Consider the following 57,458-nt stretch of genomic DNA (forward strand, 5'->3'; position numbering starts at 1 on the left):
TCTTCGTCCCGCTGCGTGGCGGCGCCGGGGCGGAGCCGGAACCGGCGGCGCTGGGCGGGATACCGCTGCGCGGCCGGGACAGCGACTCGTTCCGCTTCCTGGTGGCGCTGACCCGCGGCAGGCTCGACCCCCAGGAGGCGTACGCGCTGTGGGAGCGGGAGGGGGAGCCGCCGCGCGAGCGGTACGGGATCACCGTCAGCGGCGAGCACGCGTGGGCGTGGCTGGACGAACCGGAGGGGCCGTACGCCTGGCCCCTCCCGTCGTCCTCTGCGCAGCGTTAGCCGCGACGGATGGTGATCGTCGTCCAGGCGCCGACGTGGACGCGGTCGCCGTCCTGGAGCGGCACCGGCACGAAGGGCTGGATCGGCTCCTCGCCGCCGTTGACCGTGGTGCCGTTGGTCGAGTTCTGGTCGACGATCGCCCAGCTGCCGTCGGGCTGCTGCACCAGCACCGCGTGCTGGTGCGAGACGCCCGGGTCCTCCGGCGGCACCGACAGGTCGATGTCGGGGGTGTCGCCGGTGGAATGGCGGCGCCGGCCGATGGTGACCTGGTTGCCGGAGAGGGTGCGCTGCTGTTCCGGTGAGTACGCGGGCAGGTTGAGGCCCGCGGCCTCCGGGCCGGAGCGCTGCATCATCGCCATGAAGTACGCGCGGTCGGGGCCGATCGTCGCCGTCCAGGTGGCGGGCCGCTGCGGGCCGCCGGGGTGCGGGTAGCCGTAGCCGCCGGGCTGTCCCTGTCCCTGTCCCTGTCCGGGGCCGGTGTGGGAGGGCGGGGGGAGCACCCAGTCGTCGTCGGCGCCGCCGCCGAAGGGCGCGCCGCCGCCCGGCTGCTGCCGGCCCGGCTCCTGCGGGAAGCCGGGGTGAGCGGGCGGAGCGGACGGACCACCGGGCTGGTGGAACGCCTGCGGCGCGCCGGGACCGCCGGGCGGGGTGGGGCCGGGCGGCGGGGGCGCCGGCCGCGCCGGGTCGCCGCCGAAGCCAGAGGGGCCGCCGGGGCCGCCGGGCGGGCCCGGGTTGCCGAAGCCGCCGGGACCGTCCGGTCCGCCGGGACGGCCGGGGGCGCCGGGACCGGGGCCCTGCGGGCTGCCGGGTCCGCCGAAACCACCGGGGCCGCCGGGACCGTCTGGTCCACCGCGTCCGCCGTGAGCACCGGGTCCGTTGGGACCACCGGATCCCCCCGGACGACCGAAGTCACCCGGGCCGCCAGGGCTCCCGGGCCCGGGGCGCTCGCCGAACATGCCGGAGCCGCCCGGGCCCCCGAAGCCGCCGGGCCCCTCCGGCCCACCGCGCCCACCCGGCCCACCGAAGTCGCCGGGACCGCCGGGTCCACCGGGTCCGCCGGGACCACCGGGTCCGCCGGGACCACCGGGGTTGCCGAAGCCGCCGGGACCGTCCTGCCCGCCGCGCCCGCCAGGACCGCCGGGCGCGCTGGGAGCGCCCGCGCCGCCAGGTCCCCCGGGGCCGCCGGGATTGCCGAAGCCGCCCGGTCCGTCCTGCCCGCCGCGGCCACCGGGTCCGCCCGGACCACCGAAGTCACCCGGCCCACCGAAGTCGCCGCGACCACCGGGACCGCCGGAGCCGCCAGGTCCCCCGGGGCCGGGGCGTTCGCCGAACATGCCGGACGGGCCGCCCGGGTTGCCGGGTCCTGCCGGTCCACCCGGGCCGGGGCGCTCGCCGAACGGGCCTCCCGGCCCGCCCTGGCCGCCGGGCCCTCCCGGTCCACCCGGACCGGGACGCTCACCGAACGGGCCTCCGGGCCCACCCGGACCCGGACCACCGGGGCCCTGCGGCCCGCCGGGGCCGCCGGGGTTGCCGAATCCGCCCGGTCCGTCCTGGCCCCCGCGTCCACCGGGACCGCCCGGACCACCGGGGCCTGCCGGACCACCCGGGGCCGAACCGAACGGCGGCCCCGACGGGATCGGCTCCGCCGGGCGGTTGACCTGGGACGGGCGGGAGCCCTGGTACTCGTAGGAGTCCGTCCCGCCGAACGACGGCGGCTGGAAGCGCGGTGCGGGCGTCGACGGGCGCGGGGCGGCCGGGGTGTACGACGTCGCCGTGTTGGTGAGGAAGTTCCACCGGCACTCCTCGCAGAACGGCGCGGCGCCCTCACGGGGCGTACGGCACTGCGGGCACAGCTCGGGCGGCGAATCCGGAACCGCGGACGGGTGCGGACGTCCGCCCTGTTGACCGCCGTTCGGCCCGCCGGGCGGCGGGAAGCCGTAACCGCCGGTGGGCGGCGGCGGGGGCGGGGGTGGCGGAGGCACGGCACCGGCCATGCGGTGACCGCAGACCTCGCACCAGTCGTCGGAACCCGACTGGTGTCCGTTCGGGCAGGTCGGCATGTCGGCGCTTCCCCCTCTCCTTTCCGGCCGGTGCGGCCGGATTTCTCCAACCCCCAGGGGCCGGGCTCGCTCTGTGTCACTTCTTCACGCGAACAGTCTTCGTGGACCGCGTCTCGAGCGTCATCTCGTCGGCGTCCGCGACCTTCGCCTTCAGTCGCACAGTACCTGTCGCGGCATCGACCACGTCCACCACCTTCGCAAGGAGTTTCGCCGTATCCGCGTTTCCGGAGGCGCCGGCGAGCTGAACGGCGCGGCCCAGTTTGGCCGTTGCTCCGTCCAAGTCTCCCGCTTTGCGAAGTTCCAGCCCCTGTTGGATGACCTGGGCCAGTTCGGCCTGGCCGGTGTAGTGGGCGACCTGGGGGTTGATCGACGTCGAGGCCGTCATGTCGTCGGTCCAGACGGCCCGTACGAGACCCTGCGCGCCGAGGTTGCGCACGCCGCCGTCGGGCTCCGGAACGACCAGCGAGACGCGGGCCGCGAGCATCTCCCGGCCGAGGCCGGCCGCCGGGACCTCCACGCATACGTGGTAGTCACGGGACTCGTCGCCCCAGGAACCGGTGGGATAGTCGCCGGCGCGCGGACCCGCCTCGGTGCGCCGGCCGGTCAGATCCACGACGGCGGGGGCGACCTGCTTGACGAACCTGATCGCGGTGTCCACCGGCGTCCACAACCGCAGGGAGACGTCCGCGACCTCCTTGCCCATGGCCGTCTCCATCATCCGCGTGAAGTCCGCGGCGAGACCGGCCGGGTCGGCGACGATGTCGGCGGTGCCGAGCAGGGCGGAGGCCACGCCTGTGACTTCTTTCACTTCCCAGTCGGTGCCCACGCCACGGGCGTCACAGGTGAACCGTCCCGCGCAGGCGTCGAGCGCGGCCTTCAGGTCCTGGGCCGACTCGTGCTCGTTGCGGCCGTCGGTGAGCAGGATGCCGTGCCGGATGGCGACGTCCGCCGAGGACAGCAGCCGGTCGGCCAGCCGCAGCCAGGTCCCGATGGCGGTGCCGCCCCCGGCGTGCAGCTTGCGCAGCGCCTGCTTGGCCTGAGCACGAGTGGTGGCGTCGGCGACGGCGAGCCGGCCGCCGCCCGGGTAGACCTCCGTGGCGACGTGCGTACCGCCGATCACCGCGAAGCGGACCCCGTCGCGCAGGGTGTCGACGGCCGCCGCGGTCGCGTCGCGGGCGTTGCGCATCTTGGTGGGCGGGTAGTCCATCGACCCCGAGCAGTCCACCATGATCGCCACGGCGGCGGACGGTCCCTGCCCCGGTGAGAAGAGATGCGGCGCCGTCACGGCGCTGCCGATCGTGCCGCCCCCGGTCGCGGTGACCGTGACGATCGCGTTGACCTCCCGGCCGCCCTCGGGCAGATACTCGTTCTGGTACACGTCCACCGAGAACTGCGGCACGCCGGACTTCGAGAAATTGGCCATGCGTTGTCGGATCCCCCTTGAAACGCCCCGTGCGGGGTGGGGCGATGACGAAGTGCGGACCGGCCCCCTCCGGTCCGTCGAGGCCTTCCCCGTGTACGGCCCTACGCCGATCCTGCCCCCTGCGCGGGGGCCGGGAACGGCACGACCGCCACTGTTACGTTGTCGTGGCCCCCGCCGTCGAGGGCGTGGCCGACCAGGACGCGGGCGGCGTGCAGCGGGCGTTCGGCGGCGTCGGGCGGCAGCACGCGGGCCATCTCGTCGGCCGCCTCGGCGTAGTTCCACAGGCCGTCGGTGCAGACCACGACCACTCCCGGGCGGTCGGGCTTGAACGCGGCGGTGTGCGGCTCGAGTTCGTAGGCGTCCGCGCCGAGCCAGCCGGTGATCGCGTGGGCGCGCTCGTCGGCGTAGGCCTCGGCCTCGTTCATCAGGCCCGCCGCGACCATCTGCGCGGCCCACGAGTCGTCCTCGGTCAGCCGGGCCGGTACGGCCGACCGGTCCAGGGGCACCCAGTAGGCGCGGCTGTCGCCGACCCAGCCGACCACCAGCAGGCCGGCGGTGACCACCGCGCCGACCAGGGTGCAGGCGGGGGCGTTCTGGTGCGGGGCGTGCTCGCGTGCCGTCTCCGGCTCGTGCGCCAGGGCGTTGACCGCCCGGGAGGCGGCGACGATCGCCTCGTGCATGGCCTGCTGCGGGTGAGCGCCCAGCGGCAGCGCCGCCAGCAGCGACTCGCCGGCCGCGCGGGAGGCGGCGAGCGAGGCGTCGTCGGGCCGGGTCGCCGAGGAGACGCCGTCGCAGACGATCGCCACCAGGGCGGGGGAGCCGTCGGGCAGCGCGGCGTGCCCGACGCTGAACGCGTCCTCGTTGCGGTGGTGGCGCAGCCCGCGGTCGCTGACGGCGGCCACCGGGCCCGACTCCTGTTCCATGTGGTCGCGTTCACGGGGCTGGGCGTGCCCGCAGTTCTGGCAGTAGCCGTCGCCGTCGACCCGGCCTACCCGGCACGCCACGCACAACGCGGCGGGCGCCACGGCCGGTTGAGCGGATCGTGCCGGTTGTACCGGTTGGGCCGATGAGGCGGGCGGCGCCGGCACGGCCGTGTCCGCCGTCTCGGCGAGGCGCGGGTCCGGGGCCTGGAGGGGGTAGTCCTCGGCCTCCAACGGGTGGTTCCCGGGCCCCGGCGGCTCCGAGGGGTACGTCGCCGGTTCCGGGGCATACCCCGTCGGCTCCGCGGCCCGGTCGAACCGCACACCGGTGGGCTCGGCGGACGGCGGCTGCGGGGCCGGGCCGTTCAGCGTGGGCGTCGGACGGTCGTCCGGCCGCGGCGGCACGGCCGACAGGTCGTACCCGCACGCACCGCAGAAACGGTCACCCGGCTCGAGCGGTTCCTCGCAGCTCGGGCACCTCGACAAGGCGGCCTGCTGGGGCATCTGCGACATCAACTACACCCATGTCCGGGGGCGGTAACGATTGGCACGTTCCACCAGCTCGATCCTCTCCTCGCCGCCCCGCGCCAGCCGGGCCAGCGTGCGGTACGAACGCTCCAGGCCGAAGCGCAGGCCCCGTTCGTCCAGGCCGCTGCCGAGCAGCGTCCGGCCCCCGGCGGCGGAAGGCGCGGAACCCTGACCACCGGAGAGTATCCAGTCCAGGGCGCACCCGAGCACCTCGGCGACCAACTGCTCCCGCCGCGCCGGGTCCAGGCGGTACGCGTCGAGCGCCTCGACCTGTGCGGCGGCGGCGGTCAGGTCCTCCAGGAAGGGTACGTCGGACCCGGCCGCCGTCCGGCGCCGCAGCCGCGCCCGCACGGCCGCCACCCGCGCGGCCGTGTAGTGGATGGACGCCTCCGGCACCGACTCCAGGGTCCGTACGGCGCTGTGCCGGTCCCCTGCCGCGAGCTGCACCCGGGCCAGCCCGAACGCCGCGCTCACACATCTCGGGTCGGTCGCCCACACCAGACGGTAGTACTCGGCGGCGTTGTCGAGCTGGCCGAGCACCTCCGCGCACAGGCCGAGGGCCAGCTTGGGGACGGTCTCGCCGGGGAAGGCGTCGTAGATCGCGTCGAAGGCGAGCGCGGCGCCCGCGTGGTCGCCGGTGCCGAGCGCGGCCACGCCCCGGTACCAGACGACCCGCCAGTCGTCCGGGCGCTCGGCCTCCAGCGCGCCGAGGGCGGTCAGCGCCGCCGCCGGGTCGCCGTTCTCCAGCCGGGCCCGGACCTGCCGCAGCCGTGTCTCGACCGACGGCGCCGGCGTCGCGGCCAGCGCGGCGAGCAGCTCGGCCGGCGCGCTGACCGGCAGGCCCGCGAGGAAGCCGGCGTTGGGGTCGGCGGGGTCGATCCGGGGGACGGGCAGCGCGAGGGACGCGGCCCCGGTGTCGACGGGCTCGACCAGCCCGGACGCGCCCCCGGACGCGGCGGCGCCCCCCGCGGCGGACCCCCGGCCCCGCCCCGCACGCGCCCCCAGCAGCGAGACCTCGCCCTCCAGCGCCGGGAACAGCTCCGTGTCCGTCACGCGCAGTTCGGGGCCGAACAGGGTCGACAACGCCGGCCGCGCCCGGCCCGTCTGGAGGGACACGACCTCCCGCAGGACGCCGGTCAGCTGCTCCGCCATCTCCTCGGCGGAGGCGAATCTGCGGTCCGGGTCGGGGTCGGTGGCGCGGACCAGCAGTCGGTAGAACGACTCGTACCGGCGGAAGACCTCGATGCGGTCGGGGTCCGGCAGGGAGTCGACGAAGACGTTGGTGTAACCCTGGAAGTCGAAGGCCAGCACCGCCAGCGTGCGGCCCACCGTGTACAGGTCGGAGGCGACGGACGGGCCGACCTCCGCGACCTCCGGGGCCTGGTAGCCGACCGTGCCGTAGATCGCCGACTCGTCGTCGTCCATGCGGCGCACCGCGCCCATGTCGATCAGCTTGAGCTGGTCCTCGGTCTGGATGGCGTTGTCGACCTTGAAGTCGCAGTACAGCAGGTTGCGGCTGTGCAGATGGCCGAGGGCCTCCAGCGCCTCGATGCCGTACGCGCAGGCCTGCTCCACCGGCAGCGGGTCGCGCCGGCCGTCGGGAGTGCGGCGGGCGTTGGCGATCTCCTTGAGGGACTTGCCGCCGACGTACTCCATGACGATGTACCCGTCCAGCGAACCGGTGCGCTGGTCGAGATGCTCGACGAAGTTGTAGATCCGCACGATGTTGGCGTGCTCGATCTCGGCGAGGAAGCGCCGCTCGGAGATCGCGGCGGCCATCGCGTCCTGGTCGCCGGTGTCCAGCAGGCCCTTGAGCACCACCCACCGGTCGGAGACCGCGCGGTCCACGGCGAGGTAGATCCAGCCCAGGCCGCCGTGCGCCAGACAGCCCGCCACCTCGTACTGGCCGTGCACGATGTCACCGGCCCGCAGCTTCGGCACGAACGAGTACGGGTGACCGCACTTGGTGCAGAAGCCCTCCGTGCGGCCCGGCCGCTCCCCGCGCGCCCGGCCCACCGGCGCCCCGCAGTCGGAGCGCGAGCAGAACCGCTTGCGCTCGGGCACCTCCGGGTTCTCCAGCACCATCGAACGCGGGTCCGGCCGCGGCACCTGCGGCACCTGCACCAGCCCCGCGCCCAGCCGCCCCCGCGAGGAGGCGGAGGAGGAGGAACCGGAGCTGCGCACCGACACCGAACGGCCGGTGGTCCGCCCGGACAGCGCCTGCGACAGCCGCCCGGACACCGAACGCCGGGACCGTGAGGAGCGCGAGGACGGCGAGGACGCGGAGCCCGCGCCGGTGCCGCGGGCACTCCCGGTGCGCGAACTCCCGCCCGACCCGGCCGTGTTCCGGCCGCCGCCCGCGACCCCGGTGGGCGGCGAGGCGACCAGGCCCGAGGGCGACACGACCGGTGCGAGGCCGCAGGTGTCGCAGTACAGCTCGCCGCCGCCCACGTCCTCGTACGATCCGTCGCAGCCGGGCCGCTGGCACCTGTCCGGTGGCTGACTCATCGCGCCGCCTCCCCCTCGTCGCTCACGTGCCCGGCCCCCGCTGCTCCTGCCGGTCCTGGGAGTCCTGCGGCCCGCCCTGGCCGGGCACCCGCGGGGCGGAGCCCAGCAGTTCGGCGGCCGCCCGCTGGTAGCGCAGCACGGCCTGCTCGGCGACGCGCAGGTCGCAGGGCGCGCTCCACAGCATCCGGCGCGCCGCGTCGTACTTCTCGACCAGCTCCGGGTCCTCGGCGAGCCCGTGCCGGGCCACCTTCGCCTTGTAGGCGTCGAGCCGGCCGCGCAGCTCGGCGCGGACCGCGAGCGGCGCGGTCACCGCGGTCAAGGACTCGCGGGCGCGCAGCAGTTCGTCCTCCGCCTTCTCCTCCAGGGACTCCAACAGCGGGGAGAGCCGGTGCCATTGGGCGTTCCTGCGGTACTCGGCGGCCGTCGCCAGCTGCTCCTGGAGCGCGGTCGGCGGCCCGCTGACCACGGGCACCTCGGTGGCGGCGATCTTCGCCAGCACCTCGCCGCGCGCGGTGCGGGCCTCGGCGAGCGTGCGGTCCGCACGGGAGAGCACGTCACGCAGCCTGATCAGCCGCTGCTCGGCGTCCTGGCGGACCGTCAGCACGGCGTCGATCTCCCGCCGTACGTCCTCCAGCGCGCGGGCCTCCCGGTCGTACACCGTCGTGTCGGGCCTGCCGCCGCCCGGCGCCGAACTGCCCTCGGCGGGGATCCAGTACGCCAGCGGGTCGGACACCACCTCCTCGCGCAGCCGGGTCAGCGTGCGCGTGATCCGTTCCAGGTCGTCGCCCGCCGGGTGCTCGCCGGGGCGCACGCCGACGGAGTGCGCGAGCTCGCGGGTGCGGCGCAGTTCGGCGGCGAGTAAATCGATGCGGGCGGGCAGCGCCGACCAGACCGCGTCGGCGGCGACGACCATGTCCAGCGACCGCGCGTACAGCTCGTTCATCCGGTCCACCAGCGCGGCCAGCGTGAACCGCTCGCCGAGCAGGCTGCCGCCGGAGACCGTGACGCACTCGCCGCGCAGCAGCTCGGTCAGCTCCGCCAGGTCCTCGCGGCTGGACCAGCGGCGCCGGGCGCGGATCTCGCGGGCGGAGCGCAGCGCGCCCGTGTAGGCGTCGAAGTACGACCACAGCAGGGTGATCGACTCCTCCGTGGCCTGCCACCGCTCCTTGGTCTCGCCCGTCAGCCCGGCGCCCTCGAGAAGTCTGCGGCCCGCGTGGTCCTGGAGGGCGAAGAGCGAGGTCTCGATGGCCTCGTGCTCCGCGCCGAGCCGCGCCAGCGCACGGTCCACCTCGTCCCGGTCCATCACCGGACCGGAGGCTCCCGTGTCGCCCATCGATCACCTCTCGTGTGCTGGTTCGCGTGTCGGTACTGCTGCGGCTCCGGGGCCCGGGGTCGCCGGTGGTCCGTCACCTGTAGGTCGGCGTCGGCGCCGTCGCCGACTCCGAGTCTCCGGGCAGCGTCGCCGACAGCCAGGTGTCGTACGCCGCCTTCCAGCCGCCGTCCCGACGGTAGTCCTCCAGGACGCGGTTGACCCGGCGTACCAGATCATCCGCCTCCTGATGCATGGCCACCCCGTAGTACTCGGTGGTGAACAGGCCGCCCTTCAGCTCCACCGAGGGGTCCTGCGCGGCCTGGCTCGCGGCCAGCGCACCGTCCGTCACCACGGCGTCCACCTGGCCGAGCTGGAGCCGGACGAGGCAGTCGAGCTGGTTGGGGACGGTGGTGGAGATGTCGGTGGAGGCGTCGAGCACGCCGGCCTTCCTGTCCGCGGCCAGCTTGTCGTACGCCGTCGAACCGGCCGCCGAGCAGATCCGCTTGCCGTCGAGCGTGTCGTCGTACCCCGTGACCGGCGAGGACTTGGGGGCGAGGACCTGCTGGCCGGTGGTGAAGTAGGGCGCGGAGAAGGCGACGTCCTTCAGGCGGGCGCAGGTGATGGTCATGGTGCGCACGACCATGTCGACCTGGCCGCTCTCGATCGCGGCGATGCGCTCGTTGGTGGGGATCGCCTTGAAGCGTATGCGGTCGGCGTCGCCGAGCAGTTCCCGCGCTATACGGCGCGCGAGGTCGATGTCGAAGCCCTCCAACTCGACGTCCCGCGCGGTGCTGTTGGGGTCGCGGTAGCCCCAGCGGTAGCTGTTCTGGTCGACGCCGACGACGAGGTGGCCGCGCCGCTCGATCTCCGCGATCTTCGCGCCGTCGGCGGTGGCGGACGGGGCGAGGGACTGGTCCTGCGGGTTCTCGCACTGCTCGGCCCTGGCGTGGGTGCCGTCGGCGACGCCCCGGCCGCCGAGGCCGGTGCTGCCGTCGCCGTGCGGCCGGGCGTGCGGCAGGTGCAGGGCGAAGGCGACCGCGAGGGCGCAGACGATCGCCATCGCGCCCACGCCGCCCCAGCCCCTGATGCTGGCCCGCAGGCGTCGTGCGAGCATGGTCGCGCCCCCCATCACCGGTACTCCGAAAGCCTGCGGCCGATGCCGAGCAGCGCGCCGGCCGCGCCCAGCACCGCGAGCGCCGCCGTGCCGAGGGGCAGTCCGGTCATCGCGTCGCGTCCGTCGCCCGCCGCCTGTTCGAACTCGCGTTCCTCGTGGGCCAGGGCCGTCGCGAGGTTGTCGTCGACGCTGTCGAAGCACTCGCCGGTCGGCTCGTCGGCCTTGGAGCCGATGACCTTCTTGAGGGCGTCCTGGTAGTCGCCGCGGTCGTCCGCCTCGCGGGCCTCGCGGTGGCGGTCCTGCCAGACCTTCATCGCGCCGCCCGCCGCTCGCACGGGACGGGCGCCGTCCGTGTCGTCGGCGAGGTCCCCGGCCTTCTGCAATCCGTCGGCGAGCTGCCGCATCGAGGTGCGGAACTCGACGTCGAACTTGTCCTCGAACTCGCCGGGCGCGGTCTCGACGGTCTCCGCGCCGCGGCTGACCAGGGTGAGGTTCTCGTTGCCCCGCGCCTTGAGGGAGGCGATGCGGGCGTCGTGGAGGACGTTCAGGGAGCGCACGCCGTGATCGTAGGAGTCGTGCAGGCCCGCGCGGGCGACGGTGTGCCCGACGACGAGCCAGAGCAGGACGGCGGCGGTGGCGGCGGTGGCGGCGACCATGCCGCGGTTCAGGACGCGGTGGGTGCGGCGGTACTCGCGTCGCTGCGCCCACAGGAGCGCGGCGAGGGCCAGGACGCCGAGGGTCAGGGCCGCCCAGGGGTAGGGGGTGGCGTGCCCGTAGTCGGCGCGCAGGCGGGTGTTCTCGCTCGCGTAGAGCCGCTCGGCCTCCGGGAGCATCTCCTTCTGCATGGTGTCGTTCGCGTAGCGCAGGTAGGCGCCGCCCAGGGGGTAGCCCTGGCGGTGGTTGGCGCGGGCGCGCTCGACGAGGCCCTTGTACTCGGGCAGGAGCCGGTTCAGCTTGGCGATGCTCGCGGCGGCGGCGGAGCCGGGGTCGGAGCTGTGGGCGGCGGTGACGAGGCGGGCGGCCGCGGTGCGGACGCCGCGCTCGTAGCGCTCGCGGGTTTCTGCCGGTTCCTGGCCGCCGGCCAGGAAACCGCTGGACGCGGCGGTGTTGGCGTCCGCGAGCGACTGGTAGATGTCGGCGGCGGCGGAGCTGAGCGGCTGGCTCTTGCCCAGCACGTCGTCGGCCGCGGCGGCCCGCTCGGTGGTCTGCCAGGCGGCGACCGCGCCGAACGCCACGACCAGCAGGGCGAGGACGGCGCCGATGACGCGCAGCCGGCCCGGTTCGGTGGTGGCGGCCGACCGCAGCCGGTCGACGCCCTCGGCGAACGCGGTGCGGCGGGCGGGAGGCACGGCCGACGGGCCGGGCGACGGTGCGGGGCCGGCGGGGGCCGTGCGGGCGTACGGCGCCGGGCCCGCCTGGGCCGGGATGCCGGGCGTCGTGGGCGCGCCGGGGCCCTGCGGCGGTGCGCTGCCGCTCGGCGGGTGTGCCACTGTTGACCTCCCCCATGGTCATCCGTCGCCGCAAGTATCCCCGCGGGGACCGGGAATCCGCACCGGCCTTACGGGATCTTGATCGGCAACGCGGCCGCCCGGTGGTGCAGTGCCCCCTGCCCATGAATACGCCCCCCGAGCCGGTTCGGTTCCCCCGCCGCCATTTCCTCTCTTCCGCCGTGGTCGGCGTCGCCGGCGGCGTGACCGGCCATGCCCGCCGTGCTCGGAGGCGTCGGCGGCGTGGCAGCTACTTGGTCGTGCTCGGAGGCGTCGGCGGCGTGGCAGTTACTTCGTCGTGCCCGGCGGCGGCAGCGGGGTGGCCGCCTGGGCCTGCGGGGAGGCGGTGTTGGCGTAGGCGGACGGGGCCGCCATGGCCGCCGTGGGGTCGGCGGCCGGCTCGTCCTCCGGCTGGGCCGGGAGGCCGCCGACGATGCGGATGCCCTCCGCGTCGAAGCGGCGCTTGATCCGCCAGCGCAGCTCGCGCTCGACGGTCAGGGACTTGCCGGGCATGGTCTTCGCGGAGACGCTCACGACCATCGAGTCGAGCAGGACGCTGTCCAGGCCCAGGATCTCGACGGGGCCCCACAGCATCTCGTTCCAGGGCTCCTCCTTGCCGAACGCCTCGCCCACCTCCGACAGCACGGCCTTGACCCGGTCCAGGTCCTCCGACGGCCGCACCGTGACGTCGACGCCGGCCGTGGCCCAGCCCTGGGAGAGGTTGCCGACCCGCTTGACCTCGCCGTTGCGGACGTACCAGATCTCACCCTTGTCGCCGCGCAGCTTGGTCACCCGCAGCCCGACCTCGATGACCTCGCCGGAGGCGACGCCCGCGTCGATCGTGTCGCCGACGCCGTACTGGTCCTCCAGGATCATGAACACGCCGGAGAGGAAGTCGGTCACCAGGTTGCGCGCGCCGAAGCCGATGGCCACGCCCGCGACGCCCGCCGACGCCAGCAGCGGCGCGAGGTTGATCTGGAAGGTGGACAGCACCATCAGCGCGGCCGTGCCGAGGATGACGAAGCTCGCGACCGACCGCAGCACGGAGCCGATCGCCTGGGAGCGCTGCCGTCGGCGCTCCACGTTCACCAGCAGGCCGCCGATCGCCGTGCCGTCCACCGACTGCACGCTGCGGTTCATCCGGTCGATCAGCTTGGTGATCGCCCGCCGCACCATCACCCGCAGCACGGCCGCGACCACCACGATCAGCAGCACGCGCAGGCCGATCGCGAGCCAGGTGGACCAGTTCTCCTCCACCCAGCCGGCCGCGTGCGTCGCGCTCTCCTGGGCGTCCCGGAGGGTGGGCACCGACGGGGCGGTCCCGGACGGCGACGGGGACGGCGCAGGCGACGAACCGGCGACGGCGGCGAACAGGGCGGTGGGCAGGGACACGGCAGGTACCTCCAGGTGCAGCGGTCTGCCTCCGGTACGCACGGGTTGCGGTCGCAAAGGTCACGGAAAGATCACCGGGCGGGCAGGCCATCCACACTAACGGGGCATTCCGCGGGCATCCGTCGGGGTGTTCGAGGGAGAGAGCGCGTACATGTGGGGATGAACTGGGGGATTGGCCGGTGGGACGATCCGTTCATGCTCCCGGGGAGGAATCCGATGTGGTCGAAAACACTCCCAGCACGTTACCGGGACATGGTGGCGCATTCACCTGGCCTGAGGGGAGACTGACTGCAGATCGTCCCGGCGCGAGCCACGCGCCGCCGGCGTACAAGGAGGCATCCGTGCCGCATGTCCTGGTCCTCAACGCGTCGTACGAGCCGCTCGGCGTCGTACCGCTCCGCCGCGCGCTCGTCCTCGTCCTCGAGAACAAGGCCGTCTGCCTCGAGGAGTCCGGCGCCTATCTGCACAGCGCGACCGTCACAGTCCCCGCACCCAGCGTGGTCCGGCTCAAGCGATTCGTACGGGTTCCCTACCGGGGGCCCGTTCCTCTGACCCGCCGGGCGCTGTTCGCCCGCGACGGGGGCCGGTGCATGTACTGCGGTGGCGTCGCAACCAGCGTCGACCACGTCATCCCGCGCTCACGCGGGGGCAAACACGTCTGGGACAACGTGGTGGCCTCGTGCCGCCGCTGCAATCACGTCAAGGCCGACCGCCACCTCGTCGAACTGGGCTGGCGCCTGCGCCACAAACCGGCCCCGCCCACCGGTCTGGCCTGGCGCATCATCGGCACCGGCCACCGGGACCCGCGCTGGCTGCCGTACCTCCAGCCGTACGGCGCGGACGACGCCCTGGCCCGGATCGACGGCATCTCCGCCTGACGCGATCCGGGCTTTCGTATGCCCGGGGGCTGCGCCCGCGGCCCTCGGGCGGGCGCCGGTCGAGGCGTGAGCCGAGGGCCGGGATCGCCGACGGCGAGCCGGCGCGGCCGGGGCGACCCCCGTCCGCCCCGGCCGCGCCGTCGTGCCCGCCCGCCGGTCACGCGTACCGCAGTTCCTCCGGACGCAGCGTCCGCCGCAGGAACGGCAGCGACGTGGCCGCCGTCAGAAGGCACACCGCGTACACCCCCACCGGCACCAGCAGAGCCGCCCACGGCACCGAGCCGTAGCCCGTGCCGATGGCCATGCCGCCCAGGCCTGCCAGGAGGACGGCCGGGGCCAGGGGGAGGGCGGTCTCCAGGAGCAGGGCGCGTCCCAGCACCGCCCGCGGGACGCCGGCCGCCGCCTGTGCGGCCAGGCCGCGGCGCCGGCTCGCCAGTGACTCGGCGGTGCCCACGGCCAGGGAGAGCAGGGTGATCGCCAGCGCGACCCCGATCGCGGCGGCCGTCAGATCGAGGCCGGTGGTGTAGAAGGCGCGGTCCAGGTACTGCGGCTTGTCCAGGACGTCCAGCAGGGACCGGCGGATGCCGACGAAGGCCGTGCCGGTCAGGGTCACCAGCAGGACCGCCGCGTGGGTGCGGGCCGCCGCCCACGGGTCGGCGCGCAGCCGTTCCGCCGCGATGAGGACCGCCGCGTCGTCCGTACGGGCCGCCAGCCATGCCCCGGTCAGCCTCGCCGTCGCGCCGGCCAGCCACAGCACGGCCGTCCCGGTCGCCACGAGCAGCACGAACACGAGCAGCGGCCCCGAAGCGCCGGACCGGCCGCCCGGCCCGTCGGACAGGGCGGCGTACGCCCCGAGCGCCGCGCCCACGAACAGCAGCACCCCCAGCACGAACAGCACCCCCGGCCCGCGCCGTGGCCGCACCCGGCGCACCCACCCCAGCGGCGAGGCCACCACCCGGCGCAGCGCCAGCACGCTCACCAGCGCCCCCACCACCGGCACCGCGACCGCCACCAGCGCGATGCCGGCCCACGCCCACACGGACGGCGACCCCCACCGCACCAGCAGGACCAGCACCGAGAACACCGTCCCGACCACCGACCCCGCCAGACACGTCAGCCCCGCCTCGGCCCCCGCGATCCGCCGCACCTGCCACGGCGAGGCGCCCGCCAGCCGCAGTCCGGCCAGCCGCCGGTCCCGGTGCACCGCGCCGATCCGGGCGCACTGGCCCAGGAATCCGAACACGGGGATGAGCAGGAGCAGCAACGCCGTCACCACGCCCTGCCGCTCTCCGGGGCGGTCCAGCAGGCCGTGGGCGATCCCGACGTCGTGCCACCCGCGCAGCGACGCCAGCACCACGGCGGTCAGCGCGAAGCCGGTCGCGAGCAGCGCGCCCAGCGCCGTGAGCACGATCCGCCACCACTCGTGCCGGTCGGAGCCGAGCACCAGCAGCCGGGCCAGTCGCAGGTCCGCGCTCACCGGCCCGCCTCCGCCCGGTGGGTGTCCGCGACGGTGACGGCACCGTCGTGCAGTGTGATCTCACGGTCCGCGTACGCGGCGACCCGCGCGTCGTGCGTGATCAGCAGCACGGAGGCGCCCGCCTCGCGGGCCGTGTGCACCAGGACGGTCATCACCTGCTCGCCGGCCAGCGAGTCCAGGGCGCCGGTCGGCTCGTCGGCGAAGACCACCTTCGGGCCGGTCACCAGCGCCCGCGCCAGCGCCACCCGCTGCGCCTGCCCGCCGCTCAGCTCGCCCGGCCGCAGCTCCTGCTGCCCCCGCACCCCGAACCGCTCCAGCCACTCCCCGGCCCGCGCCCGCGCCTTGCCGCGCCCGGTCCCGGCCAGCAGCAGCGGCAGGGCGACGTTGTCGATCGCGGTCAGCTCGGGGATCAGCTGCCCGAACTGGAACACCACCCCGAACTCCGTGCGCCGAAGCTCGCTCAGCCGCTCCTCGGGCAGCTGGTCGACGCGCTCGCCGGCGTAGGTCACCGCGCCCTCGTCGGGCCGGACGATGCCGGCCAGGCAGTGCAGCAGCGTGGACTTTCCACTGCCGCTCGCGCCGGTCACGGCGAGGATCTCGCCGGCGGCCAGCTCGACCGAGGCGCCGCGCAGGGCCTTGGTCGCGCCGTGCGCCTTGACCAGGCCGCGGGCCGCGAGCAGGGGCGTCGCCCCGGCCGCGCGGGCGGCGCTCCCGGTGGTGAAGTCTGCGCTCATGTCTTGTCTACCTCCGCGGTGAGGGGAGCGAGCCGGGCGGCGGTGGTGGTCATCCAGCGCAGGTCGGCGTCGAGGTGGGTGAGGGCGTAGTCGGCGGACAGGACCGTCGAGAGGTCGGCGCCGACGGCGGTCTTCACGGCCGTCAGCTCGCGCATCCGCGCCATGTGCGCGGCGCGCTGGTCGCGCAGGTAGCCCTCCGGGTCGCCCGCGGCGAGGATCGCCACGACGACCTTGGCGAAGATCTCGTTGGCGACGAACGGCGCGGGCGGCGTGACCTCCCTCGCCCAGCGGGCCAGTTCGTCGGCGCCCTTGGCCGTGGCGCGGTACAGCGTGCGCTCGGGGCCGTGGTCGGCGTCGGTGCCCTCGACCTCGGCCAGTCCGTCGCGGACCAGCCGCTGCAGGGTCGTATACACCTGCCCGTAGGCCAGCGGGCGGGCCTGCGGGAAGCGTGCGTCGTGCCGTCGCTTGAGGTCGTAGCCGTGGCTGGGACCCGTGGCGAGCAGCCCGAGCAGTATGTGGCGGGTGCTCATGATCCTCAGTATGTACTGAGTACATGTACTGAGTGAATAGCTCAGAAGGATGAATCGGATCGGAAACTGAGGGCGTCTGCCTCCGCGTTGGCTGGGTAGGGCTTGCGCATACGCAACCGACGAAGGAGGCCACATGGCCGCGTCCGCCCAACTGCTGCTGTCGGCACTGTCCAAACGCCCGGCGGAGCCGTCCGCCCTCCCCGCCCCCCACGCGTGCGCCTTCAGCGCCGAAGGCGCCTGCTCCGAGGCCCCCCTGACCAGCGAACCACCGCTCCCCGACGCCGAGCCCCTCACCAGCGAGCCCCCGCTCGCCACCCCGGACGCCGACTGCGCGAGGCCGTAGATGACCGCACCCCGCCCGGCCGACCCTCCCGGCGACGACCTGCGCGCCCTCGCCGAACTGCACGGCGTGGCCCCCTCCTACCGCCCCTCGCCCGACCGCACGGTCACCGCCTCCGCCGCCGCGCTCACCCGCACCCTCGCCGCCCTCGGCGTCGACGCGAGCACCCCCGCGGCCACCCGCGCAGCCCTCGCCGCCCGCCGCGACGAACTCGCCGGGCGCCTGCTGCCGCCGACGGTCGTCTGCTGGGAGGGAGCCGGCCCGCCCCCGGCACTGACCGCCCTGCCCGAGGGCACCCGGCTGCGCGTCGAGACCGAGCAGGGCGAGACCCGGTCCGCCGTCGAGGGACTCCCGCCCGGCGTCCACCGGCTGACCGCCGCCGCGCCCGACGGCCGCACCGCCGAGGCCCACCTGATCGCCGCCCCGGCCCGGCTGCCCACGCCCACGGGACGCTCGTACGGCCTCCTGGTCCAGCTCTACTCCCTGCTCTCGCACCGCTCCTGGGGCATGGGCGACCTCGGCGACCTCGGCGAGCTGACCGCCTGGGCCGGACGCGCCCTCGGCGCCGGGTTCATCCAGGTCAACCCGCTGCACGCGGCCGTACCCGGCGCCCCCACCGACCCCTCCCCCTACCGGCCCTCCTCCCGCCGCTTCCCCGACCCGGTGCACCTGCGGATCGAGGACGTCCCCGAGTACGCCCACGTCACCCGCGCGGACGACCGCGAACGGCTCCTCGCGCTGACCGAACGGGCCGGCCGGCTGCGCGAGAGCGTGCTGGAGAAGGGCGAACTGATCGACCGCGACGCCGTGTGGGAACTGAAGCGCGCGGCGCTCGAACTGCTGCACGAGGTGCCCCTCGGTCCCGGCCGCACCGCCGCCTACGGCGACTTCCTCGCCGCACAGGGCCGCGCCCTGGAGGACCACGCCACCTGGTGCGCGCTCGCCGAGATCCACGGCCCCGACTGGCACACCTGGCCCGCCGGCCTGCGCGACCCCCGCTCACCGCAGACCGCGCGCGCCCGCCGCGAGCTGATGGACCGGGTCGACTTCTGGTCCCGGCTCGCCTGGCTCACCGATGCCCAGCTCACCGCCGCCCAGCGCACCGCGCGCGAGGCCGGGATGCCGGTCGGCATCGTGCACGACCTCGCCGTCGGCGTGCACCCGCGCGGCGCCGACGCCTGGGCGCAGCAGCACTATTTCGCCGCCGGCATGTCGGTCGGCGCCCCGCCCGACGCCTTCAACGCCCGCGGCCAGGACTGGGGCCTGCCCCCCTGGCGGCCCGACCGCCTCGCCGAGTCCGGCTACGCCCCCCTGCGCGACCTGCTGCGCGCCCTGTTCCGCTACGCCGGCGCACTGCGCGTCGACCACGTGATGGGCCTGTTCCGGCTGTGGTGGGTGCCGCAGGGGCTGCCGCCGACCGAGGGCGCCTACGTCCGCTACGACGCCGAGGCCATGCTCGCCGTGGTGGTGCTGGAGGCCTCGCGGGCCGGGGCGCTGGTGATCGGGGAGGACCTGGGCACCGTGGAGCCGGGCGTACGGGAGACGCTGCGCGAGCGCGGGGTGCTCGGCACGTCCGTGCTGTGGTTCGAACGGGACTGGGACGGCGACGGCCGGCCCCTGCCCCCCGAGGACTGGCGCGCCGACTGCCTCGCCACCGTGACCACCCACGACCTGCCGCCCACCGCCGCCCGGCTCGGCGGCGAGCACGTCGAACTGCGCGACCGTCTCGGCCTGCTCACCCGCCCGGTGACCGACGAACGGGCGGAGGCCGCCGCCGACACCGGCGAGTGGCTGGAGCTGCTGTCCGGGCTGGGCCTGCTGCGGGGCGCCGGCGGCGGCGCGGGAACCGCGTCGGAGGAGGCCGGCATCCAGGCCGTCCACCGCTTCCTGCTGCGCACCCCGGCCCGGCTCGTCGGCGTCTGGCTCCCGGACGGCATCGGCGACCGGCGTCCGCAGAACCTGCCGGGGACCTGGGACGAGTATCCGAACTGGCGGCTGCCGATCGCGGACGGCGAGGGGCGCCCCGTGCCGCTGGAGGAACTGGCCGCCTCGCCGCGGCTGCGGGCGCTGATGGAGGTGCTGCGGGAGGAGGGGGGTGCGGCGCACCGTCCTGAACGCGGACTGCCGTCCTGAACGCGGACTGCCGTCCTGAACGCGGACTGCCGTCCTGAACGCGGACTGCCGTCCTGAACGCGGACTGCCGTCCTGAACGCGGGACGCCGGGCTGCGGCGGGGCGGCGGTACGCCCTCCTGACGCCGGACGGCGGCGGGGGCGGTGGCGCGCTGTCCTGGACGTGGGACGTGGGACGCGGGACGCGGGACGTGTGACGCGGGACACCGGACGCAGGACGTGGGACGCCGGACACCGGACGTGTGACGCCGGACGTGTGACGCCGGACGTGTGACGCCGGTGCGGGCCCGCTACGGCACCCCGGCCGCGCGGGCCCGCACCGGGTTCGGTACTTTTGGCACCGTGGACAAGAAGAACGCCCTGCGCGTCGGCGCCCTGGCCGCCGGTACGACGCTGATGATGCTGCTCATGTCGTCCCCCGCGCTCGCGCTCACCCGCGACGACGGCGACGACCCCGGCACGGGCCTGAGCGTCGTCGAGACGCTGGGCCTCTACGTCGTGGCCCCGCTCGTGCTGTTCGCGGTCATCGCCGGTCTGGTGATGGTCCTGGACAGGTCGCACGACCGGAAGGACCCGACCAGCTCCAACATCACCACCAAGGCCAACGTCTAGCCGACAGCCGAACACCCGGCATCGTCCGGCCTGCGGACGCCGCACGCGTTTCCGAGGGCGCCGTCCCCTCCTTCGTACCCCTGCGCATCGCGCGGTACGAGGGTGGGGAGGGCGCCCTCGGCGTGTTTCCGCCTCCTGCGAGGTCGCCTTCGAGGTCGCCCTCGCCTTGCTCAGGGGCTCGGTGCGGTGAGGTAGCGCTGCACCGTCGGGGCCAGCCAGGCGACGATCTCCTCGCGGGTCAGCTCCACGGCGGGCGGGAAGCGCAGGACGAAACGGGTGAGCGCCAGCCCGAGCAGCTGCGTCGCGAACAGCGCGGTGCGGGCGGGGACCTGTTCCGGGTCGGGGCAGACCTGCCGGGCCGCCGGCAGCAACTGCTCCCGGAAGATGCCCTGCATCCGCTCGGCACCGGAGCTGCTGGTCGCGCCGACCCGGAGGAGGGCGGTCAGCACCTCGTTGTCCTCCCAGGTGTCGAGGAAGTGCTCGACGAGGGCGCGGCCGATCTCGGCGCGGGGGAGTGCCGCGAGGTCGGGGAGTTTCAGGTCGACGGCGACGGCCGCGGCGAAGAGGCCCTCTTTGTTGCCGTAGTAGCGCATGACCATCGACGGGTCGATGTTCGCGTCCTTGGCGATGGCCCGGATGGTGGCCCGCTCGTATCCGTCGGCGGCGAAGCGCTCGCGCGCGGCGGCGAGGATCGCGGTACGGGTGGTGTCGGAGCGGCGGGGGGCCGGGGCGGCCGGGGGCTCCTGCTGATCGGCTGACATGCCGCCGACTTTAGGCCAACCGCTGTTGGACAACAAGTGTTGGCCAACGCATGTTGGCAAGCGCCTGTCGGCCAACGCTCGTTGGTCAACACCTGTTGGTCAACGGGTGTTGACTGCGCCACGCGTCCGGCCTACTGTTGCCAACAACGGTTGGCCAACGGTCGTTGACCAACAAGCGTTGGCACTCTGGAGGTCCCCATGAGCACCACCAGCCCCAGCACCGGCAGCCCCACCTCCGCCCTCAACCCCGGTGCCACCCCCACCCGCGTCCTCGTCGTCGGCGCCGGCCCCACCGGCCTTCTGCTCGCCGGTGACCTCGCCGCCGCCGGAGTCCCGGTCACCGTGGTCGAGAAGCGCCCGCACCGGATCAGCAACCTCTCCCGCGCGTTCGTCCTCCACGCCCGCACCCTCGAACAGTTCGACGCCCGGGCCCTCGCCGACGAGATCGAGGCGGCGGGCCGCCCTCTCGACCGCCTCCGCCTCTTCGGCCGGCTCACCGTCCGGCTCGACACGCTCCCCTCCCGCTTCAACCACCTCCTCGTCATCCCGCAGTACGAGGTGGAGAAGGCGCTGGAGCGGCGGGCGCGGGAGGCCGGCGTGGAGTTCCGGTACGAGACCGAGGTGACCGGCCTCGCCCAGGACGCCGACGGGGTGACCGTCGGGACGCGGGGTCCGGCCGGGGCGGCGCACCGGTTGCGTGCGGCGTACGTCGTCGGGGCCGACGGCGTGCGCAGCGCGGTGCGCGACGCGGTCGGGCTGCCGTTCCCCGGCAGGTCGGTCATCCGGTCCGTCGTCCTCGCGGACGTGCGCCTCGCCGAGCAGCCGGAGAGTCTGCTCACCGCCGACGCGGCCGGCGACGCCTTCGCGTTCCTCGCGCCCTTCGGCGACGGCTATCACCGCGTCATCGGCTGGCGCCGCGATCATGACGTCCCCGACGACGCGCCCCTCGACCTGGAGGAGATCAAGGAGATCACGCGCCGCGCCCTCGGCCGGGACTTCGGGATGCACGACGCCCGCTGGATGTCCCGCTTCCACAGCGACGAGCGCCAGGTTCCCGCCTACCGTGTCGGCCGGGTCTTCCTCGCGGGCGACGCCGCGCACGTGCACACCCCGGCCGGCGGGCAGGGCCTCAACACCGGTCTCCAGGACGCGGCCAACCTCGGCTGGAAGCTGGCGGCCGTCCTGAACGGCCACGCAGGCGACGCCCTGCTCGACACCTACCACCGCGAGCGTCACCCGGTGGGCGCGTCCGTGCTCCGCAGCAGCGGCGCCATCGTCCGCCTGGCGATGGCCCACCGGCCCTGGGCGCGGGCCCTGCGGGCGGCGGTCACCGCGCTGCTCGACACCGTCCCCGCCGCCCACCGCAAGGTCGTCGGAGAGATCACCGCCCTCGGCCACCGTTACCCGGCGCCCCGCGGCGCCCACCCCCTGACCGGCACCCGCGCGCCCGACGTCGCCGTCACCGACGGCCGCCTCCACGCCTGCCTGCGCGGCGGACGCTTCGTCCTCGTCACGCCCCGGACGGACGAACGGACGGACGGCAGGACGGACGACGGGCGGGACCCGGCCGGCGACGACCGTCTGGCCGTCACCCACTGGACCGGCGACCGCCGCGCCACCGTCCTGGTCCGCCCGGACGGCTACGTCGCCTGGGCCTCGGACGCCGCCGGCCCGGCAGCCGTCGAGGCCGCCCTGACCGCCCACCTGGGAGTCCGCCGAGCCGTTGGGGCTGCCGGCTAGCGCGTCAGCGCCCCGGCCCCTCCGCCCCCGCCAGCAACTTCCGCAGCAGGTCGGCCAGTTGGTCGGCCTGCTGGGCGTCGAGGGAGGACAGGGCCTGCGTCTGGGCGGCCAGGCCCGCGCCCACCGCCTGTTCGATCAGCTCCAGGCCCCGCTCGGTCAGGGTGACCTGGAGGCCGCGCCGGTCGTGCGGGTCGGGGGAGCGGCGGAGCAGGCCGGCGCGTTCGAGCTTGTCGAGGCGGCCGGTCATCCCGCCGGTGGTGAGCATGAGGGCGGCGGAGAGCTGGCGGGGGGAGAGGGCGTACGGCTCGCCGGAACGGCGCAGGGTCGCCAGCACGTCGAACTCCCCGCGCGAGATGCCGAAGCGCGCGTAGGCCTGCTCCATCCGGTCGCCCATCGCCCTGGCCAGCCGGAAGATGCGGCCGAAGACCTCCATCGGGCGGGTGTCGAGGTCGGGCCGTACGGCGCCCCACTGGGCCACGATCGCGTCGACCGGGTCGGGGGCGGGAGCGGGGGTCGGGCTCTGGCTCATGAGGGGAGTATCCCCGGCGTCAACGATCGGCCGCAAGAAAGTGGCTTGGCGGGAAGTTGCTTAGTGCTAAGCTAATCACTGGCTACTCACTATCTAGTGATGTACTCGCGTCCGCCTCCCGAAGGAACCCGGCCATGACACGGTCCGCGACCGTCCCCTCAGCCCCGACCGTCCCGACCGTTCTGCTCACCGCCCTCGCCCCCGTCTCCTGGGGCACCACCTACGCGGTCACCACCGAGTTCCTCCCGCCCGACCGCCCCCTGTTCACCGGCCTGGTGCGCGCGCTGCCCGCCGGTCTGCTGCTGCTCGCCATGGCCCGGGTGCTGCCGCGCGGCGTGTGGTGGGGCAAGGCCGCGGTGCTCGGCGCGCTGAACATCGGCGCCTTCTTCCCGCTGCTGTTCCTGTCGGCGTACCGGCTGCCCGGCGGAATGGCCGCCGTCGTCGGCTCGGTCGGGCCGCTTTTCGTCGCCGGGCTGGGGGCGCTGCTGCTGGCGGAGCGGGCGACGGCACGGACCTGGCTGACCGGCGTCGCCGCCGCGTCCGGCGTCAGTCTGGTCGTGCTCGAGGCGGCCGGTGCGCTGGACGTGCTCGGCGTGCTGGCGGCCGTCGCCTCCACCGCGTCCATGTCGGCCGGCACCGTCCTCACCAAGCGCTGGGGCCGGCCGGAGGGGGTGGGCCCGCTCGCCCTCACGGCCTGGCAGCTGACGGCGGGCGGCCTGCTGATCGCCCCCGTCGCCCTCCTCGCCGAGGGCGCGCCGCCCGCGCTGGACGGCCGTGCGGTGGGCGGCTACCTCTATCTCGCCGTCGCCAACACGGCGGTGGCGTACTGGCTGTGGTTCCGCGGCATCGGCCGGCTCACCGCGACCCAGGTCACCTTCCTCGGCCCGCTGTCCCCGCTGACGGCCGCCGTGGTCGGCTGGGCCGCCCTCGGACAGGCGCTCACCCCGCTCCAGCTCGCGGGCATGGCGGTGGCGTTCGGCGCGACGGTGGCGGGACAGCTCGGCGGCCGGTCCGCCCGTCCCGCCCGCCGCCCCCAGTCCTTCGCACTCACCCCGCCCCCCTCCGCTTCCTCCCCCTCTCCTTCCCCCTCCGCTCCCGCCGCGCCCGCCACCATGTACGCGCCCACAGCACATGCACCCCGCCCAGCGCGACCGTCACGACTCCCGCGTCCAGTCGCCGCGTCGCCGAGGATCCGGGGCTGACGAGGGAGGTGACGGCGTTGGCCAGCAGGGCGGCGTCGGCGGGCAGGGTCACCGTCGCGAGGAAGGCCAGGCACAGGGCGGTGCCGGTGACGAGGACCGCGCTGTACACGCGCACCGCCCGCCGTTCGTGGGCCGGGAGCCGGCGGCTCGGGTCCGGCGCGGCGCGGCCCAGCAGCCGCAGGCCGAGGTGGCGGGCGTAGGCCCGGCCGTCGCCGTACAGGTCGCGGCAGCGGAGCAGGTCCTGGAGGACGAAGTAGACGTCCGTGCGCATGAACACCATCAGCTGGAACGGCAGCGGCAGCAGCGCCAGCACGGTGAGCGCGGCCAGGACGCGGTGGGCGGTGCCGTCGGTGGTGCCCGCGGCGAGGGCGGCCACGGAGGCGACGGCGAGGTTGACGGCGCTGCCCGCGAGGTAGGCGGTGAGGCGGTGGCGGCGCGGGGCGAGTTCGATGCCGCTGATGTCGGTCTGCATCACCAGGAACTGCAGCCGGGTGCCCAGCCGTATCCGCGCCGGCACGCCGGTCGCGCGGGCGGTGACCAGGTGGGCGCACTCGTGGAGCAGCAGCAGCGCCCAGCCGGCCGCCGCCCCGAAGGCGACGACGGCGCTGCCGTGCTCGCTCCACAGCAGGGTGCGGTGGCCGATCGGGACGCCCGGCCGGGCGAGCAGCGCGGCGGCGATCAGCAGACCGACCATCACGGGCGCCACCGGACTCAGCGCCCAGCGCACGTGCCGGGGCCGCAGCCGGGGCAGTGTCGGCTTCTGCGGGACCGGCGACGGCACCGGCCGGCCGTCGATCTCGGCGACGAAGCCGAGCCCCACCAGCGCGTCCACGAAGTCGGCCACGTCGACGTCCTGCCCGGTCTCCCGGCGCAGCCGCTCCGCCGTCTCGGCGCTGCTCAGCCCCGCCCCCAGCAGGTCGAGGGCGCGTTTGCCGACGCCGGGCAGGGCGACGAACCGGCCGGTGGCCATCCGCCCCACGATCCACTCGTCGCCGTCGGGGCGGGAGGCCAGTTCGTGCAGCCGGACGCGGCTCACGTCCGCACCCCGCCGCAGGCGGCGCAGTCCGCCTGTCGGGGGAAGCGCTGGAGGTGCGGTTCCCCGGGCAGCATGAGGTTCACGCCGAAGCGGAAGCCCGGTTCCAGGTCCGGTATGCCGGTGAGCAGGGCGAGGGCGGCGTGCGCGAGGAGCGCGCCGGACAGGCCGGCGGTGACGGCGGACGCCGGGTTCCAGGGCATACGGGGTGAGGCCACCCGCTCGTCCTGGCCGGGCGCCAGCCGCAGCTCGCGCCGGGCGGCCTCACCCACGCGCAGGCACTCCCAGCAGGCGCCCCGCCCGGGCACGTACACCCCCGCGGTCACCAGCGGCCCCCGGTAGCCGGCGTCGACCCAGGGCAGGCCCGCCGCGATGCAGGCCCGGTTGACCCAGCGCCGCAGGTCGTCGGGGCGGTCGGCGGCCAGGACCAGCAGGTCGGGGTCGCCGCCCGCGAGCAGGGCCGTCAGGTCGGCCGGGCCGCGCACCTCCAGCCGCTCCCCGGTGACCGTCACGTCCGAGTTCAGCGCCCGCAGCGTGGCCACCGCGGCCTCCGTCTTGGGGCGGCCGATGTCGTCCTCGCGGAACAGCGGCTGCCGGTTGAGGTTGGACAGCTCCACCACGTCCGGGTCGACGCAGTGCACCTGTCCCACACCGGAGGCGACCAGGCTCTGCGCCGCGTGGCCGCCGGTGCCGCCGACGCCCAGCACCAGCACGCGGGCCCGGCGCAGCAGGAGCTGCGCCTCCCACGGGCTCGTCCGCGGACCCCGGTCCATCCAGCGCAGCAGCGGCACGCCCCGGCTGTAGCGCTCCCGCCCCCGACCGGACACCGGCACGGGCGCCGCCGCGTCCTCCAGGAACCCGGCGGCCAGCAGATCGGCCATGGCCTGCCAGACGTCCTCCCCGGTCACGTCCCCGTGTCCGGCCAGCACCCGGGCCACCACGGCGGACGGCGCCCGCGACCCGTCCAGCGCCTCGACGAGCAACCACACCCAGCCCTTGGGGTCGGCGATCTCCGCGCCGATGCCGTGCACGACGCTGCCGATGCGCACATGGCCGTCGACCGTGCGGTAGGGGCGGTGCTCGGGCTTGACGCGGGGGCGTCGCAAGGACCTGACATCGGTGGTCACGCGGTCACCTCTTGGTAGGTATCGGCACCCTTGACACAGTTGTTCACCCCAACGAACCTGGGCAGGAAACCGCGAAGCGGGCCGTTGTTCAGCCAACTTCCTTGGAAGGAGCCGCACATGGCCGAGAAGATCGTGATTCGCCCGCTGGACAAGAAGGAGACCACCGGGGACAGCAACTCCCAGGGCGCCTGATCGGAGCACCAGCGTGCGGACTACGTGGTATCCGGCCGTTGGCGAACTGGAGCGCCGGGCCCGCGCGCTGGCTGCCTCGGCGCCCGGGGCGCTGCGCCTGGGCGCCGTCGGCGAGAGCAGGGCGGGACGCCCGCTGTGGCTGCTGTCGGCCGGCCACGGCGAACGGCAGATCCTCACCGTCGCCGGCGCCCACGCCAACGAACCCGTCGGCGGCGCGTCGTCCCTGCGTCTCGCCGCCCTCCTCGCCCGCCGGCCCGCATTGCTCCAACGGCTCGACTGCACCTGGCACTTCCTGCTCTGCCTCGACCCGGACGGGGCGCACCTGGCGCAGGGCTGGGCGCCCAGGGAGCCGGAACCCTCGCTGGAGGAGTGCCATCGGCACTTCTACCGGCCCGCGTTCGCCCGCCAGCCCGAGTCGCTGCCCGTGCAGGACGCTCCGGGACCGCCGGTGCCGCCGATGCCCGAGTCGGCGACGCTGGTCCGGCTGCTGGACGAACTGCGGCCGGTGGCCCAGTTCACACTGCACGGCATCGAGTTCGGCGGCGCGTTCGCGATGCTGACCCGGCCGGTGCCCGGCGCCGGGCAGGCATTCCGGGACACGGCCGCGCGGTTGCGCGTCCCGCTCGACCACCATCCCTGCGACGGCCCGGACTGGCTCCCCGAACCGCCCGGGGTGCTGCTGCTGCCAGGCGACCGCGGCGGCAGCGAACGCGACCCGAGCGGCTTCACCGCCGAGAGCACCTGGCTCCACCCGCGCAAGTACGGCACCCTGACCACCCTCGTCGAGGCGCCCGCGTGGGGGGTCCCCGGGGTGTCCGACCCGCGGCCGGCCCCCGACCCGGAGCGCGCGGTCGCCCGCGTCGCCGAGGTGCTGCTGGGCCGCGCCCGCGACCTCGCCGCCGTCCTGGGCGATCCCGGCGCGGACGCCGTCCCCGACGACCTGCTGCCCCTGCGCGACGCGGCCCGCGAGTTGATCGAGGTCGCCCCCTCGGTCGCCGCGACCTGGACCGCGGAGGAACTCAGCGGCTCCCGCGGCCACTTCGCCACCCTCGGCATCGCAGCCCGCCGCATTCCGCTGCGCGCGGCGTCCATGATGCGCCGGGCCCTCGCCCGCACCGACCCGCGCACCGCGGACGTGCTCGGGGACCTGGTGCGCGAGTGGTGCCAGGAGCTGGAGAAGACGTACGAGCCGGTGTGGCTGCCGGTGCCGGCGCAGACGGGGCTGCACGTGCGGACCATGCTGGACATCGCCCGGCGGGTGTGAGGCGGCGGCGACGGGCGGGACGCGGCGGGGATCGGGCGGCGTCGAACCGGGCGGAAGGGCGGGCGGCGGCCTCCGGTGACGAGGCCGCCGGCGGCCCGTGGGGGAGGCGGACGGCGCCCCGCCGAAAGGGAACGGCGAACCAGCAGGCAGGCGCCATCCGGCGCAGTCGCCCCTGCCGACCGCTGCGGACCACAGCCGCGCACAGCCGCGCACGTCGCCCGCGGCGGACCGCAGCCGTGCGTGCACAGCCGCGCACGCCGCCCACGCCGCCGGCGGCGGACCACAGCCGTGCACGCCGCCCACAGCGTGCACGCCGCCCACTGCCGCCCGCGGTGGACCGCAGCCGCCCACTGCCGGGAAGCACGCGAGCGCCGCCACTGCCGAGAAGCAAGCGGGCGGCACCCGCCCAAAGGCAGGCACCGCCCGCGAAAAGAGACCGGGCCGCGACGACCAATGGCCCCCGCCCGGAGGGCTACGCGTCCGCGGCCTGCGCCTTCAGCGCCCGCTCGATGCCCGACCGCGACTCCGACACCAGCCGGCGCAGCGCGGCGTTCGGCTCCGCCGAGGCCAGCCACGCGTCGGTCTTGGCCAGCGTCTCCGGGGAGACCTGGACCGCCGGGTAGAGGCCGACCGCGATCTGCTGGGCCATCTCGTGCGAACGGGACTCCCAGACGCCCTTGACCACCTCGAAGTACTTGTCGGTGTACGGCGCGAGCAGCTCCCGCTGGTCGGTCTGGACGAAGCCGCCGATGACCGCCTCCTGCACGGCGTTCGGCAGCTTGTCGGACTCCACGACCGACGCCCACGCCTCCGCCTTGGCCTCCGGCGTCGGACGGGCCGCCCGCGCCGTCGCCGCGTGCCGCTCGCCGGCCGCGGTGCGGTCCCGCTCGTACTCGGCGGCGATCTCCGTCTCGTCGTAGCGGCCCACCGCCGCGAGCCGCTGTACGAACGCCCAGCGCAGCTCGGTGTCCACGACCAGGCCCTCGACCGTCTGGGAGCCGCCGAGCAGCGCCTCCAGCAGGTCCAGCTGCTCCGGCGTCCGGGCCGTCGCCGCGAAGGCGCGCGCCCACGCCAGCTGGTGGTCGCTGCCCGGCTCGGCCGTCCGCAGATGGGCCAGCGTCGCCTCCGTCCAGCGGGCGAGCAGCGACTCGCGCCCGGCGGGGGCGGCGTACAGGTCGATCGCCAGCTTCACCTGCCGCTGCAGGGACTGGACCACGCCGATGTCGGACTCCTTGCCGATGCCGGACAGCACCAGGGACAGGTAGTCGCGGGTGGCCAGCTCGGCGTCGCGCGTCATGTCCCACGCCGACGCCCAGCACAGGGCGCGGGGCAGCGACGACTCGAAGTCGCCGAGATGCTCGGTGACGAAGGCGAGCGAGGCCTCGTCCAGCCGGACCTTGGCGTACGACAGGTCGTCGTCGTTGAGCAGGACGACGTCCGGACGGCGCCGGCCCACCAGCTGCGGCACGGCGGTCCGTTCGCCGTCGACGTCCAGCTCGATGCGGCCGCCGTCCGCGTCGCGCACCAGCTTGCCGCTCGCGGCGTCCAGGTCGTACAGCCCGATCGCGATGCGGTGGGGCCTCAGCGTCGGCTCGCCCTTGGCGCCGACGGGCAGCGCCGGGGCCTCCTGGCGGACGGCGAAGGAGGTGACGACCCCGTCCGCGTCGGTCTCGATCTCCGGGCGCAGGACGTTGATGCCGGCCGTCTCCAGCCAGGCGCGCGACCAGTTCTTCAGGTCCCGGCCGGAGGTCTCCTCCAGCGCGCTCAGCAGGTCCGACAGGCGCGTGTTGCCGTACGCGTGCCGCTTGAAGTAGGCCTGCACGCCGCGGAAGAACTCGTCCTCGCCGACGTAGGCGACGAGCTGCTTGAGCACCGAGGCGCCCTTGGCGTAGGTGATGCCGTCGAAGTTGACGAGGACGTCGTCCAGGTCGCGGATGTCCGCCATGATCGGGTGCGTGGACGGCAGCTGGTCCTGCCGGTAGGCCCACGTCTTCATGGAGTTGGCGAACGTCGTCCACGAGTGCGGCCAGCGCGAGCCCGGCGCGTCGGCCTGGCAGGCGATCGACGTGTAGGTGGCGAACGACTCGTTCAGCCACAGGTCGTTCCACCACTCCATGGTGACCAGGTCGCCGAACCACATGTGGGCCAGCTCGTGCAGGATGGTCTCCGCGCGCGTCTCGTACGCCGCGTCCGTCACCTTCGACCGGAAGACGTACTGGTCGCGGATGGTCACCGCGCCCGCGTTCTCCATCGCGCCCGCGTTGAACTCCGGCACGAACAGCTGGTCGTACTTCTCGAACGGGTACGCGTAGTCGAACTTCTCCTGGAACCAGTCGAAGCCCTGCCGGGTGACCTCGAAGATGGCGTCCGAGTCGAGGTACTCGGCGAGCGAGGGACGGCAGTAGATGCCGAGCGGCACGCTCCGGCCGTCCTTCTCGTACACACTGTGCACCGAGTGGTAGGGGCCGACGATCAGCGCCGTGATGTACGACGAGATCCGCGGCGTCGGCGCGAACACCCAGACGTTGTGCTCGGGTTCGGGGGTGGGCGAGTTGGAGATGACGGTCCAGCCCTCCGGCGCGCGCACGGTGAACTGGAAGGTCGCCTTGAGGTCCGGCTGCTCGAACGAGGCGAACACGCGGCGGGCGTCCGGGACCTCGAACTGGGTGTAGAGGTAGGCCTGGTCGTCCACCGGGTCGACGAACCGGTGCAGGCCCTCGCCGGTGTTGGTGTACGCGCAGTCCGCGACGACGCGCAGGATGTTGCGCCCCTCCAGCAGACCGGGGAGCGCGATCCGGGAGTCGGCGAAGACCTCGGCCGGGTCGAGCGAGTCGCCGTTCAGCGTCACCTCGTGCACGGCCGGCGCGACCAGGTCGATGAAGGACGTGGCGCCGTTCTCGGCGACGTCGAAGCGCACCGTGGTCACGGACCGGTAGGTGCCGCCCTCCTGCGCGCCGGAGAGGTCGAGATCGATCTCGTACGAGTCAACGGTGAGCAGCTTCGCCCGCTGCTGCGCCTCTTCGCGAGTCAGGTTTGTGCCAGGCACGCGGTCATCTCCTCGTGATGTGTGGGTTGCGTCATCCTTCCATGTGGCCTGTGGAGATCGCGATGTGCTTGGCGCCGAGCTGACTGTCGCGGCACGGATCGCCCACTGTCACCCGAACGGGTTGAACGGAGCAGGCGATCAGCTGCGGGCGGAGGCCCTCGAGCGGTTCCCGGAGCCGGACTCGGCGCGGTCACGGTTCGGCCGGGCGAGGATCAGGGCGGAGAACGTGGCGCGCACCAGCGGCGGAGAACGTGGCGCGCATCAGGGGCCGCGAGCTGACTGCTCTGCGCAAGGAGAGCGGACTCACCCGGCAGGGTGTGGCCGCTGCAGTGGCATGAGCCCCATGGCCCCCCGGAGCCCGAACGCAGGGGCGTCCACCGCGACCTACGCCGGTGGACGCCCCTGTCTCGTGGCCGGGACTACTTCTTCAGCTCGGCCGCCACCAGCTCCGCGATCTGGACCGCGTTCAGCGCGGCGCCCTTGCGGAGGTTGTCGTTGGAGACGAACAGGGCCAGGCCGTTGTCCACCGTCTCGTCGCGGCGGATGCGGCCGACGTACGACGGGTCCTGGCCGGCCGCCTGGAGCGGGGTGGGGACGTCCGCGAGGGCCACGCCGGGGGCGCCGGCCAGCAGCTCCTTGGCGCGCTCCACGCTGATCGGGCGGGCGAAACGGGCGTTGACCTGGAGGGAGTGGCCGGTGAAGACGGGCACGCGCACGCAGGTGCCGGAGACCTTCAGCCCGGGGATCTCCAGGATCTTGCGGGACTCGTTGCGGAGCTTCTGCTCCTCGTCGGTCTCGTTCAGGCCGTCGTCCACGATGGAGCCGGCCAGCGGGAGCACGTTGTAGGCGATCGGCGCGACGTACTTGTCCGGCTTCGGGAACTCCACCGCCGAGCCGTCGTGGGTCAGCTTCGGGGCGTCCGCGCCGACCTTCTGCACCTGCTCGAACAGCTCGTCCACGCCGGCCAGCCCGGATCCGGACACCGCCTGGTAGGTGGCGACGACCAGCGCCTCGAGGCCGGCCTCCGCGTGCAGCGGGCGCAGCACCGGCATCGCGGCCATCGTCGTGCAGTTCGGGTTGGCGATGATCCCCTTGGGCCGGTCGGCGATCGCGTGCGGGTTCACCTCGGCCACCACCAGCGGCACCTGCGGGTCCCGCCGCCACGCCGAGGAGTTGTCGATCACGACCGCGCCCTGCGAGGCGACCTTCTCGGCGAGCGCCTTCGAGGTCGCGCCGCCCGCGGAGAACAGCACGATGTCCAGGCCGGTGTAGTCGGCCGTGGACGCGTCCTCCACCGTCACGCCGTCCAGCTCCGTGCCCGCCGAGCGGGCGGAGGCGAACAGGCGCAGCTCGGTGACCGGGAAGTTCCGCTCCGTGAGGATCCTGCGCATGACCGTGCCGACCTGCCCGGTGGCTCCGACGATTCCGACCCTCACGGTGACTCCCTCTACGTCTGATATGTGCACTGTGCCCGGCCGAGGCACCTCCATGATGCGGCCGACCCCGGCGTACCTGTCCAGTTTTTTGGCGGGGATGACCGAGGACTGGGACATGTGTGACGCACAACATGCCCCCTCCCACCGCGCCGTTGCGGAAACGTTACCGAACGTTTCCGTCGCCACCGGCGTCGTAGGAGAAACGCGGGACGAGAGGGGTGGCTGTGCTGCGCGGAAAGGCCCGCCGCGGGCAGGGGGCGGTCCACGCGGATCACGCGGCGGACGACCCCCTGGACGCGGCTCAGGAACGCCGGGTGCGGGCCGTGCTCGCGCTCGGCGGCGTGCCGCAGGCGGACCTGCCGGACGGGGTGCAGCAGGTCCGCCTGCGGCTGCTGGAACGGGCCGCGAGCGGGCTGGAGGCGCCGCGCGACGTGTCCGCCTGGGCGGCCGTCGTCGCCTCCAACCTCGCCATGGACTGGCACCGCGCCAAGCGCCGCCAGGAACGGCTCGGCGAGCGCCTCGCCGCGCTGCGCCAGCCCAGCCTCCCCTCCGGCGAGGACACCAGCGTGCTGTCCCTCGCCGTGGCCCAGGGCCTGGACGAGCTGCCCGATCCCCAGCGGCAGGTCCTCGTCCTGCGCTTCTACGCCGACCTCCCGGTGCGTTCCATCGCCGAGGAGCTGGGCATCCCGGAGGGCACGGTCAAGAGCAGGCTGCACACGGCGGTACGGGCCCTGCGCACCCGGCTGCACGAGGACGAGGTGGTGTGACGTGACCGTCGAACACGACGGCTGTGACGGCCGGCCCGGCGACGACCGCCCGGACCCGCTGCTCGCCGTCCTCACCGGCGAACCGCTGCCCGGCGACGCCGACCCCGCCCATCTCGCCGAATACCGCGCGGCGGCCGACGACGTGGCGCTGCTCAAGCGGCAGCTGACGCTCCTCGGGGACGCCCTGGCCGAGCCCCCCGCAGCCGCGGCGCGCCCCGCCGCTCCACCGCCACGGCGTGCCGCGCGCCGCCCGCGCCCCGTCCGCGTCCGGTCCCTGGCCCTCGGGGCCGTGGGCGTGGCCGCCGCCGGCGCGATGGTGAGCGGCCTCGGCTGGCTCGCCGTGCAGGCCGGCTCCGCGTCGAACGTCACCAGCTCCGCTGACGAGGCCGGCGGCGAACGCGCCGACGCCGAGGCCAAGGACGCCGGGGCGCTCGCCGCGCCCGGCTATCTCGCCTGCGCCCGCCTGGTCGCCGAGGGCGAGGTGGCCGCCGTGGAACCGGTGCCCGGCACCCGGAAGGAACGCGTCACCCTCCGCATCACCCGCTCCTACGTGCCGGACGTGCCGGACGGGAACCGGGCGGGCGAGACGGTCTTCGTGATCGCCCGCGCCGCCGGTCTCGACGAGGGCGAGCACGTCCTGGTCGCCCTCCCGCACGGCAGCCGCACTCCGGACGCCGTCCACGTCGGCGAGCGGGACGTCGCCCGGCAGCGGCGCATCCTGGAGAACGCGCTGCCGTACGCGGGGACCTGCGAATAACGGCGTACGGCGGCCCGCGGACAAGGCGGCACCGGCACCCGCGGACGACGCAGCACGCATCCGCGGACAGCGGGCACGGCACCCGCGGGCAACGCAGCACGGCATCCGCGGACAGCGGGCACGGCGGCCCGCGGGCAGCGGAAAGGGGCGGGCGCCCGACCGGACGCCCGCCCCCTGCCCGCCACCGCGGTCCGCCGTCACGCGGTTGACGCGTGACGGCGTCACCGGGTTACGGCGTGACCTTCTCGATCTTCACGCTGCCCACGCCCGCGACCGTGCCGCGCGCGTTGACCAGCTGCACCTGCCCGAAGAACTCGCGTCCCTCGGGGGCCGCCGCGGCGGCGGTGACGCTGCCCGTGACGGTCGCCGAGTCGCCCGTGCCCAGCTTCACCGGGGCCGAGCCGCCGACGTCGACGGAGCCCAGGGAGGCGGAGTAGAAGACGTCCCGGTAGTCGTACGCGGTGGAACCGGCCGGCACCGAGTAGCCCACGACCTCGATGGTGTACGCGCCGGCCGCCGGGGCGGCGAGGGAGACCCGCTCCTCGGAGTCGCCGTCGGCGGACTCGCCCACGACGTCACCGGCCGCGTCGTACACGTACAGGTCCAGGTCGGCGGCGTTGTCCGAGACGCCGCCGATCGCCACGTCCAGCGAGGTGGCGCCCGCGGGGACCTCCACGGTGGTGGTCTGGGTGGCGCCCTGCGCGATGGTCGGACGGGTCGTCTTGGACGAGCCGAGCGGTCCGCCGACCAGCTTGCCGTCGATCGCCGCGTAACTGTTGGTCACCGTCCAGGAGGCGGCGGCCGGCGTGCCGACCTTGGCTTCGGGCACGGTCACGGTCTCCGGGTCGAAGGCCGCGCCGAGGACGGTGACGTCCAGCGTGAACGGGTTGTCGAGCACCGGCGAGGTGCGCCGCGACTCGACCTCGATCTCCCAGACGCCGGGCTGCGGGTCGGCGTACGAGCGCACGCCCGGCTTGCAGCCGTTGCCGTCGAGGTAGTTGTTGTAGCAGAACGGCGTGCCGGTGCTGTCCGACGGGACGCCGTACGGGTGGATGGCGATGAACCGGGTCTGGCTCTTGTCCTTCAGCCCGCCGATCGCCACCTCCAGCGCCTTCGCGCCCTCGGGGACGGTCACGAAGAACGACTTGTGGCTGTTGCGCTGCACCGAACCGGACGCCGAGTAGGTGTACTCCAGCGGCGCCGAGACGACCACGGTGTTCAGGACCAGCTTGTCGATGCCCTCGGTGCGCGGGTCGTCCACCTCGAGGACGGCGCTCTTGAGGCCGGCGGACCGCGGGGCGGCCTGGACCTTGACGGTCACCGGCTTGTTCAGCGGCAGCAGCACCTCGTCGGAGCCGAGGATGCGGAAGGTGCCGCCGGCGTTGTTCTCGAAGTGCAGCTCGTGCCGGATCGCCCGGTCGGCGCCCGACGTACGGGTCAGGGTGACGTCGTACGTCTTCTTCTGCCCGGCCTTCAGACCGCCCTCGCGGTCGTAGACGCCGGTGCCCTGGCCGGGGGTCTTGAGGAACTGGTCGATCGCGGTGTCGACCGGAGCCTGCACGGTGTAGGTGTGCGCGGTGGCGCCGTCGAGGATCGCGTCCCAGGCGTCCTCGATGTCGATGAGGCCGGCCCCCTCCTCGTACGCCTGCACGCCCGGGATGTGGTCGGCGGTCGAGGTGAGCGCCGTGCGCAGGGTCGCCGGGGTCAGCTCGATGCCCTTGCGCTTGGCGGCGCTCAGCAGCAGCGCGCTCGCGCCGGCCGCCTGCGGGGAGGCCATCGAGGTGCCCTGGAGCATGGAGTAGCCGGGCGGCAGGCTGTAGCCGGCCTCGGCGACCGGGCCGCCGGGCGACCAGGTCTGGGTGGTGTTGATCGCGGCGCCGGGCGCGGAGAGCGTCGGCGTGAAGCCGCCGTCCTCACGCGGGCCGCGCGAGGAGAACGGCATCATCGCGTACCGCTTCTCCACCAGGGAGCCGTAGTTGGCCGCCCAGGTCTCGCGGGAGACGGTCGCGCCGACCGAGATCACCTTGTCCGCGAGGGACGGGTCGCCGATCGTGTTGGCGCCGGGGCCGGAGTTGCCGGCCGAGATGACCAGCTGGACGCCGTACTCGTCGATGAGCCGGGTGTACAGCTCGGCGCGCGCGTTGTTGCCGTCGTTCAGCGCGGGCAGGCCGCCGATCGACATGTTGACGATGTCGACGCCGCGGTTGACGACGAGGTCGATCATGCCCTCGGTCAGCGCGACATTGGTGCAGCCGCCGGACCAGGTGCAGGCGCGCGAGGAGACCAGCTTGGCGCCGGGCGCCGCGCCGTTCATCTCGCCGCCGAACAGGCCGTTGGCGGCGGTGATGCCGGCCACGTGGGTGCCGTGCGAGCCCTCGATGACGCCGATGCTGACGTAGTCGGCCTTGGCGCCGGCCGCGTTGTAGACGACGTCCTTGCGGATCTCGATCACGAACGGGATGCGCTCGGCGATCGCGGTCGCCGGGTCGTCGGTGCCGAAGTAGCCGACCTGGTACCCGTCCTTGTAGGGCTTCATCGCCGTGTCGTCGGTGAAGTCCAGGTTGTCGTTCAGGTCGACGCGCGCGGTGCCGGAGGCGGCGTCGTAGAGCACGCCCCAGATGTCCGTGGTGTCGCCGTCGCGGTTCAGGTCGCCCGCCATGTCGCCGCCCGTGGTGGCCGACTCGGCGAAGTAGTTGAACTTGAACGCGCCCTCGGGGGCCTTGAACGTCTCGGTGCCCTGCGCGGTGGTGGTGACGGTGAACGACGGTCCGCCGACCGAGGTCGTCATCCGCCGCCAGGTGCCGTCGCCGTCGGCGACCGGGTCGGTGGCGGTGACCCAGTCGACGATCTTGCGCTCGCCGGTCGTGGTCTTCTGCAGCGCCGGGTGGCCGAGGTCGACGCCCGAGTCCAGGATGCCGATGGTGACGCCGCGGCCGTCCGCCCTCGGGTGGTCCTCGACGAAGTCGACGGCGCCGGTCTCGAAGGACGGGTTGTACGGGTTCTCGGCCGGGGTGTGCCGTCCGGGCGCCGGGTACGTCCCGGTCGCGGCGGCGGGCGCGCCCTTGGCCCGGTCCCCGCTCGGCGTCGGGTCGTCGAGCGGGATCTCCTCGCGCAGGTCGATGCCGTGCACGGAGGACAGCTTGGCTGCGGCGGCGATGGCCGCGTCCGCCTCGCCGGTGGGGACGGTGGCCCGGACGTATCCGAGCTTGTCGTACGTACGGCCGACCAGACCGCCCTCGACCGAGTCGAGCTGCTCGGCGACGCGCTCGGTCTGCCCGGGCGCCGTCGCCACCATCATCGTGACGCTCTTGGCGCCGTCGGCCTTGGCCTCGGCGAGCAGGTCGGCGTCGTCGGAACCGAGCTTTTCGTGGGCGGACTTGACGCCGGGGTCGGCGGCGGTGGCGGGGGCCGGGTCCGCGGCGAGGGCCATCGGAACCGGTCCGGCCGCCGAGAGCGCGGCGACGAGACCGGCGGCGACGGCGATCCGGGCCACGCGTCTGGCGCCCGGTATCGGTTCGCGCTGGGGGGTGAAGGTCATCGGCATCCCTTGTTGGTAAAGGAATCGAGCGTGAGGCGGTCAAGGCCGGTCGGGCCGAACGGCCTTGACCGCCAGGTCCGGAACTCGGTCCCGGACGAGCGCTCAGCCTGGTACAGGGGACGGTTGTTCGGGAGAAGTTGGCCGAATCGAAATCGATGTGTGGGGAAAACCCCCGATGTGCGTTCCGGGGTATGGCGGACGTCACCACCGAAAACGGGCGCGGAGTTTCATTGCGCCCGTGTTACGCACCCGGGGGAGCGGCGGCGGGCGCGTCCCCGGAGGTGACCGAAACGCCGCCGTGCGCCGCCTTGTGCAGGTCCGGGCCCCGATACTCCGCCGCCGATCCGGACGCGGCGGGTTAACGTCCGTGCGTGCGCAAGACGTTGAGGGTGGCGGCCTACGCCATATGCGTCCGTGACGGGCAGGTCCTCCTCGCCCGCTCCCCGGCCCCCGACGGAGTCCCCGAGTGGGTGCTGCCCGGCGGCGGCATGGAACACGGGGAGGACCCCTACGACACCGTCCGCCGCGAGGTCCGCGAGGAGACGGGCTACGACATCGAGGTCACCGCCATCCTGGGCGTCGACTCCCTGCGTCTGACCTCCCCGCGCCGCCTGCGCTCCCCGTCCGACCACCACGGAGTGCGCCTCCTTTACGAGGGCACGGTCGTCGCCGGCGAACTGCGCCCCGAGATCGGCGGCTCCACGGACATGGCCGCCTGGCACCCCCTCGACGCGGTCCCGGCCCTGCGCCGCATCGGCCTGGTGGACCTCGGCCTGAGACTGTGGCGGGAGCGGCCGGCCTCGGGGCGGGTGGGGTAGGGGCGGCGACCTGCGGCCCCGGCCCCGGCCCCGGACCCGGACCCGGACCCGGACCCGGACCCGGACCCGGACCCGGACCCGGACCGACATGCCGCGATTCCCCGCAAGATGAACACCGCGTGACCGGTCGACAGCCGGTCGGGGAGCGGGCGTGGGCGGGCAGGCGGCCCCGTGATCCACGTCCCGCGATCGGCGCTGCGCGTTGGCGTCTCATTAACGCGCAGGCCATTCCCGGTGCCAACGATCCCCAGTGAGCGGGGGGCCCGCGCAAGCGGCCGTCCGCGGTCACTGCCGACGCGTTTCGCACTCGGGGAGATCGCGCATGTCGCGCACACGCTCTGTCGCCAGCTCTGCCGCCGCCCGGGCGGCGGTCGATCGCCGTACGCTCCTCGCCGCCGCCGGTGCGGTGTCCCTGTCCGCCGGCGTGGGATACGCCCTGCGGCCCACCGAGAGCGAGGCCGCCCCCGCCGCGGCCGAGCACGAGGCCGCCGTCGCCTCCTCCCGCAAGGCGCCCGCCGCGCCCCTCGCCCCCTACACCCGCGGCACCACCCTCGCCTCCGTCGCCGCGCCCCGCACCTCCTCCGGCTACCGCCGCCTCGGCGACGGCCCCGGCTGGAAGCGGGTCGTGCGCAGCGAACTCGCCACGCCCAAGTCGGGCCGCGCGGACCGCCGTACCGCGCTCGCCGCCTTCGTGCAGCTCACCGACCTGCACATCATCGACGCCCAGCACCCGCTGCGGCTGGAGTTCCTGCGCTCCGCCGACGTGCACGCCTGGCGTCCGCAGGAACTGCTCAGCGTGCAGGGCGCGGTCTCCCTGGTCGAGCGGGTCAACGCGCTGCGGGGCGCCCCCGTCACCGGCGCCCCGCTGCACTTCGCCATGACGACCGGCGACAACACCGACAACAACGCCCGCACCGAGCTGGAGTGGTTCCTGACCGTGCTGAGCGGCGGGCGGGTCACCCCCAACTCCGGTGACCCGCGGCACTACGAGGGCGTGCAGAGCAGCGGGCTCAAGCAGTTCTGGCAGCCCGACTCCGCCGTCCGCGACGCCGACAAGCAGCGCGGCTTCCCGCACCTGGACGGCTTCCTCGCCGCCGCCATGCGCGAGGTGCGCAGCCCCGGCCTCAACCTGCCCTGGTACTCCACCGTCGGCAACCACGACTCCCTCCCGCTCGGCTGCTACGGCCACGGAGACCCGTACCTCGCCGAGTTCGCCGCCGGCGGCAAGAAGCTGATGGCGCTGTCCGCCGCCGAGGCCAAGAAGCTCCAGGACTCCATCAAGACCGCCCGCGACCCGCTCGGCCTGCTCTACCGCGACCTGATGCGCGCGCACGCCCGGGACCTGCGCTCCATCACCCCCGACGAGCGGCGCGCCCCCTACACCGCCGTCGAGTACGTCAAGGCCCACCTCGACCCCGCGTACACCGGCCCGGGCCCCGTCGGCCACGGCTACTCGGGCGCCAACGTCGAAGCGGGCACCCAGTACTACAGCTTCCGCATCGCCGACGACGTCATCGGCATCAGCCTCGACACCACCGACCCTGGCGGCCACTACGAGGGCTCCATCGGCGCCGGTCAGCTGACCTGGCTGCACCGCACCCTGCGCCGGAACAAGGACGCGTACGTCGTCGTCTTCAGCCACCACACCAGCAAGACCATGGACAACCCGCGCCCCGACCCCGCCCGGCCGAACGAGCGGCGGCACAACGGCGACGACGTCCTCGCCGTGCTGGGCCGCCACCGCAACGTCCTCGCCTGGGTCAACGGCCACATCCACCGCAACGACATCACCGCGCACACGGGCTCCGCCGGTCACTCCTTCTGGGAGATCTCCACCGCCTCCCACGTGGACTTCCCGCAGCTGGCCCGCGTGATCGAGCTGGTCGACAACAAGGACGGCACCCTCTCGGTGTTCACGACCCTCGTGGAGTCGGCCGCGCCGCACGCCACCGACTTCACCGACCTCTCCCAGACCGGCCTGGCGGCCCTCTACCGGGAGATCTCCTTCAACGCGCCCGGCGCCCGCACGGACCTGGCGGGCGAGGCCCGCGACCGCAACACGGAGCTGGTGCTGAAGAAGGGGTAGAGGCCGTCGGACACCCCGGGTCACTGCCGGGGCAGGACGACCAGGTAGGCGGCGGGCTCCCGGTCCGCCGACGCCATCAGGGCCGTGCGCAGGACCGCCGCCTGCTCGTGCGGCGACTCCCGCAGCCGCTTCGGCGTCACCCGCACGACCGTGACGCCGAGCCGCTCCAGGCGCTCCCGCCTGCGGACCCACTCGGCCCACTGCGGGTCGTCCTCGTGGCGCCGGCCGCGGGCGTCCAGCTCGACGGCGACGGCGTGCTCCGGCCAGTAGGCGTCGACGCCGCCGAGGCCGGGGCCGCCGGGAAGGCGCAGCTCGACGTCCCACAGCGGGTCCGGCAGCCGGTGGTCCCGCACCAGCCGGTACAGCCGGTCCTCCGCCAGGGCACGCCCCTCGGCGAGCAGGGAGTCGACGGCGTCCACGACGTGCGGGCGGTTCAGCAGTCGTGCCCGGGTCAGTTCGCGCACCACCGAGGCCGGGTCGCAGTGGCGGGCCCGTACGGCCTCGGTGAGCAGTCCGCGCACGTCGGTCGGGTCCGTCAGCCGGGCGACCGCGTCGGCCAGGGCGCGCGGCACGGGCGCGACCGGCAGACCCGCCGCCCGGCCGGGGGCGGGCAGCGCGGCGGTGCGCACGACCCGCACGAAGCCGGTCGACCGGATCCGGCGCAGCCGGGGGACCAGCACGTCGACGCGGTCCAGGGCGGCGAGCGGGGGAGCGGCGGCGAAGCCGTGCAGTTTCAGCGCCGCCAGGCCCGTGAGCATCGCCTCCGGGTAGGCGGCGCGGGGGGCTCCGCCCGGCTCCGGCTGGGACGGCACCCGCGGCAGCGCCTCGCGGGAGGCGTAGGTCAGGGCCGCGTGCAGCCGCTCCTCGACGGTCGGCCGGTCCGGGTGCAGCAGGAACACGCCGGGCAGCAGCTGCTGCCAGGGGCCGCCGGGCCCGCACCGCTCGGTCGTCTCGGCGGCCGTCACGCCCCGCGCGCGAAGCTGCGCGGTCGTCAGGAGGCGGCCGTGGACGTCGGCCGGGGGAACGTGCAGGGGACGCGGCGGGAGCGGGGTGTTGTGGTTCATGATGCGGCGATTCCCGCCCGGGACCCCGCCCCTAACCGCTGTTACACGCCCGTCGACAAATGCGGACAACGCCGCCCTGAAGTACGCGTGTTCGGATGCCGAAAACCCCTGGCCGCGCGTGAGCGGACCAGGGGTTACGGGCGTCCTGTGCCGGTTCGGCAACAAGCGGCTCGGAGCCCCGAACGGGACGGGAGTCCGCGAGCCGCGTGCCCCTTCCGTTCGTGGCGCTCAGGCCCGCGCGTCGCACTCCTGAGCGCGCAGCGCCCGCGCCAGGTCGTCGCGGGCCTCCAGCACCAGGCGGCGCAGTGCCGGGGCCGCGTCCTCGTGGGCCGTCAGCCAGGCGTCCGTCGCCTCCAGGGTCGCCGGGGAGTCCTGGAGGGACGGGAAGAGGCCGCGGACGACGTCCATGCCGATCTGGATCGACCGCTCGCTCCAGATCCGGTCGATCACCGCGAAGTACTTCCCGGCGTACGGCCCGAGCAGTTCGCGCTGCGACGACTGGGCGAAGCCCGCGATGGTGGCCTCGACCAGCGCGTTGGACAGCGCCTTGGACTCCACGACCTGCGCCCACGCCTGCGCCTTGACCGCCTCGGACGGGCGGGCGGCGAGGCACCGCACCTGGTGGCGCTTGCCGGACGCGGTGTCGTCACGGGCCAGCTCGCGCGCCAGGGTCCGCTCGTCGGCGAGCCCGTGCGCGGCCAGCGGCTCCAGGAACGACCAGCGCAGCTCCTGGTCCACCTCCAGACCGTCGATCTTCTCCGTGCCCTCCAGCAGCCCCTGCAGCAGCTCCAGTTCCGCCCGCCCCGAGGCGGCCGTCGCGAAGAAGCGGGCCCAGGCCAGCTGGTGCTCGCCGCCCGGCTCGGCCGCCCGCAGCTCGCGCAGGGCGCCCTCGCCCAGGAGCCGCTCGCCCGTCGGCCGCCAGGCGGGGGACGCGTAGTGGACCAGTGCCGAGTGCGCCCAGGCGTGCAGCATCTGCAGGACGCCGATGTCCGACTCGCGCCCCGCGAACCGCAGCACGAGGTCCACGAAGTCCCGCGCCGGCAGCAGCGCGTCCCGCGTCATGTTCCACAGAGCCGACCAGCACAGCGCCCGGGCCAGCGGGTCGGTGACGTCGCCCAGCCCCTCGCGCAGCGCCGCCAGCGACGTCTCGTCGAAGCGGATCTTGCAGTAGGTGAGGTCGTCGTCGTTGACCAGCACCAGGTCGGGCGCCTCGGCCCCCGCCAGCTCCGCGACCACCGTGCGCGGTCCGTCGACGTCCGCCTCGGCGCGCGCGTAGCGCTCCAGCGCACCGTCCCCGCCGCGCCGGTACAGGCCCACCGCCACCCGGTGCGGGCGCAGCTCCGGGTGCGACTCGGCGGCCTCCTGCACCACCGCCAGCTCGTCGATCCGCCCCTCGGCGGTCAGCAGCACCTGCGGGGTGAGGGAGTTGACGCCGGCCGTCTGGAGCCAGGCCCGCGACCAGGCGGCCATGTCCCGGCCGCTGGTCTCCTCCAGCACCGCCAGCAGGTCGCCGAGGCGCGTGTTGCCGTACGCGTGCCGCTTGAAGTACCGGCGGGCGCCCTCCAGGAAGGCGTCCTGGCCGACGTACGCCACCAGCTGCTTGAGCACCGAGGCGCCCTTGGCGTAGGTGATGCCGTCGAAGTTGAGCTTGGCGTCCTGGAGGTCGCGGATGTCGGCGGTGACGGGGTGGGTGGAGGGCAGCTGGTCGGCGCGGTAGGCCCAGGCCTTGCGGCGGTTGGCGAAGGTGATCCAGGCGTCCCGGAAGCGGGTGGCGCCGACGTTGGCGAACGTGCCCATGAAGTCGGCGAAGGACTCCTTCAGCCACAGGTCGTCCCACCACACCATGGTGACCAGGTCCCCGAACCACATGTGCGCCATCTCGTGCAGGATCACGTTGGCGCGGGCCTCGTACGACGCGCGCGTCACCTTCCCGCGGAAGATGAACTCCTCCCGGAAGGTCACCAGCCCCGGGTTCTCCATCGCGCCCAGGTTGTACTCGGGCACGAACGCCTGGTCGTACTTGCCGAACGGGTACGGGTAGTCGAAGTGGTCGTGGAAGAAGTCCAGGCCCTGCTTGGTGACCAGGAAGACGTCGTCGCTGTCGAAGTGCGGGGCGAGACCCTTGCGGCACATCGCGCCGAGCGGGATCTCCAGGGTGCCGCCGTCGGGCAGGGCCCGGGTGTAGGTGTCCGTGACGTAGTGGTACGGGCCCGCCACCACGCAGGTGATGTACGTCGAGATGGGGCGGGTCTCCGCGAACCGCCAGACGCCGTCGGCGCGCCGGCCGGCGCCGTTGCTCCACACCGTCCACTCCTGCGGCGCGCGCACCTCGAAGCGGAACGGGGCCTTGAGGTCCGGCTGCTCGAAGCAGGCGAACACCCGGCGGGAGTCGGCCGGTTCGTACTGCGTGTAGAGGTAGACCTCGCCGTCCTCCGGGTCGACGAAGCGGTGCAGCCCCTCGCCCGTGCGGGAGTAGGCGCACTGGGCGTCGACGATCAGCTCGTTGTCGGCGGCCAGGTCCTCCAGCGTGATCCGGCAGCCGTCGAAGACCTCGCGCGGGTCCAGGTCGCGGCCGTTGAGCGAGACGGCGGTGACCCCGGGCGCGATCAGGTCGGCGAAGCTCGACGCGCCCGGCTCGGCGCAGCGGAACCGGATCGTGGTGACCGAGCGGAAGGTACGCGGCTCCCCGCCCGCGTCGCCGACGGCGGACCGCACGTCGAGGGACACGTCGTACCCGTCGACGGACAGCAGGGCGGCCCGCTCCCGGGCCTCGTCGCGGGACAGGTTCTCACCGGGCACGGGCGGCACTCCTCGGGTCGTCACGGCAGTTCGGTCCAGCATGCGGACAGCACTGATCCTGCCATGCGCACCTGACGGGAGGCAGCCGGGAATGTTCCGCACGCGACGCGGCGTTGCCCCGACGTTCCCGGGAGAAACGCTTCCCTCATGAGGAGAGACATGTCGGACAAGACCCCCGTCGACTTCTGGTTCGACCCGCTGTGCCCCTGGGCCTGGATGACGTCCCGCTGGGTCCTGGAGGTGCAGAAGCACCGCGACATCGAGGTCCGCTGGCACCTCATGAGCCTCGCCGTCCTCAACGAGGACAAGCTGGACGAGCTGCCCGAGGACTACCGCGAGCTGCTGTCCACCAAGGCGTGGGGCCCGGTCCGGGTCGTCATCGCGGCGCAGGAGGAGCACGGCCCCGAGGTCCTCGGCGACCTCTACACCGCGCTCGGCACCCGCATCCACAACCGGGGCGAGGGACCGGGCAAGGACGTGGTCGCCGCCGCGGTCAAGGACGTGGGCCTGCCCGAGTCCCTGATGGACCACTGGGACGACACCCCGTACGAGGCCCAGCTGCGCGCCTCCCACAAGGAGGGCATCGAGAAGGTCGGCCAGGAGGTCGGCACCCCCGTCATCGCGGTGCCCGGCCCCGACGGCGAGGAGATCGCCTTCTTCGGCCCGGTCGTCACCCCCACGCCCAAGGGCGAGGAGGCGCTGCGCCTGTGGGACGGCACCCTCGCGGTGGCCTCGGTGCCCGGCTTCTACGAGATCAAGCGGACCCGCACCAAGGGCCCGGACTTCAGCAACCTCTGAGCCCGGTCACTTCCCCTCGGGCTCCGGCAGCGTGCCGCCGCGCGCCCACCGGTCCTTGCGCTGCACCCGACGGCACCCCTCCTGGCGGCACCGTTGATAGGCGCCGGGCGTGAAGAACTCGTCGGGGAAGATCTCGGCGACCAGTTTCCGGACGGCCGGGATCTCGTCCCCGGTCAGTGACGTGAACCACTTCATGGAACTGCCGGGACAGTTCGGACAGCGGACCCAGGCCATGGCGCCTCCTCGGAGAGCGGGCGCCGGCGCCGGACGCGCCGCCCCGCACCCCAGCCGGAGGCTAATCCGGCCGGGGGCCGACGCGGAAGGCCCTCACGAGTCACGTCCTCGTGAGGGCCTTCCGTCTTACCGCCCGCCCCGGTGAAAGGTGAGAAGACGATCACGAGGCGGGACGCGGGGGACGCGCCGTCACGGCGCGAGCAGCAGCACGTCCGCGCGGGACTTCGCGGCCTCGTAACGTCGGGCCACGTCCTGCCAGTTGACGACCCGCCACATGGCCTCGACGAAGTCCACCTTCTGGTTGCGGTACTGCAGGTAGAAGGCGTGCTCCCAGGCGTCGAAGACCAGGATCGGCGTGGCGCCCTGCCCGACGTTGCCCTGGTGGTCGTACACCTGCTCGACGATCAGCCGGCCGCTCAGCGGCTCGTACGCCAGGACGCCCCACCCGGAGCCCTGCGTCGTGGCCGCCGCCTTCGACAGCTGCGCCTTGAAGCCGGCGAAGGACCCGAACGACTCGGCGATCGCGTCCGCCAGCTCGCCCACCCCGTCCTTCTCCAAGGGCTCGCCGCCGCCGTCGCCGGTCATGTTGTGCCAGTAGATCGAGTGCAGGATGTGACCGGAGAGATGGAAGGCCAGGTTCTTCTCCAGCCCGTTGACCGAGCCCCACTGCTCCTTGTCGCGCGCCTCCGCGAGCTGCTCCAGCGTGTCGTTGGCGCCCTTCACATAGGCGGCGTGGTGCTTGTCGTGGTGCAGCTCGATGATCTCGGGGCTGATCACGGGCGCGAGCGCGGAGTAGTCGTACGGCAGTTCAGGCAGCGTGTAGACGGGCATCACAGGTCCCCTCCGACCTCTTATTGCAAAGAGTTTGCAACTACAACCTAGCAACAAAAAGGTCCTCGCGGGCGCGGAAGCGACACGAGGGCGAGTCGAGGAGGGCAGGAGTCCGTTCCGCGAGAAGGGGCGCCGGGGCGTCGGCGAGGCGAGGGCGGGATTGGTGAAAACCTACAGATGTACCCACCCCGCCCTCGAGTGACACACCCGTCCCGACCTCCGTGACGGGCATCACCCCACCCTCCTTGCCCTCATCCCCGATTGTCCGGAGCCCACCAACGCGCGCCTGCCGCCTTTGTCGGTCGGTGACGGTGATCGCCATGCCGCCCCTGGGTTAGCGTCACGGTGTCCCGAACCGCCCTCACCCCCGCGGAGTCCCCATGAGCACCGCCGTCGCCCCCGTCCGCCCCGGCCGGGTCCTCGCCGACCTCCTCCCCGCCTCGCGTGCCCGCGACATCGCGCTCGTCGCCGGCGGCGCCGCCCTCACCGGCCTCGCGGCCCAGCTCTCGGTGCCCGTCCCCGGCTCCCCGGTCCCGGTGACCGGCCAGACCTTCGCCGCGCTCCTCGTCGGCGCCGCCCTCGGCACGGGCCGCGGCTTCCTCTCCCTGGCCCTGTACGCGCTGGCCGGCATGGCGGGCGTGCCGTGGTTCGCGCAGGGCGGCTCCGGCGTCGCCGCCCCGTCCTTCGGCTACGTCATCGGCCTCCTCCTCGCCGCGACCGCCGTGGGGGCGCTGGCCCGCCGCGGCGCGGACCGCTCCCCGTGGCGGACGGCGGGCGCGATGCTGCTGGGCGAGGCGATCGTCTACGCCGTCGGCGTGCCGTACCTGGCCCTGGCGACCGGCATGTCCGCCTCCGCCGCGATCGCGGCCGGCCTGACCCCGTTCCTGATCGGCGACGCCCTGAAGGCGGCCCTGGCGATGGGCGTGCTGCCGGCGGCGTGGAAGCTGGCGGGCCGGCGCGACAAGGCCTGACGGCCGACGCCCCCGTACGACGAGCAGGGCCCCGCGGCGAGGTGGTCGCCGCGGGGCCCCGCTCCTTGTGTACGACGTCTGCGACGGCCGCTCGTCGGTCAGCCGGCGATGACGCCCGCCGCCCGCCGGGACCGGACCCGCTGCCGGATTACCGCGATGCCGAGCACCACGGCGGCGACGAGCAGCGACAGCAGGACGGTGGAGCGCCCGTCGTGCTCGGTGTCGGTGAGCATGTACCCGAGGACGAACACGATCAGCGCGGCGGCGGCCCACGTCAGATACGGGTACAGCCACATCCGCACGACCAGCTTCTCCGGCGACTCCGCCTGGATGATCTTCCTCATGCGCAGCTGCGAGAAGCAGATCACCAGCCACACGAACAGGGCCACGGCGCCGCTGGAGTTGACGAGGAAGAGGAAGACGGAGTCCGGGAACTTGTAGTTGAAGAAGACGGCCACGAACCCGAAGACCACGGAGACGAGGATCGCCGTGCGCGGCACGCCCTGACCGGTGGTCCGGGCGAAGGACTTCGGGGCGTCACCGCGCTCGCCGAGCGAGAAGGCCATGCGGGAGGCGGTGTAGAGGCCGGAGTTGAGACAGGACAGCACGGACGTCAGCACGATGAAGTTCATGATCTGGCCGGCGTGCGCGATGCCGAGGGAGTCCAGGGCGGCGACGTAGGAGCCGTCCTCCTTGATGGAGGCGGAGTCCCAGGGCAGCAGCGAGACGACGACGAAGATGGAACCCAGGTAGAAGACGCCGATGCGCCAGATGATGCTGTTGGTCGACTTGGTCACGGCCCGCTGCGGGTCCTCGGACTCGCCGGCGGCCAGGGTGGCGATCTCGCTGCCCATGAAGGAGAAGACGACGAGCAGCACGCCGGTGAGGATGGCGCCGGGTCCGTTGGGCAGGAAGCCGCCGTGCCCGGTGAGGTTGGACAGCCCCGCCTGGTCGCTGTCGACGCCGGGCAGCAGCCCGAACACGGCGAGCCCGCCGATGACGATGAAGGCGCCGATGGCGACGACCTTGATGCCGGCGAACCAGAACTCGAACTCGCCGTAGGAGCCCACGGAGACGAGGTTGGTGGCGGTCAGCACCACCATCACGATGAGCGCCCAGCCCCACTGCGGGACGGCCGGGATCCACGACTCGAGGATCGCGGCGCCGGCGGTCGCCTCGACCGCGAGCACGACGACCCAGAAGAACCAGTAGAGCCAGCCGATGGTGAACCCGGCCCAGGGGCCGAGCGCACGGTCGGCGTGCGCGGAGAACGACCCGGAGGTCGGGTTGGCGGCGGACATCTCGCCGAGCATGCGCATCACCAGCACCACGAGCGTGCCGACGAGGGCGTACGAGAGCAGGATGCCGGGTCCCGCCGTGGCGATGCCGGAACTTGATCCGACGAACAGCCCGGCGCCGATGACACCGCCGATGGCGATCATCGACAGATGCCGGTTCTTGAGCCCTGCCTGGAGTCCGGTGCCGGGTTCGCCGGCCTTCCCGGGTTCTCCTGGGCCGCGTCCGGTCTGGGTAAGAGTCGGCTGCGAGGTCATGGGAGGGATTTCCTTTACGCCGGTAGGCAGTGCCCCTTGTGGGAGTCGATCCAGTGAATCGAAGGCAAACGGATGAGGGAACCTTTGATTCCGGATCGTTACTTGAGGTTGTCCTGAGCTTCTGCCCCGCACTGTGCTCGCCGCACATGTGACACCCGCCGCAGCCCCGTACCGACCCCCGTGTCACACTCGTGCCCATGCGCGTGTACCTCGGTTCCGACCATGCCGGCTACGAACTCAAGAACCACCTCGTCGAGTGGCTCAGGGAAGCCGGCCACGAGCCCGTCGACTGCGGGCCCCACATCTACGACGCCCAGGACGACTACCCCCCGTTCTGCCTCCGCGCCGCCGAGCGCACGGCGGCCGATTCCGAGGCCCTGGGCATCGTGATCGGCGGCTCCGGCAACGGCGAGCAGATCGCCGCGAACAAGGTCAAGGGCGTACGCGCGGCTCTCGCCTGGAGCGAGGAGACGGCGGCTCTGGGGCGCCAGCACAACAACGCGAACGTGATCGCGGTGGGCGCGCGCATGCACACGCAGGACGAGGCGACGAGGTTCGTCGAGACGTTCCTGACCACCCCGTTCTCGAACGACGAGCGCCACGTGCGCCGCATCGAGATGCTGTCGGCCTACGAAACCAAGGGCGACCTCCCGCCGATCCCGGCGCACCACCCGCAGCAGTAGCGCTCCGCGCCGGGGCCGGGCCGACGACGGGCCGCTCACGAGGTGAGCGGCCGGGGCGGGGTGCCTGAACGGGCGGCTCGGGGACGTGCGTGCGGACGCCGGGCGGCTCGGCGGAGCCTCGGCGCGCGCCGTGCCGGGACAGCCGGCGCGAGGGTGGGACGAAGCCTTCGCGACGGCGCGGCGACGATGCCCAGCGGGGTGCAGGGGGAACGCAGTGCTTTCCCAGGTGCGGGCTCGGCTCCGGGGCGACCGCCACCCGCTGTCCCTGCCGACGTCGGGGCGGAGCCGCGGGCAGCCGAACCTGCTGCCCCACCGAGCCGGGCGGACCGATGCCCGGCCCGGGCCGAACCCCCGGGAGGGGTGCGGCAAGGCAGTCCCCGCCGGTCCAGGGGGAGCCCCCGGTACGACAGCCACCCCCTGCCCGACCGAGTGGGCCGGGAGCTGGGCGAACACTCGGGGTCCGGGGCGCAGACCCGGGGCGAGGCCACCTTCCCTCCGGCCGAGTCGGGCAGGCGGGTGGGCAGAACAACGGCGACAGAAGGGACCCGCACCGTGCCAGAGGGCCACACCATCCACCGCCTGGCCCAGGACTACGCCGCCCGCTTCACCGGCGGAGTCACCCGCGTGACCAGCCCCCAGGGCAAGTTCGCCGACGCCGCCGCCCTCCTCGACGGCACCTCCCTCACCACCGCCGACGCCCACGGCAAACACCTCTTCCTCGGCTTCCGCGACGACGAGTGGGTCCACATCCACCTCGGCCTCTTCGGCAAGGTGACCTTCGGCGACGCCCCCGCGCCCCCGCCCACCGACACCGTCCGCCTCCGCCTCGCCAACCCCACCTCCTACGTCGACCTCCGCGGCCCCACCGCCTGCGCCCTGATCACCGGCGCCGAGAAGGACGCGATACACGCCCGCCTGGGCCCCGACCCCCTGCGCGCGGACGCCGACCCGCAGGACGCGTACCGGCGCGTCTCCCGCAGCCGTACGACGATCGCCGCGCTGCTGATGGACCAGAAGGTCGTCGCCGGCGTCGGCAACGTCTACCGCGCCGAGGTCCTCTTCCGGCACCGCATCGACCCGTACCGCCCGGGCAGGGACATCACGCCCGCCGAGTGGGACGCGATCTGGGCCGACCTCGTGGCGCTCATGCGCGAGGGCGTGCGCAACAACCGCATCGACACCGTCCGCCCCGAGCACACCCCGGAGGCGATGGGCCGCCCGCCGCGCGTCGACGACCACGGCGGAGAGGTCTACGTCTACCGCAGGGCCAACCTGCCCTGCCACATCTGTGGCGGCGAGATCCGCACCGCCGGTCTCGCCGCCCGCAACCTCTTCTGGTGCCCGACCTGTCAGAAACCCTGACGGAGCCCGGCCGGACCCACCCTCAGAACCCGTGCGGCAGCCAGGGCGCCACCGCGCTCCCGAACCCCACCGCCGCCTCCGCCAGCGCCCCGCCCCGCAGCTCCCGCACCCGCCCCGCCCGGCCCAGCGCGGCCAGGCTCACGCCCCCGAGGTACGCGGCCCCCAACTCCCGTACGGACAGCGCGAGGTCGGCGGGGTCGGCCGTACGCTCGCACACCGCCCCCTTCGCGTCGCCGCTCAGCCGCCAACGCCCGGCGTTCCAGGGGCAGAAGGCGTCCTCGACCTCGAACACCACGTCCACCGGCGTCTGGTAGGTCCGCGCGGCCAGGGCGTCCCCCACGTCCACCAGCCGCACGTACAGCGCGTCCCGCGACCGCGTCCGGCAGCGCCGGATGTCGGAGACGAGGTACTGCCAGGCGTCGTCCACGGGCCGCCCCCGCAGGGTCAGCGTGCTCGTCAGGTCGATCGAGAACAGGAACCGCCACAGCGCCGCCTCCGTCACCGGGTCGAGCGCGGCGAGGTCGTCCAGGACGACCGTCCCGTCCGCCCCGGCCTCCCCCCACTGCGACTTCACCCGGAACCGCGCGTAGCCGACGACCTCCGGACCGCCGCCCTCCCCGGCCCGCTCCGCGACCACGCACTGGAGCGGCGACGCCCCGTCCCGGTCCTGCTCCGGATCGAGCACCCCCGCCCGCTCCCAGCCGGGCCGCCGCGCCAGCATCCCGGGCCGCCCGGGCACCAGGCGTGCGTACACGGCCTCGCACGCGTCGAGGACGTCACCGGGCGGCGCGTACCGCAGCCGTACGTCGTCCGCGCCGGCCGGCGCCGACAGCCGTACCCGGGCGGTGTCGATCTCCGCGCCGAGGGAGAAGGTCGCCGCGCCGTAGCCGAACCGGCCGTAGATGGCCGGTTCGGAGGCGGTCAGCAGCGCCAGCGGCTCGCCCCAGGACCGGACGTCGTCCAACTGCCGTCGCATCATCGACGTGAGCACCCCGCGCCGCCGGTGCGTGGCGGCCACGCCGACCATCGTCACGCCCGTCGCCGGCACCACGGCCCCGCCCGGCACGGACACCCGGAAGCTGAACGCCCCCGCCGTCCCCACGCACGCGTCCCCGTCCCAAACCCCGATGAAACGCCCGAATTCGGTGAGGCTGCGCCACAACTCCCGTTCCTCGGGCGACTCAGGCGTCCCGCCGAACGCGCGGACCAGGTTGTCGAACCAGCCGTCCCACTCCTCCGGCCGTAGCAGTCGCGGCCCCGGGAGGGAGCCAGGTGCGAGGTCGGTCACGGGTCCGGCGGCGGTGTCTGAGGTCATGTCCTCATGCCTACCAGGGCCTTGCGGACGGAGCGACGTAATTTCCGTCGGACCCGGGCGCGGCGGCTTTCCGTCGAGTTCACTGTGAAGTCGAGCCTCGGACGGGGGACAAGTGGGACCACCCGTGCCAAGGAGCTGGTCCGATGGATAGGGTCCCGAACTAATGGCAGCAGGACGAGAGCGGCGCACGGCGGCCGACACGTTCACGGCCCGGTGGAAGAAGAAGTGGCACCGGGCCCGCGTCGGCGTGCGCCGAAGCGCCGTCGACTACTTCCGCGGCGACGGGTCCGACTGGATCGCCCTTGCCGGACTGCTCCTCACCGTCCCGCTGATCGCGGCCGGCACCCTCGCCAACTCGGTGTGGTGCTCGCCCGCCGCGCTGGTCCTGCCGATCGTCGCCGGCGGCCTGCTGCTGCGCCCGGCGAGCCTGCTCGGCCTGTACGCCGCGGCGGCCACGGCGCTGATCGTGGAATCGGTCAGGCTCGGCCCCTACACGGAGGGCCCGTCGCGGGTGACGCCCGGCGTCGTCCTGGTGGTCGCCGCGTGCGGCATGTTCGGCCTGCTGATCGCGCAGTTCCGCAGCCGGGTCGGGGTGCCCTGGCGGCGCGGCGGCACCATGCTGTTCGACCTGCGCGAACGCATCCGGGTGCAGAGCAAGCTGCCGAAGCTGCCGCAGGGCTGGCACCGCGAGATGGCGCTCAGACCGGCGGGCGGACAGTCCTTCTCGGGCGACTTCGTGGTCGCGGCCCGCACGAACGGCGGGCGCACCCTGGAGGTCGTGCTCACGGACGTCTCCGGCAAGGGCATGGACGCCGGCTCGCGCGCCCTGCTGCTGTCGGGGGCGTTCGGCGGTCTGCTGGGCTCGCTGCCCCCGCACGACTTCCTGCCCGCCGCCAACGGCTATCTGCTCCGCCAGGACTGGGACGAGGGCTTCGCGACCTCCATCCACCTGGTCCTCGACCTGGACTCCGGCGACTACGAGCTGTACTCCGCGGGCCACCCGCCGGGCCTCCAGCTCAACGCCGGCAGCGGCCGCTGGGAGGAGAAGGCGGCCGAGGGACCGCTGCTCGGCGTGTACGAGGGCGCGCAGTTCGACCCGGTGAAGGGCTCGCTGCGGCCCGGCGACGTACTGATGCTGTTCACGGACGGCCTGGTCGAAACCTCCGAGCGGGACATCGTCGAAGGGCTCGACCGGCTCACCGGCGAGGCCGACCGCTACGTCGCCGGCGGTTTCCACGGCGCCGCCTGGCATCTCATCGAGGCGGTGGCCAAGGACGTCAACGACGACCGCGCCCTGCTGCTGATCTGCCGCGAGGGCCCGACGGCGCTGGCTGCCACACTGTCGGCGTGACCGAGACGCCGCGCACGCCCCTGACCCTGGCCGAGGTCGAGGCCCTCGCCCGCGCCGCCCACGAGGGCCGGACCGACAAGGCGGGCCGCCCCTACGCCGAGCATCTGCACGCCGTCGCCGAAGGCGTGCGCGCCCGCGGCGGCGACGCCGACCAGATCGCGGCGGCCTGGCTGCACGACGCCGTCGAGGACGACGCCCTCTCCGAGCGGCAACTGGACGAGGCCGCGCTGAGCGGCCGTACCAAGGACGTGGTCCGCGCCCTCACCAAACGGCCGGGGGAGCCGCCCGAGGAGTACGCCGCGCGGATCCTCGCCACGCCGGGCGCACTGCTGGTCAAGGAGGCGGACCTGGCCCACAACGCCGACCCGGCCCGCCTGGCCCGCCTCGACGCGCCCACCCGCGCCCGCCTGACCCGGAAGTACGCCCGCATGCGCGCCCTCCTCGGCCTCACGGCGCAGTAGAGCCGAACGGGCCCCGGGAAACCGCTGCCGGGCCGACCGGAACGGACGTCCCGGACATCCCCGCCGTCCCCGTCGTTACGTCAGCAGCCGCATAAGAGTGGCTGGTTGGTGGCACGATGGTTCTGGGCGGGGGCGTCGGACCGGATCCCCTGGCCGGGTGCACGGAACCGACCGAGGGTGTGATCAGTTGTGGCCATTTCACTGTCAGTGGTGCTGCTGTTGGCGATCATCCTGGTGGTGATGATGCGCGGCGGCTCGATCAAGGCGGGTCCCGCCATCGTGGCGATCCTCTTCGGCTTCTTCCTCGCCTCCACCGGCATGGCCCCGTCGATCAACCGCTTCCTCAACTCCATCGCGGAAACGGTCAACTCGATCAGCTTCTGACCCTCCCGGGACACACGGGAGGTCGAGGAGACGACTCAGGCCCAGGTGAACGGGTAACCACCCGTTCACCTGGGCCTGAGCCGTGCTGGAGCGGGCGACGGGAATCGAACCCGCGTAGCCAGTTTGGAAGACTGGGGCTCTACCATTGAGCTACGCCCGCACACGAGGCGCCGCAGGTCGGTGACCGCGGCACTGCAGGCATCGTAGCGGGTCGGCCCCCGTCGTCGCACACCCCTTCCGGTCCACGCGCCGACACCGGGTGTGGGCCCGGTGAATACGGGAGACCCGCAGCCTGCGGGCATGTACCCTACGTGTCGCACCAAACGGGGTGTGGCGCAGCTTGGTAGCGCGTCCGCTTTGGGAGCGGAAGGCCGTGGGTTCAAATCCCGCCACCCCGACCACCTGCGCGATCCGCCTGTGCGTCCCGCCTGCGCGGCCGGCCGCGCGATCACGGCCCCGGCCACCGGCGCTCGACCGCGACCACCGGCCCCGATCGCCCGCCGCCATCACCCCGGGTGATCGCCTTTTGGGCGGTGTAGCCGCTGCCGTTACTATGCAAGCTGCACGCCCGTGTCTCTCAGCACTGAAGCAGCACTCACTGAGGCAGCACTGAAGTCTCCGGGCGGAGCAAATCCGCCGGGCCCGCTCTGGCCCCGGCAGAACCCGAGAAGTCAGCCACAAGGAGACCGAACCGTGAAGAGCGCCGTGGAGAACCTGAACCCGACCCGGGTTCGGCTCACTGTCGAGGTGCCCTTCGAGGAGCTCAAGGACAGCCTCGACGCGGCGTACAAGAAGATCAACCAGCAGGTCACGGTGAAGGGCTTCCGCAAGGGCAAGATCCCGGCGCGGGTCATCGACCAGCGGTTCGGCCGGGGCGCCGTGCTGGAGGAGGCCGTCAACGACGCGCTCCCGAAGTTCTACACGGAAGCGGTCAACGAGGCCGAGCTGAACGTCCTGGGCCAGCCCGAGGTCGACATCACCGAGCTGAAGGACGGCGAGACGCTGAACTTCACCGCCGAGGTCGACGTCCGCCCCGCCATCGAGATCCCGGACTACTCCGGCATCGAGGTCGAGGTCGACGCCGTCGAGGTCACCGACGAGGACGTCGAGAAGTCGGTCGAGCAGCTGCGCGAGCGCTTCGCCTCCACCACGCCGGTCGAGCGCGCGGCCGAGGACGGCGACGTCGTCACGGTCGACCTGGAGGCCAAGGTCGACGGCGAGGTCCTGGAGGACGGCGTCGCCAAGGGCGTCTCCTACACGATCGGCTCCGGCGAGCTGCTGGACGGCATCGACGACGCCGTGAAGGGCCTGGAGGCCGGTGGCGAGGCCACCTTCACCTCCGAGCTCAAGGGCGGCTCCGCGGCGGGCCGCGAGGCCGAGGTCACCGTGAAGGTCACCCAGGTCGCCAAGCGCGAACTGCCCGAGCTGGACGACGACTTCGCGCAGCTCGCCTCCGAGTTCGACACGCTGGACGAGCTGAAGGCCGACAGCCGCAAGCGCCTGGAGAACATGAAGCAGTTCGACCAGGCCACGCAGGCCCAGGAGCGCGTCCTGGAGAAGCTGCTCGAGCTGGTCGAGGTCCCGGTCCCCGAGAAGCTGCTCGAGGACGAGATCAACACCCGCAAGCACAACCTCGAGCACCACCAGCTCGGCCAGATGGGCCTCACCCTCGACAAGTACCTGGAGCTCCAGGGCAAGACCGCCGAGGAGTTCGAGACCGAGACCCGCGAGGCGGCGGTCAAGGGCATCAAGACCCAGTTCGTCCTCGACGAGCTGGTCAAGCAGGAGAAGCTCAACGTCAACCAGGAGGAGCTCACCGAGCACCTCATGCGGCGTGCGGCCTCCTCCGGCATGTCCCCGGACCAGTTCGCCCAGGCGGTCGTCGAGCAGGGCCAGGTCCCGCTCCTGGTCGGCGAGGTCGCCCGCGGCAAGGCGCTGGCCGTCGTGGTCGAGGCCGCCACGGTGAAGGACACCAACGGCGAGATCGTCGACCTGGACGACGAGGAGGACGAGACCGAGGCCGCCGCGGCCGAGTCCGGCTCCGGGACCGAGTCCGCCGAGGACAAGCCCGAGGCCTGAGCCGACGGCGTCCCGCGGCGGACGGCCGCGGGACGGCAGACAGAAGACGGGCCCCGGGGCGCGAAGCCCCCCGGGGCCCGTCCGCGTCCGTGGCGGAGCGCGGCGCCGCGTCGAGCATGCGGCTGCCCCCTGCGGTGCGGCCCCACCGCGTGATCCGGCATGCCCCACCGATACGGCCCCACCTCGCGGGCGGGTCCGGCCCACGCCCGACGACCCCGCCCCGACGCCCCCCGCACCCCGTGTCCCGGGCACCCCGGCAGCAGCCGCTGCCGCCCCCCTGGCCGCCCCCAGGCCACCGCCCGCCACCCGCGGACGCCCGCTCCCCGCGGGCCCCGCCGCTACGCCCCCGGCGAACACCCCCCTTCCCGGGATTCCCCGGAGGGACCCGCGCGTTAGGGTCCATGAATACGAGGGCAGGGGAGTCCCCGAGCACCGCCGGACGGCCCCAGCCCCGGCAGAACACGTGAGACGGCCCGGCGCCGTCGTAAGACGAGCAGGTGGATACGTGACGAATCTGATGCCCTCCGCCGCCGGCGAGCCTTCCATCGGTGGTGGCCTCGGCGACCAGGTCTACAACCGGCTGCTCAACGAGCGGATCATCTTCCTCGGCCAGCCGGTCGACGACGACATCGCGAACAAGATCACCGCACAGCTGCTGCTCCTTGCCGCCGACCCGGACAAGGACATCTACCTGTACATCAACAGCCCCGGCGGTTCGATCACGGCCGGCATGGCGATCTACGACACCATGCAGTTCATCAAGAACGACGTGGTGACGATCGCCATGGGCCTCGCGGCCTCGATGGGCCAGTTCCTGCTCAGCGCCGGCACCCCCGGCAAGCGTTTCGCCCTGCCGAACGCCGAGATCCTGATCCACCAGCCCTCCGCCGGCCTGGCCGGATCGGCCTCCGACATCAAGATCCACGCCGAGCGGCTGCTGCACACCAAGAAGCGCATGGCGGAGCTCACCGCCCAGCACACCGGCCAGTCGGTCGAGCAGATCACCCGCGACTCGGACCGCGACCGCTGGTTCGACGCGTTCGAGGCCAAGGAGTACGGCCTCATCGACGACGTGATCCCCACGGCCGCCGGCATGCCGGGCGGCGGCGGCACCGGGGCGGCCTCCTGACGGGCCGTACGCGCCCTTCCAGGCCCGTGCCCTCTTCCCTGCCCCTGCGACCGCCCCAGCCCCTTTCAGGAGACACCGTGAACCACTTTCCCGGCAGCGGCACCCTCGGCCCCGCCAGCGCCGAGTACACCGGCCCCACGGCCGAGTCGCGCTATGTGATCCCGCGCTTCGTCGAGCGCACCTCCCAGGGCATCCGCGAGTACGACCCGTACGCGAAGCTCTTCGAGGAGCGCGTGATCTTCCTCGGGGTGCAGATCGACGACGCCTCCGCCAACGACGTCATGGCGCAGCTGCTGTGCCTGGAGTCGATGGACCCCGACCGGGACATCTCGGTCTACATCAACAGCCCCGGCGGCTCCTTCACCGCGCTGACGGCGATCTACGACACGATGCAGTTCGTGAAGCCCGACATCCAGACGGT

At 73.7% G+C, this 57,458-nt stretch carries 46 protein-coding genes and 2 tRNA genes (2 of these 48 cut by a window edge); 24 read left to right on the top strand and 24 right to left on the bottom strand.

The genetic code is table 11. The features are described from left to right. On the top strand, positions 1-281 hold the 3' end of the coding sequence (locus ABZY13_RS17525; RefSeq protein ID WP_356631545.1) for a methyltransferase domain-containing protein. It extends 781 nt beyond the left edge of the window; only the last 281 of its 1,062 coding nucleotides appear in the window; its start codon lies off the left edge, out of view; its stop codon occupies positions 279-281. Here ABZY13_RS17525 and ABZY13_RS17530 read toward each other — a convergent pair. From ABZY13_RS17530 to ABZY13_RS17565, 8 genes are all read right to left on the bottom strand, one after another. Further along, positions 278-2,341, bottom strand: a complete 2,064-nt coding sequence (locus ABZY13_RS17530; RefSeq protein ID WP_356631547.1) for an FHA domain-containing protein — start codon at positions 2,339-2,341, stop codon at positions 278-280. The genes ABZY13_RS17525 and ABZY13_RS17530 overlap by 4 nt on opposite strands. Before the next feature lie 76 nt (positions 2,342-2,417). Continuing rightward, positions 2,418-3,764, bottom strand: coding sequence for a VWA domain-containing protein (locus tag ABZY13_RS17535; RefSeq protein WP_356631549.1), 1,347 nt, complete (start codon positions 3,762-3,764; stop codon positions 2,418-2,420). A gap of 101 nt (positions 3,765-3,865) precedes the next feature. Next, complete coding sequence (locus ABZY13_RS17540; RefSeq protein WP_356631551.1) at positions 3,866-5,197, bottom strand: protein phosphatase 2C domain-containing protein; 1,332 nt, start codon at positions 5,195-5,197, stop codon at positions 3,866-3,868. A gap of 3 nt (positions 5,198-5,200) precedes the next feature. Beyond that, a complete protein-coding gene (locus ABZY13_RS17545) occupies positions 5,201-7,720 on the bottom strand; it encodes a tetratricopeptide repeat protein (RefSeq protein ID WP_356631553.1) in 2,520 nt (839 codons plus the stop codon). Between the two features lie 22 nt (positions 7,721-7,742). Then, on the bottom strand, positions 7,743-9,053 hold the full coding sequence (locus ABZY13_RS17550) for a hypothetical protein (protein ID WP_356631555.1): 1,311 nt from the start codon (positions 9,051-9,053) through the stop codon (positions 7,743-7,745). A gap of 73 nt (positions 9,054-9,126) precedes the next feature. Then, the gene (locus tag ABZY13_RS17555) at positions 9,127-10,146 is read right to left on the bottom strand and encodes a glutamate ABC transporter substrate-binding protein (RefSeq protein WP_356631557.1); all 1,020 of its coding nucleotides are present in this window, start codon (positions 10,144-10,146) and stop codon (positions 9,127-9,129) included. A 14-nt stretch (positions 10,147-10,160) separates the two neighbouring features. Further along, positions 10,161-11,636 (bottom strand): hypothetical protein, encoded by a 1,476-nt coding sequence (locus tag ABZY13_RS17560; RefSeq protein WP_356631559.1) that lies wholly within the window; start codon positions 11,634-11,636, stop codon positions 10,161-10,163. 285 nt (positions 11,637-11,921) lie between these two features. Then, positions 11,922-13,025, bottom strand: coding sequence for a mechanosensitive ion channel family protein (locus ABZY13_RS17565; protein WP_356631561.1), 1,104 nt, complete (start codon positions 13,023-13,025; stop codon positions 11,922-11,924). A 341-nt stretch (positions 13,026-13,366) separates the two neighbouring features. On the opposite strand from ABZY13_RS17565, the gene ABZY13_RS17570 reads away from it, so the two are divergent. Continuing rightward, the gene (locus ABZY13_RS17570; RefSeq protein WP_188179413.1) at positions 13,367-13,903 is read left to right on the top strand and encodes an HNH endonuclease; all 537 of its coding nucleotides are present in this window, start codon (positions 13,367-13,369) and stop codon (positions 13,901-13,903) included. A 157-nt stretch (positions 13,904-14,060) separates the two neighbouring features. Here ABZY13_RS17570 and ABZY13_RS17575 read toward each other — a convergent pair whose 3' ends face one another. From ABZY13_RS17575 to ABZY13_RS17585, 3 genes are read right to left on the bottom strand one after another with little or no spacing between them, the layout of a single operon-like run. After that, positions 14,061-15,380 (bottom strand): FtsX-like permease family protein, encoded by a 1,320-nt coding sequence (locus ABZY13_RS17575; protein ID WP_356631563.1) that lies wholly within the window; start codon positions 15,378-15,380, stop codon positions 14,061-14,063. After that, positions 15,377-16,114 (bottom strand): ABC transporter ATP-binding protein, encoded by a 738-nt coding sequence (locus ABZY13_RS17580; RefSeq protein WP_356631565.1) that lies wholly within the window; start codon positions 16,112-16,114, stop codon positions 15,377-15,379. Before ABZY13_RS17580 ends, ABZY13_RS17575 begins: the two co-directional genes overlap by 4 nt. Further along, positions 16,111-16,644, bottom strand: coding sequence for a PadR family transcriptional regulator (locus ABZY13_RS17585; RefSeq protein WP_356631567.1), 534 nt, complete (start codon positions 16,642-16,644; stop codon positions 16,111-16,113). The genes ABZY13_RS17580 and ABZY13_RS17585 overlap by 4 nt, the downstream gene beginning before the upstream one ends. Before the next feature lie 133 nt (positions 16,645-16,777). On the opposite strand from ABZY13_RS17585, the gene ABZY13_RS17590 reads away from it, so the two are divergent. The 3 genes from ABZY13_RS17590 to ABZY13_RS17600 all read left to right on the top strand — a co-directional run bounded on the left by ABZY13_RS17590 (position 16,778) and on the right by ABZY13_RS17600 (position 19,727). Beyond that, on the top strand, positions 16,778-16,987 hold the full coding sequence (locus tag ABZY13_RS17590; RefSeq protein ID WP_356631569.1) for a hypothetical protein: 210 nt from the start codon (positions 16,778-16,780) through the stop codon (positions 16,985-16,987). Continuing rightward, positions 16,988-19,117 (top strand): 4-alpha-glucanotransferase, encoded by a 2,130-nt coding sequence (malQ, locus tag ABZY13_RS17595; protein ID WP_356631571.1) that lies wholly within the window; start codon positions 16,988-16,990, stop codon positions 19,115-19,117. It abuts the gene before it with no gap. 340 nt (positions 19,118-19,457) lie between these two features. After that, positions 19,458-19,727, top strand: a complete 270-nt coding sequence (locus tag ABZY13_RS17600; RefSeq protein ID WP_356631573.1) for a hypothetical protein — start codon at positions 19,458-19,460, stop codon at positions 19,725-19,727. A 170-nt stretch (positions 19,728-19,897) separates the two neighbouring features. Here ABZY13_RS17600 and ABZY13_RS17605 read toward each other — a convergent pair whose 3' ends face one another. Beyond that, positions 19,898-20,488, bottom strand: coding sequence for a TetR family transcriptional regulator (locus tag ABZY13_RS17605; protein ID WP_356631575.1), 591 nt, complete (start codon positions 20,486-20,488; stop codon positions 19,898-19,900). Positions 20,489-20,686: 198 nt separating this feature from the next. Here ABZY13_RS17605 and ABZY13_RS17610 point away from each other — a divergent pair, with 198 nt between their 5' ends. After that, on the top strand, positions 20,687-22,228 hold the full coding sequence (locus ABZY13_RS17610) for an FAD-dependent oxidoreductase (RefSeq protein WP_356631577.1): 1,542 nt from the start codon (positions 20,687-20,689) through the stop codon (positions 22,226-22,228). 4 nt (positions 22,229-22,232) lie between these two features. Here the strand turns inward: ABZY13_RS17610 and ABZY13_RS17615 are convergent, their stop codons facing one another. Then, complete coding sequence (locus tag ABZY13_RS17615) at positions 22,233-22,757, bottom strand: MarR family transcriptional regulator (RefSeq protein ID WP_356631579.1); 525 nt, start codon at positions 22,755-22,757, stop codon at positions 22,233-22,235. A gap of 134 nt (positions 22,758-22,891) precedes the next feature. Here ABZY13_RS17615 and ABZY13_RS17620 point away from each other — a divergent pair, with 134 nt between their 5' ends. Then, on the top strand, positions 22,892-23,959 hold the full coding sequence (locus tag ABZY13_RS17620) for an EamA family transporter (RefSeq protein ID WP_356631581.1): 1,068 nt from the start codon (positions 22,892-22,894) through the stop codon (positions 23,957-23,959). Positions 23,960-24,991: 1,032 nt separating this feature from the next. Here ABZY13_RS17620 and ABZY13_RS17625 read toward each other — a convergent pair. After that, the gene (locus ABZY13_RS17625) at positions 24,992-26,119 is read right to left on the bottom strand and encodes a ThiF family adenylyltransferase (RefSeq protein ID WP_356631583.1); all 1,128 of its coding nucleotides are present in this window, start codon (positions 26,117-26,119) and stop codon (positions 24,992-24,994) included. A gap of 39 nt (positions 26,120-26,158) precedes the next feature. Here ABZY13_RS17625 and ABZY13_RS17630 point away from each other — a divergent pair, with 39 nt between their 5' ends. After that, positions 26,159-26,311 (top strand): hypothetical protein, encoded by a 153-nt coding sequence (locus ABZY13_RS17630; protein ID WP_356631585.1) that lies wholly within the window; start codon positions 26,159-26,161, stop codon positions 26,309-26,311. Positions 26,312-26,324: 13 nt separating this feature from the next. Further along, entirely contained in the window at positions 26,325-27,575 is a 1,251-nt protein-coding gene (locus ABZY13_RS17635) for a M14 family zinc carboxypeptidase (protein ID WP_356631587.1), read from the top strand. A gap of 472 nt (positions 27,576-28,047) precedes the next feature. Here ABZY13_RS17635 and pepN (ABZY13_RS17640) read toward each other — a convergent pair whose 3' ends face one another. Next, positions 28,048-30,621: an aminopeptidase N gene (gene pepN / locus ABZY13_RS17640; RefSeq protein WP_356631589.1), complete on the bottom strand. Its 2,574-nt coding sequence runs from the start codon at positions 30,619-30,621 to the stop codon at positions 28,048-28,050. Between the two features lie 419 nt (positions 30,622-31,040). Continuing rightward, positions 31,041-32,057, bottom strand: coding sequence for an aspartate-semialdehyde dehydrogenase (locus ABZY13_RS17645; protein WP_356631591.1), 1,017 nt, complete (start codon positions 32,055-32,057; stop codon positions 31,041-31,043). Positions 32,058-32,281: 224 nt separating this feature from the next. Here ABZY13_RS17645 and ABZY13_RS17650 point away from each other — a divergent pair, with 224 nt between their 5' ends. Both ABZY13_RS17650 and ABZY13_RS17655 read left to right on the top strand, forming a co-directional pair. Then, positions 32,282-32,824 carry a sigma-70 family RNA polymerase sigma factor gene (locus tag ABZY13_RS17650; protein ID WP_356631593.1) on the top strand — a complete coding sequence of 181 codons (543 nt, stop codon included), beginning with the start codon at positions 32,282-32,284 and terminating at the stop codon, positions 32,822-32,824. Position 32,825: 1 nt separating this feature from the next. Beyond that, positions 32,826-33,581, top strand: a complete 756-nt coding sequence (locus tag ABZY13_RS17655) for a hypothetical protein (protein ID WP_356631595.1) — start codon at positions 32,826-32,828, stop codon at positions 33,579-33,581. A gap of 229 nt (positions 33,582-33,810) precedes the next feature. On the opposite strand, the gene ABZY13_RS17660 is transcribed toward ABZY13_RS17655, so the two are convergent. Continuing rightward, entirely contained in the window at positions 33,811-37,119 is a 3,309-nt protein-coding gene (locus ABZY13_RS17660; protein ID WP_356631597.1) for a S8 family serine peptidase, read from the bottom strand. A 371-nt stretch (positions 37,120-37,490) separates the two neighbouring features. On the opposite strand from ABZY13_RS17660, the gene ABZY13_RS17665 reads away from it, so the two are divergent. Next, complete coding sequence (locus ABZY13_RS17665; RefSeq protein ID WP_356631599.1) at positions 37,491-37,937, top strand: NUDIX hydrolase; 447 nt, start codon at positions 37,491-37,493, stop codon at positions 37,935-37,937. A 322-nt stretch (positions 37,938-38,259) separates the two neighbouring features. Beyond that, complete coding sequence (locus ABZY13_RS17670; protein WP_356631601.1) at positions 38,260-40,023, top strand: TIGR03767 family metallophosphoesterase; 1,764 nt, start codon at positions 38,260-38,262, stop codon at positions 40,021-40,023. Between the two features lie 20 nt (positions 40,024-40,043). On the opposite strand, the gene ABZY13_RS17675 is transcribed toward ABZY13_RS17670, so the two are convergent. Both ABZY13_RS17675 and pepN (ABZY13_RS17680) read right to left on the bottom strand, forming a co-directional pair. Continuing rightward, the gene (locus tag ABZY13_RS17675; protein WP_356631603.1) at positions 40,044-41,087 is read right to left on the bottom strand and encodes a hypothetical protein; all 1,044 of its coding nucleotides are present in this window, start codon (positions 41,085-41,087) and stop codon (positions 40,044-40,046) included. 228 nt (positions 41,088-41,315) lie between these two features. Next, complete coding sequence (gene pepN / locus ABZY13_RS17680; protein ID WP_356631605.1) at positions 41,316-43,886, bottom strand: aminopeptidase N; 2,571 nt, start codon at positions 43,884-43,886, stop codon at positions 41,316-41,318. Positions 43,887-44,045: 159 nt separating this feature from the next. Between pepN (ABZY13_RS17680) and ABZY13_RS17685 the strand changes: the two genes are divergently transcribed. Continuing rightward, entirely contained in the window at positions 44,046-44,684 is a 639-nt protein-coding gene (locus ABZY13_RS17685) for a DsbA family protein (RefSeq protein ID WP_356631607.1), read from the top strand. A 6-nt stretch (positions 44,685-44,690) separates the two neighbouring features. Here the strand turns inward: ABZY13_RS17685 and ABZY13_RS17690 are convergent, their stop codons facing one another. Together ABZY13_RS17690 and ABZY13_RS17695 are read right to left on the bottom strand one after the other, a co-directional pair. Next, positions 44,691-44,879, bottom strand: coding sequence for a hypothetical protein (locus ABZY13_RS17690; RefSeq protein WP_356631609.1), 189 nt, complete (start codon positions 44,877-44,879; stop codon positions 44,691-44,693). Positions 44,880-45,107: 228 nt separating this feature from the next. After that, entirely contained in the window at positions 45,108-45,749 is a 642-nt protein-coding gene (locus ABZY13_RS17695) for a superoxide dismutase (protein ID WP_356631611.1), read from the bottom strand. 380 nt (positions 45,750-46,129) lie between these two features. Between ABZY13_RS17695 and ABZY13_RS17700 the strand changes: the two genes are divergently transcribed. Next, the gene (locus ABZY13_RS17700; RefSeq protein WP_356631613.1) at positions 46,130-46,720 is read left to right on the top strand and encodes a biotin transporter BioY; all 591 of its coding nucleotides are present in this window, start codon (positions 46,130-46,132) and stop codon (positions 46,718-46,720) included. A gap of 98 nt (positions 46,721-46,818) precedes the next feature. On the opposite strand, the gene ABZY13_RS17705 is transcribed toward ABZY13_RS17700, so the two are convergent. Beyond that, on the bottom strand, positions 46,819-48,273 hold the full coding sequence (locus ABZY13_RS17705) for an amino acid permease (protein WP_356631615.1): 1,455 nt from the start codon (positions 48,271-48,273) through the stop codon (positions 46,819-46,821). A 197-nt stretch (positions 48,274-48,470) separates the two neighbouring features. Here ABZY13_RS17705 and ABZY13_RS17710 point away from each other — a divergent pair, with 197 nt between their 5' ends. Continuing rightward, positions 48,471-48,956: a ribose-5-phosphate isomerase gene (locus tag ABZY13_RS17710; RefSeq protein WP_356631617.1), complete on the top strand. Its 486-nt coding sequence runs from the start codon at positions 48,471-48,473 to the stop codon at positions 48,954-48,956. A gap of 552 nt (positions 48,957-49,508) precedes the next feature. Beyond that, complete coding sequence (locus tag ABZY13_RS17715; protein WP_356631619.1) at positions 49,509-50,318, top strand: DNA-formamidopyrimidine glycosylase family protein; 810 nt, start codon at positions 49,509-49,511, stop codon at positions 50,316-50,318. 22 nt (positions 50,319-50,340) lie between these two features. Here the strand turns inward: ABZY13_RS17715 and ABZY13_RS17720 are convergent, their stop codons facing one another. Continuing rightward, on the bottom strand, positions 50,341-51,633 hold the full coding sequence (locus ABZY13_RS17720; RefSeq protein ID WP_356631621.1) for a GNAT family N-acetyltransferase: 1,293 nt from the start codon (positions 51,631-51,633) through the stop codon (positions 50,341-50,343). Between the two features lie 163 nt (positions 51,634-51,796). Between ABZY13_RS17720 and ABZY13_RS17725 the strand changes: the two genes are divergently transcribed. From ABZY13_RS17725 to ABZY13_RS17735, 3 genes are all read left to right on the top strand, one after another. Next, positions 51,797-52,984, top strand: coding sequence for a PP2C family protein-serine/threonine phosphatase (locus ABZY13_RS17725; protein ID WP_356631623.1), 1,188 nt, complete (start codon positions 51,797-51,799; stop codon positions 52,982-52,984). Continuing rightward, the gene (locus ABZY13_RS17730; protein WP_356631625.1) at positions 52,981-53,445 is read left to right on the top strand and encodes an HD domain-containing protein; all 465 of its coding nucleotides are present in this window, start codon (positions 52,981-52,983) and stop codon (positions 53,443-53,445) included. The genes ABZY13_RS17725 and ABZY13_RS17730 overlap by 4 nt, the downstream gene beginning before the upstream one ends. Before the next feature lie 189 nt (positions 53,446-53,634). Further along, positions 53,635-53,829 (top strand): hypothetical protein, encoded by a 195-nt coding sequence (locus ABZY13_RS17735; protein ID WP_356631627.1) that lies wholly within the window; start codon positions 53,635-53,637, stop codon positions 53,827-53,829. Between the two features lie 86 nt (positions 53,830-53,915). On the opposite strand, the gene ABZY13_RS17740 is transcribed toward ABZY13_RS17735, so the two are convergent. Continuing rightward, a tRNA-Gly gene (locus ABZY13_RS17740) sits at positions 53,916-53,989 on the bottom strand. A gap of 164 nt (positions 53,990-54,153) precedes the next feature. Here ABZY13_RS17740 and ABZY13_RS17745 point away from each other — a divergent pair. The 4 genes from ABZY13_RS17745 to ABZY13_RS17760 form a co-directional block, all read left to right on the top strand. Further along, positions 54,154-54,230: transfer RNA gene (locus ABZY13_RS17745), tRNA-Pro, on the top strand. Between the two features lie 292 nt (positions 54,231-54,522). Beyond that, positions 54,523-55,908: a trigger factor gene (gene tig / locus ABZY13_RS17750; protein WP_356631629.1), complete on the top strand. Its 1,386-nt coding sequence runs from the start codon at positions 54,523-54,525 to the stop codon at positions 55,906-55,908. A 517-nt stretch (positions 55,909-56,425) separates the two neighbouring features. Then, positions 56,426-57,037, top strand: coding sequence for an ATP-dependent Clp protease proteolytic subunit (locus tag ABZY13_RS17755; RefSeq protein ID WP_356631656.1), 612 nt, complete (start codon positions 56,426-56,428; stop codon positions 57,035-57,037). Between the two features lie 77 nt (positions 57,038-57,114). Then, a protein-coding gene (locus ABZY13_RS17760) for an ATP-dependent Clp protease proteolytic subunit (protein WP_356631631.1) crosses the window boundary here: on the top strand, positions 57,115-57,458 show its 5' portion. It continues 337 nt past the right edge of the window; the window shows 344 of its 681 coding nt (coding positions 1-344); the start codon lies at positions 57,115-57,117; its stop codon lies beyond the right edge, outside the window.

This window comes from Streptomyces sp. NPDC006610, assembly GCF_040611575.1.
Classification (GTDB): domain Bacteria; phylum Actinomycetota; class Actinomycetes; order Streptomycetales; family Streptomycetaceae; genus Streptomyces.

What these genes read in the sequence shown, in the direction of transcription:
- ABZY13_RS17530 (WP_356631547.1), bottom strand. Translation starts at nt 2,341, where the DNA reads ATGCCGACCTGCCCGAACGGACACCAGTCGGGTTCCGACGACTGGTGC.
- ABZY13_RS17535 (WP_356631549.1), bottom strand. Translation starts at nt 3,764, where the DNA reads ATGGCCAATTTCTCGAAGTCCGGCGTGCCGCAGTTCTCGGTGGACGTG.
- ABZY13_RS17540 (WP_356631551.1), bottom strand. Translation starts at nt 5,197, where the DNA reads ATGTCGCAGATGCCCCAGCAGGCCGCCTTGTCGAGGTGCCCGAGCTGC.
- ABZY13_RS17545 (WP_356631553.1), bottom strand. Translation starts at nt 7,720, where the DNA reads ATGAGTCAGCCACCGGACAGGTGCCAGCGGCCCGGCTGCGACGGATCG.
- ABZY13_RS17550 (WP_356631555.1), bottom strand. Translation starts at nt 9,053, where the DNA reads ATGGGCGACACGGGAGCCTCCGGTCCGGTGATGGACCGGGACGAGGTG.
- ABZY13_RS17555 (WP_356631557.1), bottom strand. Translation starts at nt 10,146, where the DNA reads ATGCTCGCACGACGCCTGCGGGCCAGCATCAGGGGCTGGGGCGGCGTG.
- ABZY13_RS17580 (WP_356631565.1), bottom strand. Translation starts at nt 16,114, where the DNA reads ATGAGCGCAGACTTCACCACCGGGAGCGCCGCCCGCGCGGCCGGGGCG.
- ABZY13_RS17585 (WP_356631567.1), bottom strand. Translation starts at nt 16,644, where the DNA reads ATGAGCACCCGCCACATACTGCTCGGGCTGCTCGCCACGGGTCCCAGC.
- ABZY13_RS17590 (WP_356631569.1), top strand. Translation starts at nt 16,778, where the DNA reads ATGGCCGCGTCCGCCCAACTGCTGCTGTCGGCACTGTCCAAACGCCCG.
- malQ (WP_356631571.1), top strand. Translation starts at nt 16,988, where the DNA reads ATGACCGCACCCCGCCCGGCCGACCCTCCCGGCGACGACCTGCGCGCC.
- ABZY13_RS17605 (WP_356631575.1), bottom strand. Translation starts at nt 20,488, where the DNA reads ATGTCAGCCGATCAGCAGGAGCCCCCGGCCGCCCCGGCCCCCCGCCGC.
- ABZY13_RS17610 (WP_356631577.1), top strand. Translation starts at nt 20,687, where the DNA reads ATGAGCACCACCAGCCCCAGCACCGGCAGCCCCACCTCCGCCCTCAAC.
- ABZY13_RS17615 (WP_356631579.1), bottom strand. Translation starts at nt 22,757, where the DNA reads ATGAGCCAGAGCCCGACCCCCGCTCCCGCCCCCGACCCGGTCGACGCG.
- ABZY13_RS17620 (WP_356631581.1), top strand. Translation starts at nt 22,892, where the DNA reads ATGACACGGTCCGCGACCGTCCCCTCAGCCCCGACCGTCCCGACCGTT.
- ABZY13_RS17660 (WP_356631597.1), bottom strand. Translation starts at nt 37,119, where the DNA reads ATGACCTTCACCCCCCAGCGCGAACCGATACCGGGCGCCAGACGCGTG.
- ABZY13_RS17670 (WP_356631601.1), top strand. Translation starts at nt 38,260, where the DNA reads ATGTCGCGCACACGCTCTGTCGCCAGCTCTGCCGCCGCCCGGGCGGCG.
- ABZY13_RS17675 (WP_356631603.1), bottom strand. Translation starts at nt 41,087, where the DNA reads ATGAACCACAACACCCCGCTCCCGCCGCGTCCCCTGCACGTTCCCCCG.
- ABZY13_RS17685 (WP_356631607.1), top strand. Translation starts at nt 44,046, where the DNA reads ATGTCGGACAAGACCCCCGTCGACTTCTGGTTCGACCCGCTGTGCCCC.
- ABZY13_RS17690 (WP_356631609.1), bottom strand. Translation starts at nt 44,879, where the DNA reads ATGAAGTGGTTCACGTCACTGACCGGGGACGAGATCCCGGCCGTCCGG.
- ABZY13_RS17695 (WP_356631611.1), bottom strand. Translation starts at nt 45,749, where the DNA reads ATGCCCGTCTACACGCTGCCTGAACTGCCGTACGACTACTCCGCGCTC.
- ABZY13_RS17700 (WP_356631613.1), top strand. Translation starts at nt 46,130, where the DNA reads ATGAGCACCGCCGTCGCCCCCGTCCGCCCCGGCCGGGTCCTCGCCGAC.
- ABZY13_RS17705 (WP_356631615.1), bottom strand. Translation starts at nt 48,273, where the DNA reads ATGACCTCGCAGCCGACTCTTACCCAGACCGGACGCGGCCCAGGAGAA.
- ABZY13_RS17710 (WP_356631617.1), top strand. Translation starts at nt 48,471, where the DNA reads ATGCGCGTGTACCTCGGTTCCGACCATGCCGGCTACGAACTCAAGAAC.
- ABZY13_RS17720 (WP_356631621.1), bottom strand. Translation starts at nt 51,633, where the DNA reads ATGACCTCAGACACCGCCGCCGGACCCGTGACCGACCTCGCACCTGGC.
- ABZY13_RS17725 (WP_356631623.1), top strand. Translation starts at nt 51,797, where the DNA reads ATGGCAGCAGGACGAGAGCGGCGCACGGCGGCCGACACGTTCACGGCC.
- ABZY13_RS17755 (WP_356631656.1), top strand. Translation starts at nt 56,426, where the DNA reads ATGCCCTCCGCCGCCGGCGAGCCTTCCATCGGTGGTGGCCTCGGCGAC.